The organism is Paenibacillus tyrphae (genome assembly GCF_024158745.1).
GTDB classification, from domain to species: domain Bacteria; phylum Bacillota; class Bacilli; order Paenibacillales; family NBRC-103111; genus Paenibacillus_G; species Paenibacillus_G tyrfis_A.
The window spans coordinates 57,672-115,342 of the sequence record NZ_JAMZAW010000024.1 but is presented as its reverse complement, the minus strand read 5'-3'; the positions used below and the strand labels follow the sequence as shown (position 1 = coordinate 115,342).

Annotated in this window: 53 protein-coding genes, 1 pseudogene and 2 riboswitches (1 of these 56 only partly in view); of the genes and pseudogenes, 17 read left to right on the top strand and 37 right to left on the bottom strand. The window is 56.6% G+C overall.

The features are described from left to right. Positions 1 to 74: 74 nt before the first annotated feature. The 9 genes from folE to NI000_RS29020 form a co-directional block, all read right to left on the bottom strand. Positions 75 to 665 (bottom strand): GTP cyclohydrolase I FolE, encoded by a 591-nt coding sequence (gene folE, locus NI000_RS29060; protein WP_253414843.1) that lies wholly within the window; start codon positions 663 to 665, stop codon positions 75 to 77. A 78-nt stretch (positions 666 to 743) separates the two neighbouring features. Further along, positions 744 to 959 carry a YneF family protein gene (locus NI000_RS29055; RefSeq protein ID WP_010502086.1) on the bottom strand — a complete coding sequence of 72 codons (216 nt, stop codon included), beginning with the start codon at positions 957 to 959 and terminating at the stop codon, positions 744 to 746. Between the two features lie 82 nt (positions 960 to 1,041). Further along, positions 1,042 to 2,070 (bottom strand): HD-GYP domain-containing protein, encoded by a 1,029-nt coding sequence (locus NI000_RS29050; protein WP_253414842.1) that lies wholly within the window; start codon positions 2,068 to 2,070, stop codon positions 1,042 to 1,044. Beyond that, entirely contained in the window at positions 2,067 to 2,600 is a 534-nt protein-coding gene (locus NI000_RS29045; protein ID WP_253414841.1) for a methylated-DNA--[protein]-cysteine S-methyltransferase, read from the bottom strand. Before NI000_RS29045 ends, NI000_RS29050 begins: the two co-directional genes overlap by 4 nt. Then, entirely contained in the window at positions 2,581 to 3,831 is a 1,251-nt protein-coding gene (queG, locus tag NI000_RS29040; RefSeq protein ID WP_253414840.1) for a tRNA epoxyqueuosine(34) reductase QueG, read from the bottom strand. Before queG ends, NI000_RS29045 begins: the two co-directional genes overlap by 20 nt. Next, complete coding sequence (gene lepB / locus NI000_RS29035) at positions 3,831 to 4,427, bottom strand: signal peptidase I (RefSeq protein WP_253414839.1); 597 nt, start codon at positions 4,425 to 4,427, stop codon at positions 3,831 to 3,833. Before lepB ends, queG begins: the two co-directional genes overlap by 1 nt. A 3-nt stretch (positions 4,428 to 4,430) precedes the next feature. Then, complete coding sequence (locus tag NI000_RS29030; protein ID WP_253414838.1) at positions 4,431 to 4,982, bottom strand: DUF402 domain-containing protein; 552 nt, start codon at positions 4,980 to 4,982, stop codon at positions 4,431 to 4,433. A 187-nt stretch (positions 4,983 to 5,169) separates the two neighbouring features. Beyond that, a complete protein-coding gene (locus tag NI000_RS29025; protein ID WP_253414837.1) occupies positions 5,170 to 5,607 on the bottom strand; it encodes a GNAT family N-acetyltransferase in 438 nt (145 codons plus the stop codon). A gap of 268 nt (positions 5,608 to 5,875) precedes the next feature. Next, positions 5,876 to 9,034, bottom strand: coding sequence for a S8 family serine peptidase (locus NI000_RS29020; RefSeq protein WP_253414835.1), 3,159 nt, complete (start codon positions 9,032 to 9,034; stop codon positions 5,876 to 5,878). Positions 9,035 to 9,207: 173 nt separating this feature from the next. Here NI000_RS29020 and NI000_RS29015 point away from each other — a divergent pair, with 173 nt between their 5' ends. The 5 genes from NI000_RS29015 to NI000_RS28995 all read left to right on the top strand — a co-directional run bounded on the left by NI000_RS29015 (position 9,208) and on the right by NI000_RS28995 (position 12,646). Then, positions 9,208 to 10,044: a hypothetical protein gene (locus NI000_RS29015; protein ID WP_253414834.1), complete on the top strand. Its 837-nt coding sequence runs from the start codon at positions 9,208 to 9,210 to the stop codon at positions 10,042 to 10,044. 374 nt (positions 10,045 to 10,418) lie between these two features. Further along, positions 10,419 to 10,652 carry a hypothetical protein gene (locus NI000_RS29010; protein ID WP_253414832.1) on the top strand — a complete coding sequence of 78 codons (234 nt, stop codon included), beginning with the start codon at positions 10,419 to 10,421 and terminating at the stop codon, positions 10,650 to 10,652. An 81-nt stretch (positions 10,653 to 10,733) separates the two neighbouring features. Next, on the top strand, positions 10,734 to 11,348 hold the full coding sequence (locus NI000_RS29005) for a superoxide dismutase (RefSeq protein WP_253414831.1): 615 nt from the start codon (positions 10,734 to 10,736) through the stop codon (positions 11,346 to 11,348). A 228-nt stretch (positions 11,349 to 11,576) separates the two neighbouring features. Next, on the top strand, positions 11,577 to 12,260 hold the full coding sequence (locus NI000_RS29000; RefSeq protein ID WP_054973825.1) for a Crp/Fnr family transcriptional regulator: 684 nt from the start codon (positions 11,577 to 11,579) through the stop codon (positions 12,258 to 12,260). A 227-nt stretch (positions 12,261 to 12,487) separates the two neighbouring features. Further along, the gene (locus tag NI000_RS28995; RefSeq protein ID WP_162238485.1) at positions 12,488 to 12,646 is read left to right on the top strand and encodes a hypothetical protein; all 159 of its coding nucleotides are present in this window, start codon (positions 12,488 to 12,490) and stop codon (positions 12,644 to 12,646) included. 49 nt (positions 12,647 to 12,695) lie between these two features. On the opposite strand, the gene mutY is transcribed toward NI000_RS28995, so the two are convergent. Further along, the gene (gene mutY / locus NI000_RS28990) at positions 12,696 to 13,829 is read right to left on the bottom strand and encodes an A/G-specific adenine glycosylase (RefSeq protein WP_253414830.1); all 1,134 of its coding nucleotides are present in this window, start codon (positions 13,827 to 13,829) and stop codon (positions 12,696 to 12,698) included. Positions 13,830 to 13,974: 145 nt separating this feature from the next. Here mutY and NI000_RS28985 point away from each other — a divergent pair, with 145 nt between their 5' ends. The 3 genes from NI000_RS28985 (at position 13,975) to NI000_RS28975 (ending at position 15,944) form a co-directional block, all read left to right on the top strand. Then, on the top strand, positions 13,975 to 14,829 hold the full coding sequence (locus NI000_RS28985; RefSeq protein ID WP_253414829.1) for a helix-turn-helix domain-containing protein: 855 nt from the start codon (positions 13,975 to 13,977) through the stop codon (positions 14,827 to 14,829). Between the two features lie 150 nt (positions 14,830 to 14,979). After that, on the top strand, positions 14,980 to 15,570 hold the full coding sequence (locus NI000_RS28980) for a hypothetical protein (RefSeq protein WP_253414828.1): 591 nt from the start codon (positions 14,980 to 14,982) through the stop codon (positions 15,568 to 15,570). Continuing rightward, positions 15,567 to 15,944 carry a c-type cytochrome gene (locus NI000_RS28975; RefSeq protein WP_253414827.1) on the top strand — a complete coding sequence of 126 codons (378 nt, stop codon included), beginning with the start codon at positions 15,567 to 15,569 and terminating at the stop codon, positions 15,942 to 15,944. The genes NI000_RS28980 and NI000_RS28975 overlap by 4 nt, the downstream gene beginning before the upstream one ends. Positions 15,945 to 16,026: 82 nt before the next feature. Here the strand turns inward: NI000_RS28975 and acpS are convergent, their stop codons facing one another. Continuing rightward, positions 16,027 to 16,452: a holo-ACP synthase gene (acpS, locus tag NI000_RS28970; RefSeq protein WP_253414866.1), complete on the bottom strand. Its 426-nt coding sequence runs from the start codon at positions 16,450 to 16,452 to the stop codon at positions 16,027 to 16,029. Between the two features lie 533 nt (positions 16,453 to 16,985). Here acpS and thrS point away from each other — a divergent pair. Then, a pseudogene (gene thrS, locus NI000_RS28965) lies at positions 16,986 to 18,901 on the top strand (threonine--tRNA ligase). Positions 18,902 to 18,968: 67 nt separating this feature from the next. Here thrS and nadE read toward each other — a convergent pair. The 14 genes from nadE to NI000_RS28900 form a co-directional block, all read right to left on the bottom strand. Beyond that, positions 18,969 to 19,778: an ammonia-dependent NAD(+) synthetase gene (nadE, locus tag NI000_RS28960; protein WP_253414826.1), complete on the bottom strand. Its 810-nt coding sequence runs from the start codon at positions 19,776 to 19,778 to the stop codon at positions 18,969 to 18,971. Between the two features lie 189 nt (positions 19,779 to 19,967). Further along, positions 19,968 to 20,402, bottom strand: coding sequence for a BrxA/BrxB family bacilliredoxin (locus NI000_RS28955; protein WP_010502131.1), 435 nt, complete (start codon positions 20,400 to 20,402; stop codon positions 19,968 to 19,970). A 158-nt stretch (positions 20,403 to 20,560) separates the two neighbouring features. After that, the gene (locus tag NI000_RS28950) at positions 20,561 to 20,989 is read right to left on the bottom strand and encodes a DUF3905 domain-containing protein (protein ID WP_253414825.1); all 429 of its coding nucleotides are present in this window, start codon (positions 20,987 to 20,989) and stop codon (positions 20,561 to 20,563) included. A gap of 25 nt (positions 20,990 to 21,014) precedes the next feature. Further along, positions 21,015 to 21,152 carry a hypothetical protein gene (locus NI000_RS28945; RefSeq protein WP_193394431.1) on the bottom strand — a complete coding sequence of 46 codons (138 nt, stop codon included), beginning with the start codon at positions 21,150 to 21,152 and terminating at the stop codon, positions 21,015 to 21,017. Between the two features lie 58 nt (positions 21,153 to 21,210). After that, the gene (locus NI000_RS28940; RefSeq protein WP_253414824.1) at positions 21,211 to 22,062 is read right to left on the bottom strand and encodes a polysaccharide deacetylase family protein; all 852 of its coding nucleotides are present in this window, start codon (positions 22,060 to 22,062) and stop codon (positions 21,211 to 21,213) included. Positions 22,063 to 22,234: 172 nt separating this feature from the next. After that, positions 22,235 to 23,263: a MerR family transcriptional regulator gene (locus tag NI000_RS28935; protein ID WP_253414823.1), complete on the bottom strand. Its 1,029-nt coding sequence runs from the start codon at positions 23,261 to 23,263 to the stop codon at positions 22,235 to 22,237. A gap of 26 nt (positions 23,264 to 23,289) precedes the next feature. Next, positions 23,290 to 25,623, bottom strand: a complete 2,334-nt coding sequence (locus NI000_RS28930) for a universal stress protein (protein WP_253414865.1) — start codon at positions 25,621 to 25,623, stop codon at positions 23,290 to 23,292. 29 nt (positions 25,624 to 25,652) lie between these two features. Then, on the bottom strand, positions 25,653 to 26,900 hold the full coding sequence (locus NI000_RS28925; RefSeq protein ID WP_253414822.1) for a DUF445 domain-containing protein: 1,248 nt from the start codon (positions 26,898 to 26,900) through the stop codon (positions 25,653 to 25,655). 21 nt (positions 26,901 to 26,921) lie between these two features. Beyond that, complete coding sequence (gene kdpC, locus NI000_RS28920) at positions 26,922 to 27,536, bottom strand: potassium-transporting ATPase subunit KdpC (RefSeq protein ID WP_253414821.1); 615 nt, start codon at positions 27,534 to 27,536, stop codon at positions 26,922 to 26,924. 90 nt (positions 27,537 to 27,626) lie between these two features. Continuing rightward, on the bottom strand, positions 27,627 to 29,657 hold the full coding sequence (gene kdpB, locus NI000_RS28915) for a potassium-transporting ATPase subunit KdpB (protein ID WP_253414820.1): 2,031 nt from the start codon (positions 29,655 to 29,657) through the stop codon (positions 27,627 to 27,629). A 34-nt stretch (positions 29,658 to 29,691) separates the two neighbouring features. Then, complete coding sequence (gene kdpA, locus NI000_RS28910; RefSeq protein WP_309247943.1) at positions 29,692 to 31,371, bottom strand: potassium-transporting ATPase subunit KdpA; 1,680 nt, start codon at positions 31,369 to 31,371, stop codon at positions 29,692 to 29,694. A 42-nt stretch (positions 31,372 to 31,413) separates the two neighbouring features. After that, positions 31,414 to 31,491, bottom strand: coding sequence for a potassium-transporting ATPase subunit F (locus NI000_RS37215; protein WP_100085834.1), 78 nt, complete (start codon positions 31,489 to 31,491; stop codon positions 31,414 to 31,416). 141 nt (positions 31,492 to 31,632) lie between these two features. Next, the gene (locus NI000_RS28905; protein WP_253414819.1) at positions 31,633 to 32,046 is read right to left on the bottom strand and encodes a hypothetical protein; all 414 of its coding nucleotides are present in this window, start codon (positions 32,044 to 32,046) and stop codon (positions 31,633 to 31,635) included. Positions 32,047 to 32,176: 130 nt separating this feature from the next. Continuing rightward, positions 32,177 to 32,366, bottom strand: a riboswitch (cyclic di-AMP (ydaO/yuaA leader). 164 nt (positions 32,367 to 32,530) lie between these two features. Then, positions 32,531 to 32,729, bottom strand: a riboswitch (cyclic di-AMP (ydaO/yuaA leader). Between the two features lie 203 nt (positions 32,730 to 32,932). Then, positions 32,933 to 33,289 carry a gamma-glutamylcyclotransferase family protein gene (locus tag NI000_RS28900; protein ID WP_253414863.1) on the bottom strand — a complete coding sequence of 119 codons (357 nt, stop codon included), beginning with the start codon at positions 33,287 to 33,289 and terminating at the stop codon, positions 32,933 to 32,935. Positions 33,290 to 34,031: 742 nt separating this feature from the next. Here NI000_RS28900 and NI000_RS28895 point away from each other — a divergent pair. Next, the gene (locus tag NI000_RS28895; protein ID WP_253414818.1) at positions 34,032 to 35,363 is read left to right on the top strand and encodes a hemolysin family protein; all 1,332 of its coding nucleotides are present in this window, start codon (positions 34,032 to 34,034) and stop codon (positions 35,361 to 35,363) included. A 58-nt stretch (positions 35,364 to 35,421) separates the two neighbouring features. On the opposite strand, the gene NI000_RS28890 is transcribed toward NI000_RS28895, so the two are convergent. After that, a complete protein-coding gene (locus NI000_RS28890; RefSeq protein WP_253414817.1) occupies positions 35,422 to 36,036 on the bottom strand; it encodes an HD-GYP domain-containing protein in 615 nt (204 codons plus the stop codon). Between the two features lie 126 nt (positions 36,037 to 36,162). Here NI000_RS28890 and NI000_RS28885 point away from each other — a divergent pair, with 126 nt between their 5' ends. Continuing rightward, entirely contained in the window at positions 36,163 to 37,110 is a 948-nt protein-coding gene (locus tag NI000_RS28885; protein WP_253414816.1) for a tyrosine-type recombinase/integrase, read from the top strand. Between the two features lie 333 nt (positions 37,111 to 37,443). Further along, positions 37,444 to 38,721, top strand: a complete 1,278-nt coding sequence (locus tag NI000_RS28880) for an NAD(P)/FAD-dependent oxidoreductase (RefSeq protein ID WP_253414815.1) — start codon at positions 37,444 to 37,446, stop codon at positions 38,719 to 38,721. A gap of 345 nt (positions 38,722 to 39,066) precedes the next feature. On the opposite strand, the gene NI000_RS28875 is transcribed toward NI000_RS28880, so the two are convergent. Both NI000_RS28875 and NI000_RS28870 read right to left on the bottom strand, forming a co-directional pair. After that, complete coding sequence (locus NI000_RS28875) at positions 39,067 to 39,936, bottom strand: cation diffusion facilitator family transporter (protein WP_253414814.1); 870 nt, start codon at positions 39,934 to 39,936, stop codon at positions 39,067 to 39,069. A 256-nt stretch (positions 39,937 to 40,192) separates the two neighbouring features. Next, a complete protein-coding gene (locus NI000_RS28870; protein WP_253414813.1) occupies positions 40,193 to 40,618 on the bottom strand; it encodes a hypothetical protein in 426 nt (141 codons plus the stop codon). Positions 40,619 to 40,788: 170 nt separating this feature from the next. Here NI000_RS28870 and NI000_RS28865 point away from each other — a divergent pair, with 170 nt between their 5' ends. After that, positions 40,789 to 41,124, top strand: coding sequence for a hypothetical protein (locus NI000_RS28865; protein ID WP_253414812.1), 336 nt, complete (start codon positions 40,789 to 40,791; stop codon positions 41,122 to 41,124). Positions 41,125 to 41,216: 92 nt separating this feature from the next. Here NI000_RS28865 and NI000_RS28860 read toward each other — a convergent pair whose 3' ends face one another. Next, positions 41,217 to 41,708: an NUDIX hydrolase gene (locus tag NI000_RS28860; RefSeq protein ID WP_253414811.1), complete on the bottom strand. Its 492-nt coding sequence runs from the start codon at positions 41,706 to 41,708 to the stop codon at positions 41,217 to 41,219. A 250-nt stretch (positions 41,709 to 41,958) separates the two neighbouring features. Between NI000_RS28860 and NI000_RS28855 the strand changes: the two genes are divergently transcribed. The 3 genes from NI000_RS28855 to NI000_RS28845 all read left to right on the top strand — a co-directional run bounded on the left by NI000_RS28855 (position 41,959) and on the right by NI000_RS28845 (position 44,461). Further along, positions 41,959 to 42,915, top strand: coding sequence for an aldolase catalytic domain-containing protein (locus NI000_RS28855; RefSeq protein WP_253414810.1), 957 nt, complete (start codon positions 41,959 to 41,961; stop codon positions 42,913 to 42,915). Positions 42,916 to 43,039: 124 nt separating this feature from the next. Further along, positions 43,040 to 43,582, top strand: a complete 543-nt coding sequence (locus NI000_RS28850; RefSeq protein ID WP_253414809.1) for an MOSC domain-containing protein — start codon at positions 43,040 to 43,042, stop codon at positions 43,580 to 43,582. Between the two features lie 54 nt (positions 43,583 to 43,636). Continuing rightward, the gene (locus NI000_RS28845; protein WP_253414862.1) at positions 43,637 to 44,461 is read left to right on the top strand and encodes an SPL family radical SAM protein; all 825 of its coding nucleotides are present in this window, start codon (positions 43,637 to 43,639) and stop codon (positions 44,459 to 44,461) included. A gap of 80 nt (positions 44,462 to 44,541) precedes the next feature. On the opposite strand, the gene NI000_RS28840 is transcribed toward NI000_RS28845, so the two are convergent. The 7 genes from NI000_RS28840 to NI000_RS28810 all read right to left on the bottom strand — a co-directional run bounded on the left by NI000_RS28840 (position 44,542) and on the right by NI000_RS28810 (position 54,083). Beyond that, the gene (locus NI000_RS28840) at positions 44,542 to 45,435 is read right to left on the bottom strand and encodes a sugar phosphate isomerase/epimerase family protein (RefSeq protein WP_253414808.1); all 894 of its coding nucleotides are present in this window, start codon (positions 45,433 to 45,435) and stop codon (positions 44,542 to 44,544) included. After that, positions 45,401 to 46,393 (bottom strand): Gfo/Idh/MocA family protein, encoded by a 993-nt coding sequence (locus tag NI000_RS28835; protein ID WP_253414807.1) that lies wholly within the window; start codon positions 46,391 to 46,393, stop codon positions 45,401 to 45,403. The genes NI000_RS28840 and NI000_RS28835 overlap by 35 nt, the downstream gene beginning before the upstream one ends. Positions 46,394 to 46,457: 64 nt before the next feature. Continuing rightward, positions 46,458 to 49,490: a CBM96 family carbohydrate-binding protein gene (locus tag NI000_RS28830; protein WP_253414806.1), complete on the bottom strand. Its 3,033-nt coding sequence runs from the start codon at positions 49,488 to 49,490 to the stop codon at positions 46,458 to 46,460. Positions 49,491 to 49,547: 57 nt separating this feature from the next. After that, the gene (locus tag NI000_RS28825; RefSeq protein WP_253414805.1) at positions 49,548 to 50,573 is read right to left on the bottom strand and encodes a Gfo/Idh/MocA family protein; all 1,026 of its coding nucleotides are present in this window, start codon (positions 50,571 to 50,573) and stop codon (positions 49,548 to 49,550) included. A gap of 28 nt (positions 50,574 to 50,601) precedes the next feature. Next, positions 50,602 to 52,143 (bottom strand): extracellular solute-binding protein, encoded by a 1,542-nt coding sequence (locus NI000_RS28820; protein ID WP_253414804.1) that lies wholly within the window; start codon positions 52,141 to 52,143, stop codon positions 50,602 to 50,604. 87 nt (positions 52,144 to 52,230) lie between these two features. After that, on the bottom strand, positions 52,231 to 53,094 hold the full coding sequence (locus NI000_RS28815; RefSeq protein ID WP_253414802.1) for a carbohydrate ABC transporter permease: 864 nt from the start codon (positions 53,092 to 53,094) through the stop codon (positions 52,231 to 52,233). An 11-nt stretch (positions 53,095 to 53,105) separates the two neighbouring features. Beyond that, complete coding sequence (locus NI000_RS28810) at positions 53,106 to 54,083, bottom strand: ABC transporter permease (RefSeq protein ID WP_253414861.1); 978 nt, start codon at positions 54,081 to 54,083, stop codon at positions 53,106 to 53,108. Positions 54,084 to 54,317: 234 nt separating this feature from the next. Here NI000_RS28810 and NI000_RS28805 point away from each other — a divergent pair, with 234 nt between their 5' ends. Then, the gene (locus NI000_RS28805) at positions 54,318 to 56,564 is read left to right on the top strand and encodes a helix-turn-helix transcriptional regulator (RefSeq protein ID WP_253414800.1); all 2,247 of its coding nucleotides are present in this window, start codon (positions 54,318 to 54,320) and stop codon (positions 56,562 to 56,564) included. A gap of 142 nt (positions 56,565 to 56,706) precedes the next feature. Here the strand turns inward: NI000_RS28805 and NI000_RS28800 are convergent, their stop codons facing one another. Beyond that, on the bottom strand, positions 56,707 to 57,671 hold the 3' portion of the coding sequence (locus NI000_RS28800) for an NAD-dependent malic enzyme (protein WP_253414799.1). The gene runs 439 nt beyond the window's last position; 965 of the gene's 1,404 nt are visible here — the last part of the coding sequence; the start codon falls outside the window, past its right edge — the gene reads right to left on this strand; it ends in the stop codon at positions 56,707 to 56,709.

Here is a 57,671-nt window from a genome sequence, read left to right as displayed (position 1 = left end):
AATGGTTCGTCCCCCGCTCTTCTCTCGCCGAAAAAAGAAAAAGACGCAGGTTCCCCTGCATCTTCTTCGCTAATTCAGTCCTTGATAAGCGATAAAAACTCCGAGCGTGCGGGCGCATCCGTACGGAACAGTCCGCGAACGGCGGAGGTCACGGTTTTGCTGCCCGGCTTCTTGACGCCGCGTGCGCACATGCACAAATGCTCGCCCTCGACGACGACCATGCAGCCGTGCGGCTCAAGCTCCGACTCGATAATGTCGGCGATTTCCGACGTAATCCGCTCCTGCACTTGGAGGCGGCGGGTGACCGCTTCAACCAAACGGGCGAACTTGCTCAGCCCGGCAATTTTGCCGCTCGGAATGTATCCGATATGGATTTTGCCGAAGAACGGCGCCATATGATGCTCGCACTGGCTGTAGTAGACGATATCCTTCACAATGACGAGCTCCTCGTGCTTCTCGTCGAAGGCAACGCCTAATATATCCTTCACATCTGCGTCATAGCCTGCAAAAATTTCTTCATACATGCGGGTAACCCGCGCGGGTGTGTCAAGCAAACCTTCCCGGTCCGGATCTTCGCCGATCAGGTGCAAAATCTCCCGGATATGATATTCGACTTGTTCCCGATTATCGGCAACACGGCTGTTTTTGTATTCTTTGGCCGGCATGGGTTATCCTCCTCCTGAATTCGTCCGGAGTTTCCGTTCCAATATAGAAAGAAAAGCCCGCAACCAGGCTTTTCGGGCTTACGGACGAAACTTTTGTTTCTTCATCATGGTTTGCATTTTTTGCATCTGCTGCTTGTTCAAGTTGTACCCCATTTGCTTGGCCATCTGCTGCAGCATGTCCGGATTGCTCTGCATTTTTTCAATCTGCTTGCGCAAGTACTGCACGCCGATAAAAAATCCGGCCGCACCTCCGGCAATGAGGGCAATAACCGCGGTAATGACGTAACCCCACATAATCGTACCTTCACCTCAAACGATGGATGTCATTTCTTCATCATAGCATGTCAAAGCCTCGGTTACAAACACCATTTTTACGCTACATCAAGACACTCTCGATAAACACGGTCGTCTGTTTGGCCAAATCGACTTCCTTAACCTCCATGTCGTCTCCGCCGCCCTTGACCACACGGATGACGGGCCGGCCCGGCAGCCCCCGGTGCTGACCGACCACGACGCCGGTTTCCCGGGTGGACAGCTTGACCGACGTGCCTGTCGGATAAACCGACACCGTACGCAAAAACTGGATCACGATCTCCCGGTCCAGCTTCTCGCCCGCCAGCACCATCATGCGCTCGCACGCATCGTGCGGCAGCATCCGCCGGCCTTCGGACAAATCAAACAACAGGTTGTCATACGTGTCCGTCACGGCAACGATGCGCGCATACAGATGAATTTCGTCGCCCGGCAGCTGACGCGGCACGCCTTGTCCGTCCATCGTCTCGTGATGTTGAAAAGCGACGTGCGCAATCAGCAAGCTGAGCTCCCGCTTATGCTTCAATACTTCAAAGCCGCGCCACGTATGATGCTTTCTCGGATCGCCGCTTTCATCGTCCGTCACGAGCTCAAGCTTGCCGACATCGTGCAGCAGCGCGCCGATAGCCAGCTCCTTCAATTGCGTCGTCGACAGCCCCATGTTGATGCCGATTAGCGTCGACATCATACAAACGTTGATCGAATGCACATACATTTCGTTGTCGTGCGTCCGGATATCCGACAGCTGCACCAGCACTTCTTTGTTTCTCATAATTTCGTCCAGCAGCGTATCGATGCTTACCCCGATATGCTTCGTGTTGAAATCTTTCCCGGACCGGATCGAATCGAACGTCTCTCCCATCCGCTGCATCACGGCCCGCTTCGTCTCCTCCGAGACGAGGTCGGCCAGCTCGATATCGTCAAACTGCTGGTCTTTAATATAAATCATCGTCACGCCGATCCGCTTCAGCGTCGTGATCATAAATACGGTTAGCTGCACCCCTTCGGATAGCAGCACCGCCCCGTTCGCGGAAAAAATCGTCCGTCCCAAATATTGCCCGGACTCGACGTTCTCGATATGCACGTATCTCACGCTAGGGCCCCTTTCCCCGAAAAGCCTTCATGCTGAAGCAAAAACGTCTTTATATGCAGTCCGCCGCCGTAGCCGACCATCGCGCCGCTTGCGCCGATCACGCGGTGACAGGGCACGATAATCGGGATCGGATTACGGTTGTTCGCTCCCCCTACGGCGCGTACCGCTTTAGGCGAACCGATCCGCACCGCAACGTCTTTATACGACCAGACTTCGCCGAACGGGATATCGGTCAACGCCTTCCATACTTGAATTTGAAACGGCGTGCCGCGCAAATCCAGAGGCAGGTCGAACGTTCGTCTCGTACCAGCAAAATAAGCCTGCAGCTGCTCCACCGCCTCGGATAGCGTCCCGGGGTCCCTTATCCAGTCGCCCGTGCCGAACCGCTGCTCGGACCAAGCGCGAAGCTTCGATTCGACATCGGCGAACGCGCCGAATTCGATCTGACACAAGCCGCCTTGCGGCCCGGCATTCCAGCCGAGCGTCAATATGCCGATCGGTGAATCGATTTCATCGTATCGGATCGCCATCCTGCTCATCCCCCTGTCGCTCTCCCGTAAATTGCGCGCGCGCTTTGCCGATCTCCCGGCGGGCGGCCTCGTCCCGCTCCGTCTCCCAAGCGGCGTCCAGCGCCTCGCGCGCAGCCTCGCCTCCGATGCGGCCAAGCGCCCAGGCGGCCGTGCCGCGAATCTCGGGGCGCTCGTCCTTCCGCAGCAGCTCCGAGAGCTGCGGCACGCTGCTTGCGTCCCGGAAGTTGCCCAGCGCAAGAATCGCGTTGCGTTGGATAGGCTTGCGCCCGCGCCAAGCGGCGGCGCTGTGGCCGAACCGCTCTTTGAACTCGCGGTTCGACATGGAGAGCAGCGGCAGCAGCAGCGGCTTGACGATCTCGGGGTCCGGCTGCAGCTCCGGATGATGTCCGGCGTGAATGCCTTTATTTTTGGGACAGACGATCTGGCACGTATCGCAGCCGTACAGCCGGTTACCGATCTTGCGCTTCAGCTCGTCGTCCTCGATGAACCCTTTTGTCTGCGTGAGGAACGAAACGCAGCGCTGCGCGTTAAGCTGCCCGGGGCCGACGAGCGCTCCGGTCGGACAGGCATCGATGCAAAGCGTGCAATCGCCGCAGCTCTCGGTCACGGGCGTATCCGGCGGAAACGGCACGTTCGTGATCAGTTCGCCGAGGTAAACCCATGACCCCCATTCCGGGGTAATCACGGAGCAATTTTTGCCGACCCAGCCGATCCCGGCCCGCTCGGCCACCGCCCGGTCGACAAGCGCCCCGGTATCGACCAGACTTGCCGTGCGCGCTCCGGGAACCCGTTCGCGAATCCAGGCTTCCAGCCTTGCAAGCCGGTTGCGCAGCACATGATGGTAGTCCTGCCCCCAAGCGGAGCGGGACAAAATGCCCCGATACGCGCCCGGCTCGGACCGCGGCGCATTTCTCAGCTTCGACGGATACGCCACCGCGATCGAAATTATGGACCGGGGCTCCGCAAGCGTCAGGCCCGGGTCCACACGCTTCTCGATATCCGGCTCCTCGAAGCCGGATTCGAACCCTTTCTCGCGGTGCCGGATCAAAATATCCTTCAATTCAACGAACGGGTCGGCGCTCGCAAAGCCAATCTTATCAATGCCAAGCTGCTCCGCATCCGCTAGCAGCTGCTGCTTGAGCCGGCTCCAGTCCGCTGGCTGCAGCTCCTCCGCCGCCGCAAAACGTTCGCTCTGCTGCTCTGTTCCCGCCCTGCTGTCATCTTTTTCCATTACAGGCTCCTCCACTTTTGCGGCGGCCATACGATCCATTCCGCCCGTCCGATGACCCGGGTTACGGGAATGGCGCCGAAGGTGCGGCTATCGTAGCTGGCATACCGGTGTCGGTTGTCCCCCATGACGAACAGATGGCCTTCGGCAACCGTATAAGGCTCGAAGCGCCCGTCCTCGATACCGGAATCCGTGTACGCTTCCTGCACCTCGCTGCCGTTGACGTAAAGCTTGCCGCCCCGGATATGGACCTCGTCCCCAGCCACCGCTACCACCCGCTTCACCAAAAAAGGATGCATGGATTCGCTTCCCGGCGGCTCCTGAATGACCACGACGTCTCCGCGCTTGGGCGGCGTTCCGGCGTAACGGATCGTTTTATTAATAAACAGCCATTCGCCCTCTTCCAGCGTAGGCTGCATAGATTCCCCTTTGACTGTGGACAAATGAAACACGAATTGATGCATGAGCACGACCAAGGCCAACGCGAATGCGAACCACTTCATCCAGCCCAGCAGCTCTCGTAAAGGGTTGGAGCTCACCGGGCTTTCCGACGAGCTTTCGGTCCGTTCGCTTTCGTTGTTGCTCAGAGAAAAGCTCACATCCTAACCCTCCGCTCCGCGTTCTTTCCACTGCTCATAATAGGATAGGACCAGCTCGTCCCGAAACGGCGCTTTAGCGCTTTTCACGCGCCCCAGCAAATGCTGCAGGCCCTGCTCGACCTTGCTCTCCACAACGGTGGAATAATGATAGGCGAGCTTGTGCCGCTCATATTCTTCCCGATCGACGACATGCACATCGCCCGCCGGCATGCGAATCACGTCCAGATCGTAATCGATATAGGTAATGACACGTCCGTTCACATAAGGCGGGGAAGCGACGTTGCAATAGTACCGGACGCCGGTTTCCTCGATCAGCGCGACTACGTTAAACCACTGCCCCGGGATAAAAAAAGACACTCCGGGAATGCGGCTGACCCATTCTTTGCCGTCGGCCTCGACGATTTTCGTCTGGCTGTTAATCAGCACCAGCATGGACTCCGCCCGATGGGATTCATGCAGCAGACGTTCCGGCACCAACCAATTTTCAAGCCACATGCGATGCAAGTGCCCGTCGTGTTTAAAGCTTTTGATGACATGCGGGGTAAACGTCTTCATGTGGTCCAAACCCTTCTGCCTGCGGTTTTCAACTGACTGTCGTACTTCTTACTCTTGCTACTAGCATAAACTTATGTTGCACCGCTTTCAAGAGCCGTAATCTTCGAATAAACAAAAAAAGCATAGCCGGGAAACCGAGGGCTCCGGGTATGCTTGTGTGATTCGTTAAGCTTGATTCGGCTCGATATCAGCCGTTCACAATGCTGAGCCGCTGCGGAAACCGGGAAAAATCTTCCGCCTGATAGCCGGCTTTCTCGTATACGGGAATGACCACTTCGTTGTGCGCATCGATGGTAACCATAATGCGGCGCACTTTGCGTCCTACGAAACGCTGGCGAAGGGACTCGATCAAGGTCTGGCCGATTCCTCTGCGCTGATGATCCTGCCCTACGGCAATGCGATAGTAGTAGCCGTCCTGTTTATCGATCGTTCCGACGATGACCCCGACGATCGCACCTTCGTCTTCCGCGACAAGGACGAGCTCGCTATCCCAGGACAACTGTCTGGCGAAAGCCGACATCGTCTCCTCGTAACATTCCTCTGAAAGCACATTCCTGAAAAGCTCCGTGACTGAAACGTAATCGGACAATTTAAACGTACGAACCAGATACGAACTTACAAGCATGTTAAACTCTCCCCGCCACTCATATGGTAGATAATAAAATACGACAAATAACGCAATATTCCTGCTAATTTTCAAAAAAACGATAAAAAATCTTCATATTTTTTTCATTTCCTCTTGAAAGCGTTTAATTTTAAGCGTTTGCAAAAAGTTCGGGTCGTTTATTGTCTGTTCTTTGCAAATCGTGCAATCTCCGGTCAACGGCGAAAAAGCTCCCTTCCGGCATCCGCTGCCTTCGGGGAGCTTTTCCTGCGAGCTGCTCGCAGGAGCGTTATTTCTCCATCTGATCCAAGAGCCGGTGCAGAACCGTCACGGCCTGGGCCCGCGTCGCTTGTCTATTCGGCTCGAAGGAGCCGTCCGGGTTGCCTTCCAGCAAGCCCAGCCCGGCGGCCCGTCCTACCGAATCCTTGGCCCAGTCGCTGACGGCCTCACGGTCCGTGAATGCCGGTGCGTTCGGCGGCAATTGGGTCTCGGCCCCTCGGACATAACCGTACGCGTTCATCAGCATGAGAGCCATTTGCTCGCGGGTGACCGGCGCTTCCGGAGCGAATGCCGTGTCGCTGACCCCGCTCACGAGCTTGGCGGCCAGCGCTTGGGCCAACGCATCGCGATACCACGCATCGTGGGGCACGTCCTTGAACGGCAGCTCCTTGGCGCCTGGCGGCAGCTTGAGCGTCCGTGCGAGCAGTGCGGCGAACTGAGCCCGCGTCATGGTCGCCTCCGGTGCGAAGGCCGTCTCCGTCATGCCGTCGGCGATCTGCTTGGCCGCCATCCGTTCGATGGTCGTCTTTGCCCAGTGAGCTGCAATATCGTCAAACGTCCGGTTCCATTCCATGACGGCATAGGACGAGAAGTGGCTCAACCGGACTTGAATCGCCCCGTTCTCCGCCTTGCCGCCGACATATTCCCAGCGTCCGGCTTGAGCGTTGTAAACATAAATTCCCGTCTTGGCGGCATCGCCGATCTTGGCTGAGTCATACCGCAGCAGCACCGTCACATTCTTGTTGAACGCTTCGATCGTCCGATCGCCCGCCTGAAGCGTGAAATCGAATACGGGAGAAGCGAGTCCGGCATAGGCCGGTTTGCCGGGAGCCTCCTGCGACATGGTAACGGTTAGCTTAACCGGAGTCGCTGCGCTCTCTACGGCAAAAGCGTCCGGCGGAATGGTCAGCGACGCTTGATCGGAACGAACGACGAAGGCCGACCCGGCTTCTGCCGCTTTAAGCCATACCTCGCCCGGCAGTTCCACGATGATTTGCTTCACGGCACTGTCGGATCGGGCGCCGGCGTCGATCGTAACCGGGGCTCCTTTGGCAGCGGCAAGCTGTTCCAGCAGTTTCGCTTTGTCCGGCTTCACGCTCAGAACGGAGCCGGATTCGCTTTTGCCATCGCCGGAAGCTGCAGGGGCACCGCTCCAGCCGCCACCGCCGCCTCCTCCGGCGCAGCAGCCCGAGCTGCCCCCTCCACCTCCGCCGCCGGCAGGAGCCGGCTGGATGATATAAGCGTACTCGGCGGTCTCGCTCCAGACGCCGTTTTTCATCGCAGCGGCATAAAACGTTGTATTGGAGCTGATGGTTAAAGGCCCCTCCAATTCGATGGAATTCAATCCATCATACGTTATATAGATTGCGGCTCCGGGTGTCGCCGTAGATAACGTTACGGTTTGGGGACCGGTGTAAGTTCCCGAACCGATCGAAGCTTTCGGCCGATCCGGAAGCTTGGAAAACCTTGCAGCGCCGGATTCGATGAATTCATTGCCACTACCGGGCGCATCGTTGGCCTGGATCGTAATATCGTAAACGTCGTCGGTCACGGAAAGCTCGACCGGGCCGCTCCATTCCCCGTTGACCAAAGAAACGGTTTTGTTCTGTTTGTAACGATCCTCGTGATTCACCATCACCGTAATTTCGGAGGACAGGTTCCGAAGCAGGGTCCCTTTATCATCCAATGCCTTTACCGTCACGTTGGCTTGCCGCCCGTCCGGCTCCGGCACTGCCGTCATACGGAGACGCGGCATTGTAAAAGCCCGTTTGCCGTTCATTAGCCCTCCGCCGTAATAATCTTGATACTTCGGAGAGTAATATGTCCCCAAATAATATCCCGCGATCGGTGGTACACCCAGCTTTTGGCTGCTGTCAAGCAAGATATGGTGCACGTCCTGCGAGCTCAAATTTTTATTTTGTGCTTTAAGCAAGGCGGCCAGTCCCGCAACCATCGGGGACGAATAAGAGGTCCCGGCACCGCTGGCATAGCCCCCGGACAGCGCCGTCGAGTAAACGCCGGTTCCCTGCGCAACCGTTGTTATTTTTCCAATGTTGGAAAAATCGGAAATCGTCAACGCATTGTTCGCTAAGCGACTAACCGAGCCAACGGAAACGACACCCTCGTAGCGCGCCGGATAGACGGTCCAGGCAAACCTCCTGTAGGAGTTGTCCTCACGGGTCGGAAAATCCACAGGCTCGCCGAAAAGCCAATGGTTGCTCTCGTTGCCGGCCGCTGCGACAATAACCACATTCCGGGCCAGGGCGTAATCGACGGCTTCTTTCAGCATTTGGCTGTTTTGCGGCATCCCCAGGCTGATGTTGATCACGTCTACCTTGTTGTCTGCCGCCCATCGGATGCCTTGGGCTACGGCGCTGCTCGGAATGTAATCTTTATTGTTAGCGTCTTTCTTCCCTACTTTCACCGGAACGATCCGTGCGCCGCCGGCCGCTCCGGCTATGCCGATGCCGTTATTGGTTACGGCTGCGGCGATCCCGGCGACCATCGTACCGTGTCCCGAATCGTCGACAGGAGGCTGGCCTTCATCAAGCGCATTATATCCCGCTTCCAAGCTCCCGGCGAGATCCGAATGATTCGGATTCACTCCCGAATCGACGATCGCGATACGGATCGAAAACCTGTCCTGCACGCGCTCCCAGGCATAGGTCATCTCGGTTACGCTGAGACCCCACTGGCTCCCGTTCGCATAATAAGGGTCATTCGGTTGATAGATGGTGGAGGTCACGGTCGGCGAACCGCCCCCGCCTGCAACCTGATCGGGCACCTCCGTCACCGCCGGATCGGCGTATTGCAGCAAATATTCGGGCTCGGCTGCCGCCACGGCAGGGTCTTGTTTATAGCGTTCGACAGCGGAAAGCACGTTCTCTCCCGGCGCCAGCGGCATTTCGACGAACGAATCCGAATCCCCGGCCGCAAGCAGTCCGGCAGAGCCCTCGCTCCGGGCTTGCTCCTTGTATTTCACCCACACTTTTCCGGAATCTACGTTTGCCGGCTGAGTTACAAGGGACGACGGCATCGAAAATGGCGGAAACGAGGACCGTGCATCCAAATTTCCCTCCGCTGCCTGTACTTTTCCCGAACTCCAAGCCAAAAAAGGCGACAGCATTATTGCCGTCGCTAACGTTACGTGAAGCCATCGCTTCTTCATCCGCATTTGCTCCCCCTAGCAATCTCCCTGTTGACAACTCTACTAAAACTTACCACTCTAGTATATGACGAAAAAAATAGTTTCGGCAACGAAAGATTGCGAATTTTGCCGAAACATTAGATGTAACCGTTTCGTATTAATTGGTAATTTCCTTAGAATGGGAGCGAATCAAGATGAACAAGCATGAGCCCTCTAATCCGAACGCTTCATCGGCAGCGGGAAATAAGAAGCTGATCAGCCTGTTTGTAGCGGCTGCCTTGGCTGCAAGCGCCGGGTGCTCCTCGCCTCCGCCTGCGAAAGCCCCGCTGCAGACGCCCCCGCCTCAAGGCGGGATCAATCCGCCCCCTGCCGCGACCAGCCCGGGTGCTGCGGCCGGCGCCGGAGCTGCCGCCGGCATCGGAGCCGCAGCCGGTGCGGCAGCTGGTGCGGCAGCAGCTCCGGCAGCAGACTACTGCCGGGACGACAACAACGACGATGAATGCGACGACGGTAGCGGACGCATCAACCGTTCGGGCAGCAGCGCCTATTTCTACGGCGGCAACACTTACTATCGCCGATCCGTCACAGGATCGAACGGAGTGGTTGCTTCCCCGCCAACCGTCACGAAGCCGGGCGGCAATGCCGTCCAGCCGCAAGGAAACGGCAATACGCCAGCCGCCCCGTCCAAGAGCACGCCGGAACCGGCGAATACGCCTGCGCCTACAACCAGCGGACGAACAGGCAGCTTCAACACGAAGGACTCCGTTTCGTCCGGTTCAAGCACTGGCGTGAAGAGCGGCAGCAGCTCGGGAACGACTAGCGGCGACTCATCCGCCTCTTCTGCGGGTACGCCAGGCAAATCCGTATCCGGCTCGTCGGCATCTACCGGTTCGTCCGGGTCTTCGACAAGCAGCAGCTCGAAAGGAAGCTCCGGCTCGTCAAGCTCATTCAGTTCGTCCAGCGGCATCTCTTCAGGAAGCTCCGGCGGGCACGGCGGGATCGGGAGCTCCAGCTCCAGCAGTGGGGGTTAAGCTCGGGAGGCGGAACTGCCTCCTCTTAGGCTGTTGAGAAAATGGTCATTATAAAAATAGAAAAACATACGGAGGTGGGGTATCCACTGGAGAAGCGATAGCGGCCGCCTTTGTCTTCGGGAAATATCCGCTAGTCAAGCGGTTTCAATCAAATTTCCCGATGACAAGAGCGGTCGGAAGTGGATACCCCCCTCGTACACCTCTAATACCTTAATGACCACTTTCTCAACAATCTCGGGAGGCAAAACTGCCTCCTCTTTTTTTTGCATAAAAGTCCGAACGGCGTGAAACGATAATCCGGTAATCTTTGGCTTTGCACAGACGGATGCAATATCATGCGGCAATCGTTCGGATTGCATTGGAGGAGGAAGACGATGACAAACGAGGCGACGAAGTCCGGTATTATGCGCCGGATTGACGAACTGAACGATGTGCAGATGACGAAATGGACGTCGGAGGAGCTTCATTACCATCAACGGGTCATGAGCGACCTGTCCCCTTGGCTGAACGCTCAAGGCACCGCCATGCTCGGGCAGATCATCCATGAGATCGAACACCGCGGCGGAGAACGGTTCCGTGGGGAGGATGCCCCGGCCACGAATACTTAATAAACATAAGTGTTGATTTTATATAGAAAATAGGCGATAATAAATCTTGGAAATCTCATATCCTCAGGAGGTAGATAGAAGATGGCACACCAATTACCGGCACTTCCTTATGCGAACAATGCGCTTGAGCCTCACATCGACGAAATGACCATGATGATCCACCACGATCGTCACCACAACACATACGTTACGAACCTGAACGCTGCGCTTGAAGGCCATGCCGATCTTCAATCCAAAAGCGTGGAAGACCTGATCGCCGATCTGAACAGCGTACCGGAGAGCATCCGTACCGCAGTCCGCAACAACGGCGGCGGCCATGCGAACCACTCCTTGTTCTGGGAAACGATCGGCCCGAACGGCGGCGGCGCTCCGAGCGGCAAGCTGGCTGACGCGATCAACAGCGAACTGGGCGGCTTCGACAAGTTCAAAGAAGATTTCGCTAAAGCGGCAACGACCCGTTTCGGCTCCGGCTGGGCTTTCCTCGCTGTGACCAAAGACGGCAAATTGAAAGTGTACAGCCTGCCGAACCAAGATAGCCCGATCATGGAAGGCGAAACGCCGCTCCTCGGTCTGGACGTATGGGAGCATGCGTACTACTTGAAATATCAAAACAAACGCCCTGACTACATTGCAGCATTCTGGAACGTTGTCAACTGGAACGAAGTCGGCAAACGTTACGAAGCGGCTGTGAAATAATTGGCTTTGCCCGCAAAGGACTGCGGAGGTTCTCCTCCATGCAGTCCTTTTTCTATCCTCGGCATGTATCGCCCGAACCACGTCCTCTAAGACTGCCCGATAGGTATATCGAAGGCCCCTTTCCCCCGAAGCCGGAACGTAGTATGATAGACAAATAGGCGAATTTTGGAGAAAACGGAAACCGTGACCGAAAAACGCAACATATTTGATCGGGAAAGAGTGAGACTCATGAGCAAACTGATCACTCTCCTGCATGATGTGCCGCTGTTCCAAGATTTGTCGGTGGCCGAGTTGGAGACGATCGTTCCTCTGTTCGTGGAACGGAAATTCAAAAAAGGAACCATTTTGTTTTTCGAAGGAGACGTCGGTGAGGAATTTTATTTGATTCATTCCGGTGTCGTCAAAATTTACCGAATCGACAATTCCAAGGAAATTATTCTTTCGTTGTTCCGGGAAGGCGACTTTTTCGGGGAGATGTCGTTGGTTCAAAAAGGGCTCAAGCGCTCGGCGACGGCGGAAACGCTGGAGGCCTGCTCACTGTATACGCTGATGCGTTCGGATTTTCAGCAGTTTATGGAGCGAAGCCCCAGGCTGTGCCTGAAGCTGATGGAAGTGACCATGGAACGGCTGCGCAAAGCGAACGAGAAAATATACGACCTTACGTTCCTCGACGTCCGGACCCGCACGATCAAAACGATTTGCCGGTTGGCGGAAGAATACGGCCAGCCGAAAGCCGGCGGCATGTTTATCGATATGAAGCTGACGCATCAGCAATTGGCCAACATGGTCGGTACGGTGCGCGAATCGGTGACGAAGGTGCTTCAGGAGCTGCAGGAAGACGAGCACATCGCGATCGACAAAAAGCATATTCTGATCAAAGACATCCAAGCGATGAAAAAACAGATTTACTAGATCATCGCAAGAAACGCCAGCCCGGGATGAAGGGAAGACCTTCGTTTCCAGGTTGGCGTTTTTCATTGTGTCCAGGCTGTCTATGTCATTTTTTACATTGCCATTTATCTTTCACATTTGGAAAAGAAAAGCGTGATTTACATCACTTACGTATCTGGCCGTGTTTCCTATAATTCAGCTATAAGGACATCGTGGAACAAAAAAATGTGAAAAGGGGTTATGAGCGTATGGCAAACCTGAAAACAAATGAACCGAAGCAGCGGAATAGCGGTCTTCTGCTAGTGGCAATTCTCTTTTTTGTGATCCTTTGCTCGCCGCTGTTCTATTTCATGTATCACCTGATGATGGGCAACGAAGCGATGTTTATCTACAATCCCTATAAATAACAGCAGACTAGGCACTCTCCTGAACATCTCAAGGGAGTGCTTTTTGTTATTACCGGCCAAAATACGCGTTCAGGATGCGCAAAAAGACGTTTGGGAACGCGTACTGCTCCATCTCCTCGCGGTTTACCCAGCGATAATTCGACGGCAGCGGCACGGGCAGCAGCAGCGCGGAAGATTCCTCCAGGCGGCCAGAGTACACGTCCATCTCCCAGCGGATGTGGCTGAACGTATGCTCCGCCTGCAAGAGCCAGCCGACCGGACCGAGCCCGAGGCCGTCCCCGGCCAGATGCGCCGCCAGCGCGGCATGGGCCGCGGCGGGGTCTCCGCCTTCGCCGCGCGCCTCCGCGGCTGCGGGCGCTGTGGGAATCGCCGCATGCGGCAGTTCCCACAGGCGCGCCAGCAGCCCTTCGGCCGGCCGCTGGCGGATCAGTACCCGGCCGGCGTGCTCCGCCGCGCCTTCGATCACTACGGCGTAACGCCGCTCCGGCCGCGGCGGCTTCGCCTTGGTCTTCACCGGCAGCGATTCCTCCATGCCGGCCGCCCGTCCCGCGCAATGCGCCATGACCGGACAGGTCAGGCAGCTCGGCGACTTGGGCGTACAGACGAGCGCGCCGAGTTCCATCAATGCTTGGTTGAAATCGCCGGCCGCCCCTTCCGGAATCAGCTCCTGCGCGAGCTTCTCCATGCTGACGCGGGTGCTCCCCTTCATGATATCGTCTTCGATCAAAAAATATCTCGACAGCACGCGCATTACGTTGCCGTCTACCGCAGGCTCGGGCTTGTTGTAGGCGATGCTCAGAATCGCCCCGGTCGTGTAAGGGCCGACGCCCTTCAGCGAGGACACCTCCTCCTTCGTGTCCGGCACTACTCCGCCGTAACGCTCCCGCACCTCGCGGACGGCGCTTTGCAGATTGCGGGCGCGCGAATAATAGCCCAGCCCCTCCCAAGCCTTCAGCACTTCGTCCTCAGGCGCCTCGGCCAGCGCTTCAACGGTAGGAAATTTATCCATAAACCGGTTAAAATAAGGAATGACGGTGTCGACCCGGGTCTGCTGCAGCATGATTTCGGATACCCAAATATGATACGGATTCCGGCTGCGCCGCCAAGGCAGATCGCGCTTGTGCCGCCGGTACCAGGATAACAGCTCGGTGGAGAAATACTGCTTTTGCTCTGAACTGGACATAAGATCTCCTTCTCTTTGCACACGTTTTCGGGATATAATGGGAATCAATACCCCCGAATAAACGGCTGTACGGCTTTTTTTGCAAGGACAAATACGACGTTTACCAAGGTTGAAGCGAAGCTTAAGAAGGAAAGGACGGACGCCGATGCTGACTCCCGGAGAGCTGGCCTCGCACCTGAACAAGCTGGTCATCTCGATTCTGCTCGTCGGTCATCAGAAATGCGAGCCCGACTGGCGCCAGAAGCCGCGGACGATCAAGTACCACTCCGTATGGCTGGTCATCAAGGGCAAGGGCACCTTTACGATAGGCGGCACGCATTATCCTGCCGAGCCCGGCAAGCTGTTCTGCTTTGCCCCCGGCATGATTGTCGAACGCACGACCGATCCCGAGCAGCCGCTCGAATACTATTTTCTACGTTTTCATTATACGGAAGTTTACGAGGAGAAGGAACAGTGGATTTCCCGCAGTGCCGCCGAAGCGCGGTTCCCGTTGGAGGGGATGTACACGGTCACCAATACGCCGCAGCTCATTTATTTGATGGAACAGCTCCATATGCTGTGGAAGCGCCGGGGACACATGACCGCGATGCGGCGCAAAATCGTGCTGCAGGAGTTTTTTCTGACATTGGTCACCGATTTCCGCGCGCAGAAAATCGCCGGCGATACGACGGCGGCGATCGAGCTGACGCAGGATTACATGGTCGGGCATTACCGGGAGCCCCTTACGCTCGAAGGGCTGGCGCAAATGGCCGGGCTCAGCGTGAGCCACTACTCCCGCCTGTTCAAAAAATACATCGGCTACAGCCCGATTGATTACCTTACGCATTTGCGCGTAGACCGGGCCAAGGAACTGCTGGTGCTGTCGGATTACCGGTTGAAATCGATTGCCGGCAGCGTCGGATACGCGGACGAGTTTTATTTCAGCCGCATTTTCAAAAAAGTGACCGGCTTCTCCCCCCGCGAATATGCCAAAAAACACCGGTTCACACCGGCAAAATAATACCCGCGGAACGCTATGGACGCACGGTGTCCGCCAAGTCGGCGCCAGGTTTGACTTTCGCCCCCCGAAAGGTGTACGCTACCTGTAAATGCCGCCGAAGGTTCGGAAAACCGGCGGTTTTGCAACGTTCGGCAAAGCGAGGCGATATCGATGAAACAAGCGAATGCGGCAGGAAGCCCCATCGGCGGAATCCGGACGGACAAGCTGTCTGCCGAGACGCAGGCTTGGAGGGCGGCGGCCCCTTATTCGGCTTATTTATACATTTGGGGAATGGCTTGGATGGCTTCGGCCATCGTGACGTTTGTCGGGCAATGGCGGGATTGGGAGCTGCTGCAGCCTGTCCTGTTCTTGGTTGCGCTCCTATTTACGGCGGCGGTCTTTCTCCGCCAGCGGCGCACGTCTTCCGAACGCCCGGCGCAGAGCGGGTTCCTGGGCGCGCTTCTCGTTGCAGCGGCAGCCGTCGCGGTCGTTTGGCTGCTCACGAGCGGTCCTATAGGAATCGATCCGTTCTATTGGCCGGTGCTGAAGGGGCTTGCGCTTACAGTCGCCTATCTTGCCCTCTTTCCGCGGTTGGGCTGGGTGCTCGGGGCGTTCGGGGCGTGGATGCTTGCGCTGACGATTACGGTAGTATGGATGTATCTCGGCTATGCGCCTGTATTGATCGGGGGCTTCGGCGGCCTCAGTATGGTTACGCTCGGCGCGATGATTCGTATGCGAGACAAGGAGATGAGTGCAGAATGAAACGATGGAAGCAATGGACAGCCACTGTAGCGGCTTTGACGGTTTTGGCGACGGTAACGGCATGCACGGCGAATAGCCCCGACCCGTTCGGCGGCGGCAAGAAGGAAAGCGGCCTCACGGCGGAACAGGCGATGGCCGGCGCTTCCGAGCAGGTGCAGACGGTCTACAAGCAGAACTGTCTCTCCTGTCATGCAAGCAATCTGGAAGGCCGCATGGGACCGAAAACCAACCTGCAGCAGGTTGGCGGACGGATGACCAAAGAACAGATCGTGAAGCAGATCGAACAAGGCGGAGGCGGCATGCCTGGCTTTCAAGGAAAGCTGAAGCCGGAGGAAACGGCGGCGCTGGCCGAATGGCTGGCAAGCAAAAAATAAGTCGCTTCCTGTCCCTGCCACTCCAAATGCACAGATAAGGAAAGCAGTCCGCTCCTGTGTAAGTTGTCAGTTACGTCATCAGCTATTGGTTCGTTTCGGTTCGCTCCGCCACGGCATAGGCCATCGCCAGCGTTTCGCTATGCGTAATGCTCAGATGAATGCGAAGCGTGTCTGCCGTTACGGACTGGAAGGCCGGCATCCAGGCGGCTAACCGTTCCCAAGCCGCCTCCGACAACCGGCATACCGGCTTGCCCTTCCCGTCCGGCAGCACTTCCATGTCCTGAAATCCTACTTCTTTTCCGATTCCGCAGCCGAGCGCCTTTACGACCGCCTCCTTGGCAGCGAAACGCCCGGCCGCGAACTCGGCCAGCCTCCCGCCTCTTACAGCCGCCAGTTCCCGCTCTGCGGGCGACAATACCCGTTCCAGGAAACGCTTGCCGGACGGCTGCTCCAGAATCTTGCGCATCCGCGCAATTTCGAGCACATCGGTACCGATGCCGATAATCATAGCCATTATTCCTCTCTTCGTCCTCTATACGCGTATATCTGCAGCTGTCAGTCGTACTCCGTTTGGCTTTATCGTATCCGATCGGAAGGACAAGTTCAAGAAGGTACGCAGCAAACGATTTCCATATCGCCGCGATCAATTAGCTATTCCCTCTTGACTTTACGCTCGGGAAGAAGTTAGAATATTGAAACATCAGGCAATGACCAAAGACAAGATTCTCTGCAAGGGCTGCACAGAGAGAGGAGTCCCGGCTGTAAGCTCCTCCAGCGACCGGCATAGAATTACCCCTTTGCAGCTGTGACGCTGAACTTACGATCCTTACCGGCGATCGCGAAAATAAGCGCACCGTCTCATCCCCGTTACCGGATGGCCATGAGGTCCGGCGTGATTCCTTTCGTTTTGGCAGCAGCCATGACGCGAAGGGCAGCCGGTCGAATTAGGGTGGAACCACGAGCTGAACGCACTCGTCCCTTGGGCGAGATGCGTTTTTTTGCGTTCACATCCCATTTGACCGGAAACGGAGGACGAAAATCATGAAGATTCAAGTGAAGCTGCCGGACGGCTCGTTCCGGGAGTACGAAAAAGGAACCACAATCGAGCAGGTGGCCGAATCCATCAGTCCCAGCTTGAAAAAACAAGCCGTAGCAGGCAAAATCGACGGAAAGGTCGTCGATTTGAACCGACCGATCGAAGCGGACGCTTCGGTTGAAATTGTGACGCTCGACAGCAAAGAAGGCTTGGAGGTATACCGTCACAGCACGGCGCATCTGTTGGCCCAGGCCATTAAACGCCTATACGGACAAAAAGCGGTGAAGCTGGGAATCGGTCCTGTCATCGAAGACGGATTTTATTACGACATCGATATCGAAAAGCCGCTATCCGTCGACGATCTCTCCTCGATTGAACAAGAAATGGAGCGAATCGTCCGGGAAAATGTGCCGATTATCCGCCGCGTCGTCAGCCGGGACGAGGCCGTGCAAACGTTCGAAGCTTTGGAAGATCCGCTCAAGCTGGAGCTTATCCGCGATTTGCCGGACGAGGCAGTCCTTTCCCTGTACGAGCAGGACGAGTTTGTTGATCTGTGCCGCGGGCCTCATTTGCCGTCCACGGGCCGCATCAAAGCGTTCAAGCTGCTGAGCGTCGCCGGCGCCTACTGGCGGGGTGATTCCAATAACAAGATGCTGCAGCGCATCTACGGTACGGCTTTTCCGAAGAAGGCGGAGCTTGACGAGCACCTGCATCTGTTGGAAGAAGCCAAGAAGCGCGACCACCGCAAGCTTGGCAAAGAGCTCGGGCTGTTCATGTTCTCGAGGAAGCGCCGGGGATGCCGTTCTTTTTGCCAAAAGGGATGACGATCCGCACGGTGCTTGAGAACTTCTCCCGCGAGCAGCAAGCGGCGAACGATTACGACGAGGTCCGCACGCCGTTCATGATGAACCAGCGGCTGTGGGAGGAATCGGGACATTGGGACCATTACCGGGAGAACATGTATTTTACCGAGGTGGACGAGACGAAGTTCGCGCTTAAGCCGATGAACTGCCCGGGCCACATGCTTATTTATAAAAACGAGCTTCATTCTTACCGGGAGCTGCCGATCCGGCTTTGCGAATTCGGCCAGGTGCACCGGCACGAATTTTCCGGCGCCCTGAACGGGATGATGCGCGTGCGCACCTTCTGCCAGGACGACGCGCATCTGTTTGTCCGCCCCGACCAGATTGAAGAAGAAATTGGCAGTGCCATCGACCTGATCGGCGAGATGTACAAGGTGTTCGGCTTCCAGTACAAGATCGAGCTGTCCACACGGCCCGAGGATTCGATGGGCTCCGCCGAGCTGTGGGAGCAGGCGGAAACGGCGCTGCGCAGCGTGCTGGAACGCCGGGGAATCGCCTACAGCCTCAATGAAGGGGATGGGGCCTTCTACGGGCCGAAAATCGATTTTCACATTTTGGACGCGCTCAAACGAAGCTGGCAGTGCGGGACGATTCAGCTCGATTTTCAAATGCCGGAAAAATTTGACCTGTCCTACATCGGCGAAGACAATCAAAAGCACCGTCCGGTCGTCATTCACCGCGCCATTTATGGCTCGATCGACCGGTTCATCGGGATTTTGACGGAGCATTACAGCGGGGCGTTCCCGCTCTGGCTGTCGCCGGTGCAGGTCAAGCTTTTGCCTGTGTCGGACGTCTATAATTCGTACGCCATGGAAGTCAAAAAGGCGCTTGCCGAAGCGGGCATCCGAGTGGAAGCCGACCTGCGCAGCGAGAAACTCGGCTACAAAATCCGCGAAGCCCAGCTTGAGAAAGTGCCGTATATGCTGGTCCTCGGCGAGAATGAGCAAAGCTCCGGCACCGTTGCCGTCCGCAAACGGGGCGAAGGCGATTTGGGCCCGATGCAAGTGCAGGAGCTTGCGGAACGGCTGCGCCGGGAAATTCAGGCGAAGCAAGCTTAAAATGATAAAAAAAGCATGCTACCCGTGTAGGGTGAGCATGCTTTTCTCGTTATGGGTGAAAAAACGGCTAAATGCCGGGAATCGGCACCCGTTTGTGCTCCGTCTTCAAATATTGCTTTTCCAGCTTCTCCCGGGCTTCAGGCGAAATCGTTTTGCCTTCCAAGTAATCGCTGTTGTCGTCGTAAGTGATGCCGAGCTCGTTCTCGTCCGTCTGCCCTTCCCAAAGGCCGGCGGTAGGCGCTTTATCCAGGACGCTGGCCGGTACGCCCAGCTCGCGGGCAAGCTGCCGCACCTGACGCTTGTTCAGACTGCTCATCGGAGTGAGATCGACGGCGCCGTCGCCATACTTGGTGAAAAAGCCCGTAATCGCCTCCGACGCGTGATCCGTGCCGACCACGAGCAGATTCAGCTCGAAGGCAAGCGCGTATTGCACGACCATCCGAGTTCTGGCTTTGACATTCCCTTTGCCGCCGCGGCTCAAGTGCTTGTGTACGCCGATCGATTTCAGTCCGTACTCGGCTTCGAGCGCGATCTCGTTGACCGCTTCCCCGATGTTCGTCTCGATGCGATATTTCAAATCGAACGCTTCCGCCGTCGCATAGCTGTCGGAGATGTCCGCCTGCTCCCCGTAAGGCTGAAACACGCCGACTGTTTTGTATTCGCGTCCTTTCTCGGTTGTCAGCTCATCCGTAGCCCGCTTGCACAACCCCGCCGCCACGGCGCTGTCGATCCCGCCGCTGATGGCGATCAGAAGCCCGTCGACGCCTGCTTTAAGCACATATTCTTTTAAAAAATCGACCCGCTTGCGAATCTCCTCATTGACATCGATCACCGGCTTGACGCCAAGCTTTGCAATAATGTCCTGCTGCAGACTCATCGTCTCCACACCTCTCCACGCGAATAGTCGCGACTTGCGGAGGCCGGACAGCCATTTACGGTTTCAATTTCTGACCGCCCGGTCGTTCCGCTTGTCAATTTTGGTTACATTATAGCACGATCCGGAAATTACAAAAACTCCCGCCTGACGCTTCAAGCGCCGGCAGGAGTCGTTAGGAGGACTAACCTCTTATTTGCAGTAGGTTTCGAACGCGCCGATCAAATCGTTGGCGATCATTTCGGCGGAACGGTCTTCGACTTGATGGCGTTGGATGAAATGGACCAATTGGCCGTCTTTCATCAGCGCGATCGATGGCGAGGACGGCGGATACGGCGCAAAATATTCGCGCGCCTTGGCCGTTGCTTCTTTATCTTGACCCGCAAACACCGTGTAAAGGTGGTCCGGCTTCACTTCGTGCTGCAGCGCTTTGGCTACGCCCGGACGGCATTGGCCGGCGGCACAGCCGCACACGGAATTGACCACGATCAGAGCGGTCCCTTTCATATTATCGAGAGCCTCGGATACTTCTTCCGGCGTACGAAGCTCGGTAACTCCGATGCGCGTCAATTCGTCTCTCATCGGCTGAACCATATCTCTCATGTATGCTTCAAATGACATGGACATGTTAAGCTTTCACTCCTTTGAACTAACATAAAGGTATATAAAGTTTCCTATGTCCATTATACAACGGCATGAGTCGAAAGCAAGGCATTCTTGCCAACTTCTCTCTACAGCACGCTCCGGCTTGCACTGAAACTGCAGCCGGAGCACACTTTCCGCCGTTATTTTTTATCGGCATCCTTCTCGTCGGGCTCGCCGCTCGGATACGCTTTGTAGGCCACATCTTTGTCCGAATGCATGAACGGGTAGCCTTGCGGTACGATTCCCTGCTCGAAGAGCTCGCGGTTTTCCGTCGTCTGAAAGCCTACGTCTTTATACGGATGCACCCATTGGTCCCCGGACATAATGGCCGGATCGGTCTCATCGCTCCATTGTTCAAGCGGGGATTGGTCCGATTGGTATATGTGATCTCCGATCAGCACGCCGTATTCGTTCACGAACGCCTCGCGCGGACCACGATTTTGATGAAATTCCTGATGAAAATTAATTTCAAAAGGATCAAGCTCCGGATCGTTCTTGGCGTTATACGAAATGCCGGTATCGACCTGCTCGTACGATGCGTTTTTATCCCGATTTTCCTTATCGTTCATGAGCTGTTCCTCTCCTCTGCCCTGTTCAGGTGGACGGACGGTTCGGACCGTTCAGTTTTTTATTCCGAGTTTCGGCTGCATCACTATCGGCTCCGGCCTGATTGGCGTTTGCCTGCCGCTTTTGTTCCTTGGAATCTCCAGATCCCGATTGCTGTTGTGCCATCGCGCAGATTCATCTCCCTTCATGATGATGTTAGTATGCGAAGGCTTTGCCAAAATAATTAGCCGGGCGGATGCAAAAATTGAAAAACAAAAGAGGATTTCGATAATGTCTCGAACTGGTAGCCTTGCTTTTTCAACCAATCGATCGCTTCCGGGAGCGCCTCCACCGTGGTCGTCTTATGGTCATCGTCGTGCATGAGCACGATGATTTGATTTTTCCCGCGGCTGTTCGTCCGTACGGATGCCAATATATCCTGTTTAGGCAGTGTAACTGCGGCGGCATCTGTCGAACTCACGTTCCAATCGAAGTATTGGTATCCAATATTAGTCATTTCCCGGGCAATTTTCGCCATGATGTGACGTCCGCCCGCTTTGCGGCTCAAATGATTGTCAGAACCTCCCGGAAAACGAAAAATATCCGGTCTGACTCCTGCTGTTCGAGTCAATAAATCGTTTAATTTTTCCGTATCCTTTCGATATGCCCCGATGGAGGAATAAATGTAGCTATACTTGTGCGAATATGTATGATTTCCTAAGTTATGCCCTTCGTTCACGATGAGCTTGTAGTACGATTGAAGCTCCGGAGACGATTTTCCCGTAACGAAAAAAGTTGCCTTAACGCCTTTTTCCCTTAAAATGCACAAGATATGTTTGGTTTGGCGGGAGGGTCCGTCGTCGAAAGTGAGGTAAGCCTTTTTCTTCCTGCTCCCCTGTTCGGGGGATGGCTGGTCCGTTCCGACGATAGCATAGGGCTTTGCCGCATACTCGGCGATCATCTGGAAGCCGGATAGGATCGGCTCCTCTTCACCGTACGAAGCCTTGCCGGCAATAGGCTTTTGCCCGGCGCTCGTATGGAGTTCTCCCTTCTCAGGGCTGCATCCGGCCAAAACGCACAAAATCAACCATACCAAACAATAAAAAATAGAAACAGCTTTTCGGTTTTTTAGGCTCATGAACATCATCCCTCCGGCCATCGCAGGTCTACCGCTTTCTAAGCTAGTATGACTCTTCTGGCTCGGGAGGAATGTGTGTTATTATGTGGAACAATTGGAGGGATTGGGGATAGGCTTTCACACAGGAGGTTCATAACGGAGCGCGGACCGCGAGCACCAAGCTGACGGAGGCTTGGTCCAAGCTCACGGTTTCCGCGCGAAATCCATGGGTCTCAAACCAAGCGATCAACCGCTGCGATTCGGCATAATGCTCTTCGCCGGGAGCCGTTCCGCTTGCCGCATATAGATCATCAGGGGCATCCATCCAATCCACGATGGCGATGCGCCCCTTCGCTTTCAATACCCGGGCCATCTCGGCCAGTGCGAGCGGCTGCTGCGCTTCCGTCAAATGATGGAATGCAAAGCTGGTCACGACGAAATCGAATTGTCCGTCAAACGACGGAACGGACAGCAGATTGCCGATTCTTGTCTCCAGAGCCGGCAATTGCATGCGGCAGCGCCTTAGCATTTCGGCCGATTGGTCGATACCGACCATGCGCACGCCGCTTACGAGCAAGCGGGAAGCAAAACCGCCGGTACCCGTTCCGATGTCGAGTCCCCACTCGCCGGGCTGCGGAGCAACCCACTCTGCGGCCTGGGCCAATATGCGCGAGTAAGCGGGCTCCGTCGGCACATGCGGCCCCAAGCCGGCGCTGCCGTTAAGCTCCCATTGCTCGGACAGCGCATCGAAGTTCCAGAGATCGGCCCATGAATCGCGAATCGACTTGCTTGCCTTGGCCCGTTCGGCCAGCGCATGCCAACGGTGCCGAAGTGATACCGGCTCGTCTTCCGTCCGCTCGATCATGCCGTCCAACAGGGCAAGCGTCTCCCGAAGCTGCAGCCACTGCCCGTAAAGAGCCGAACGCTGCAGCTCCAAATAGCGCCGGACCTCGTCCGTTTCCGCCCGGTCCGTCCGCTCCAGCACGGTCCGAATATCGTCTACGGCAATGCCGGCCTCCCGCAGCGCAAGAATCGTCTGCAACCGCCAAGCGTCCTCCTCCGTAAAGCGGCGGTAGCCGTTGTCCGGATGTTTGGCGGGCGACAGGAGGCCTTTTTCCTCATAAAATCGGATCGCCCGGGTCGAGACGTTCAGCCGCCGGGCCAGCTCTTGAATTTTCATCCTGTTAAACGTCTCCTTCCCGTAGATCAACCCAGATTGGTCTCCGCATCCGCTACGACAAGCACATCGATATGCCGGGAGCGGCGCAGCAGCTTTTTCACGACCGAGCCCTGCATCGCTTCCTTCCAGGAAGGCTTGCTGGATTGGCCGATAACGAGCTGCGTCGCCTGACAAGCATCGGCCTTGGCAGCCAGCACTTCCGGCAGACGCCGCCGATGTTCCGCCCGGTGCACCTCGAAGACGCCGCCGAGCCGCTCCGTCAGCTTGCGAAGCTGCTCCAAGCGGGCGGACAGCTCGCTGCTCTGCGCCCCGCTGCCGAGCTGGACGAAGGCCACATGCCATACGGCTTTCAGCCGATGAGCAATGCGAAAGCCGCGCCGGATCAACCGCTCGGCCTCCGGAGTGACGTCCACGCAGACAAAGATCGATTCCTGTCTGCGCCATGGACCGCGAAGCGAGCTTTTTCGCTCGTACGATTCCAGCCGTTCATCCACGTCGTCGGCAATTTCGCGCAGAGCCAGCTCCCGCAGCGCAATCAAATTCACGGTACGAAAAAAATGACCGAGCGCTTGATCCACCTTGTCGAGCGCGTAAATCCGCCCCTCTCTCATACGCTGCTGGAGCGTCTGCGGCGCGACGTCGATCAGTTGAACCTCGTCGGCCAAACGCAAAATATGGTCCGGCACCGTCTCCCGGACACGAACTCCGGTGAGCTTCTCCACCGCGTCGTTCAAGCTTTCCAGATGCTGTACATTCACCGTCGAGATGACCGAAATGCCTGCCGATAACAGCTCCAGCACATCTTCGTAACGCTTCTTGTTCCTGCTGCCCGGCACGTTCGTATGCGCCAGCTCGTCGACCAGCACGACCTCGGGCTTGCGCCGAATGATCTCGTCGGTATCCATTTCCTCCAGCTTCGTGCCGCGGTAATCGATCACCTGCCGCGGGATCGTCTGCAGTTCGCCGATCTGCGCCTGTGTCTCCTTCCGGCCGTGCGTTTCCAGCAGCCCGATCTGCACGCCGATCCCCTTTTTCAGTAGATCGTTGCCTTCCCTCAGCATCGTATACGTTTTGCCGACGCCCGGAGCCGCGCCGATATACACCTTGAACCGGCCTTTGCGAAGCTGCTCGATCTCCCGTTCGACCTCATCCGAGCTGAGCCGGCGGTACAGATCGGACGCTTTCTGCCGCTTGGTCTGCTTGGTCGGCAGAATACGCTCGCCCTCATGCGCTGCCCGGTCCGCCACAATAAAAATATCGACATTGCGCGTCCGTTTGAGCATATCGTGCACGATGGACCCTTGCCACAGCTCCTGCCATAACGTCTGCTTGGAGTGCCCAAGGACGATGCGCGTTACACTATGCGCCAGCGCATAGTTCACCAGCACACCGGGCAAGGAACGGCGCCCGCACAGCGGCAGCTCTTCGAACACCCCGCCGACCTTCTCCGCCAGCTTGACCATCGACCGTTTGAATGCCGCTTCTTCTTTGGATAAGTCCTTCTTCCGATCAACAAAAGCAACGACAAGCAGGTCGCCATTCAGCCGCTTCGCGATCTGCTGGCCCCGCCGCACATAAATCGAGCCGTTCCAGTGATATTGAGCGGATACAAGAATGCGTTCGGCCGCGCCCGACGGTCCGATCAGCCCGAGCTCTTCGCGGTGCTTCTCCAGCGAATCGTTGACGCCTTCCGCCACGAGCCGCAGCGCCAGCTCCCGGAGCACTGCGAGATTGCCCCGTTTGAATACGCCCGCGCCCTTCTGCGCCTTCACACTGCCTTCCTCGACGCGGCTCAAAATCATCTCCGGCGTCGCATCGATCAACACGACTTCGTCGGCCAGCTCCAGCGTATCGGACGGCACCGTTTCCCGCACCTCGATGCCGGTTAGCTTCTGGGCCAGCTCCGTTGCGCCCTCCAGCTCGTACACATTGACCGTCGTAATGACGCTGATGCCCTTGCTGAGCAGGTACCGGATATCCTCGAGCCGCGTCGGATAAAGAGCCCCTTCACGGTTCTGGTGCGCCAAGCCGTCGACCAGCACGACCTCGGGATTGCGCTCGGTGAGCGCTTCCAGATTCAAATCCTTCTTATCTACGCCGTCTTTCTGCCAGTGGATGCTGGACACCCGCTCCAAATCGCCGATCTGCCGCATCGTTTCCGGCCGCTGCATCGTGGAAACGGCGCAGATGACAACGTCGATTCCCTGTTCCTTCAGCAGCTGTCCTTCCCGGAGCATGTGATACGTCTTCCCCGACCCGCTTACGGCCCCGATATACACTTTCAGCCGCCCTTGATGAAGCTTGGAGATGGACCGTAAAATTTCCTCTGGTGTTTTTCGCTTGAACGTTTCCGTCCCCATCCTGAGTTCGCCTCTCTTCTCCCACGGCGTCAGACGAACATTTTGACCGTTCCCAGCACCAATCCGATCAAAAAGCCGCATAGCGCGCCGTTGACCCGAATCCACTGCAAGTCGCTTCCAATTTTATCTTCCATTAATGCAATCAGTGTCTCATTGTCGAACCGGTCCACATTCTCCCGGATCAAAGCGCCGATTTTGGAATGGTTCGCCTCCACCCAGCGGCCAAGCTGCTCATGGACCCACTGCTCCAGCTTCTCCATGCCCTGCTCGTCTTCCCGAATCCGATTCAGCAGCTCTTTCAGAAAAGGAATCGCATAGCGCTCGGCAAACTCCGGCGCGCGCACCGTTTCCACCAGCCGCTCCTTCAACTGCTCCACCCATCGCTCCGTCCGGGCGGTGAGGTCCAAGTTATCCAACAGCCGGATCTTCCAAGCGTTTAACGTATCCTCCGTCTCCGGATCGGCCAGCCAACGCTCCAGCCGAACGCGCAGCTCCGCCAGCAGCGCCAGCCGGTTTTTGTTCCCCTGCCGCTTCATGTCGCGGATGGCGTTCCACACAAACTGCTGGATCATCGCCCCAAGCTTTTCTTCATTATAGAAGCCGAGAAACGCATTAACCGCGAGCTGCATAAATCCGTTCGTCTGAAGCCCATGCATCGCCTGCGCAGCCATCGCGCCGAGCCGGTGCTGCGTTTCTCTCGTCAATACAAGCTGCTCGGCCAAATCCAGCAAAAAATCAAGCGCCTTCTCGTCGCCCTGATGCTGGTACACTTGATCCAGCACTTTGCGGAGAGCCGGTGCGGCCTCCAACGCGTCAATGCGCTGCCGGATTTCCTTCTCCAGCAGCGCGGGTATACGATCCCATGGGATATAGTCCAGCAGCCGCTCGCACAATACCGCGATGCTCTGCTGCGTCTTGTCGGATTCCAAAACCCGGTCGGCCGCTTCCAGCCCGCGCGAAACGATCTTCAGCCCGCCGAGCTTGCTGCGGATGCTTTCTTTGCTGATCAGCTCCTGCTCGACGGTGGTAATGAGCGCCTCCGTTACCCGCTTCCGGTTATTCGGCAGCAGCGCGGTATGCGGGATTGGAATACCCAGCGGATGGCGGAACAAGGCGGTCACGGCAAACCAATCGGCTAGCCCCCCTACAAGTCCCGCTTCGAATCCGCTTTGCAGCAGGCGTACCCACGTATGATCCGCCCACGGTATGGTCGCCGCGAATCCCGCGGCCATGACGCCGAGCGACACGGCGGCGGTATGTTTGGCTTTTCCGGACAAGACACAACAGCTCCTTTTACACTACTTTTTCGTCATCATTTCGGTAAGCGCCAAGTTCAGCTTCAGCACGTTCACGCGAGGCTCGCCGAATACGCCGAGATCCCGCCCTTCCGTTTGGCGCTCCACTAACTTCCCGAGGTCCGCTTCGCTGATCCCCGTCAGCTTGCTGATCCGCGGCACTTGCGCTTGGGCGGCCTTCGGGGAAATATGAGGATCGAGACCCGAACCGGAGTTGGTCAGCAGGTCGATCGGAACTTCGCTGACCGGCACGCCCGGATTAGCCGTCTTCCAGGCCTCGATCGATTCCTGCGTCCGCTTCACCAGCTCGGGGTTCGACGGCGCATAGTTATTCGAGCCCGAGGCATCGGCTTTATAATCAATACTCGATACGCGTCCCTGAAAATATTTCGGATCGCTGAATTTTTGCCCGATCAGTTCGGAGCCGACTACAGCGCCGCTGCGGTCTTGAACCAGACTGCCGTTCGCCTGAGCCGGGAAAATCGCCTGCGCGATTCCGGTCGAGACGAGCGGGTAAATAAGACCGCATACGACAATAAACACGAGCGAAGCGCGTACGGCAATACTGAGCGAGAAGCAGGCCGTTTCGGCCCCTTCATGATTGACGCGGCTTACCATAAGGAATCATTCCCTTTCTATATATCATATCTCCAAGTTGTTTTCTCTACAAATCTTGACAGTGAAAAAATGAACGATGGTCTTTACCTATTAAATCCAGAGATGAACCGCCAGATCAATCAGCTTGATGCCGACGAACGGCACCAGCACCCCACCGAGCCCGTACAGGAACAAATTGCGGCGCAATAGCTGCGTTGAGCTCATCGGCTTGTAGGTTACGCCTTTCATCGCCAGCGGAATCAGCAGCGGGATAATGATCGCGTTGAAAATAAGCGCCGAGAGAATCGCCGACATCGGCGAGCCGAGCTTCATGATGTTCAGGGCTTCCATCTGCGGAATCGCCAGCGTGAACATCGCCGGGATGATGGCAAAATATTTCGCCACGTCATTGGCGATACTGAACGTCGTCAGCGCGCCGCGGGTCATCAGAAGCTGCTTGCCGATCGCCACGACTTCGATAATTTTGGACGGATCGGAATCGAGATCGACCATGTTGGCCGCCTCCTTCGCCGCCACCGTCCCGCTGTTCATCGCGAGGCCCACGTCGGCTTGCGCCAGCGCCGGCGCGTCGTTCGTCCCGTCGCCGGTCATCGCAACCAGCTTGCCTTCGGCCTGTTCGCGCCGGATGACGGCGATTTTGTCCTCCGGCTTGCTCTCCGCGATAAAATCGTCCACCCCGGCCTCCCGGGCAATCGTAGCGGCCGTCAGCGGATTGTCGCCCGTACACATGATCGTCTTGATGCCCATCTTGCGCAGCTGCTCGAACCGCTCCCGCATGCCGGGCTTGACGGTATCCTTCAAATAAATCAAACCGAATATTTCGCGGTCCACGGCCACCGCCAGCGGCGTGCCGCCTTCGGAGGCGATCGCATTGCCCTTCGCTTCCAGATCGGCCGGAATGATGCCGCCCTGCGCCTGCACCCACTTTTTCACCGCATCCACGGCGCCTTTACGCACCTTGCGGCCATCCGTCAGGTCGATGCCGCTCATCCGGGTCTCGGCCTTGAACTCGATAAATTCGCCGCCCTCCGCAAGGGCTTGGTCGAACGAAAAGTTCTGCTTTTTCATCAGCTCCAGCACGGAGCGGCCTTCCGGCGTCTCGTCTTTGACCGAGCTGATCGCAGCCCACTCCGCCACCGTATCGGAATCCGCCGAGCCGACCGGCACGAACTCGCTCGCCATCCGGTTCCCGAACGTAATCGTGCCCGTTTTGTCGAGAATCATCGTGTTGATGTCGCCGGATGCTTCAACGGCTTTCCCCGACATCGCCAATACGTTGAACTGGGTCACCCGGTCCATCCCGGCGATCCCAATCGCCGACAGCAGACCGCCGATCGTGGTCGGAATCAAGCAGACCAGCAGCGCGATCAGCACCGGGATTTGCAGCTCAATCTCCAGATAGCGGGCAATCGGGGCGAGCGTGACGACGACGATGAGGAAAATGAGCGTCAAGCTGGTGAGCAGCGTGTTCAGCGCAATTTCGTTCGGCGTCTTCTGCCGCTTCGCGCCTTCGACCAAGGAAATCATCCGGTCGATGAACGATTCGCCGGGGTCGCTCGTAATGCGCACCCGGATCTTGTCGCTCACCACCCGGGTCCCCCCGGTTACCGAGCTGAAGTCGCCTCCGGCTTCCTTAATAACCGGAGCGGATTCCCCGGTGATCGCCGATTCGTCTACAGACGCCAGCCCTTCGATCACTTCGCCGTCGCCGGGAATCATTTCGCCTTGGGATACGATGACGATATCGCCCTTCCGCAGCTCGGTGGAGGGAACCTGCTTCACGCCGGCTCCTGTCACTTTGTTCGCGGTAATTTCCTTCTTCGATTTCTTGAGCGAGTCGGCCTGCGCCTTCCCGCGCCCTTCGGCGAGCGCCTCCGCGAAGTTCGCGAACAGCACCGTGAACAACAGGATGACAAATACGGTGAAGTTGAAGCCGACGCTCTCTTCCGTTCCGAAATACCCCGGCAGCAGCGTCATTAACAGCACGACGAGCGTGCCTACCTCGACCACGAACATCACCGGATTTTTCATCATCGTGACCGGATTCAGCTTCACGAAGCTTTCTTTTATCGCATTCCGGACGATAGGTCCGGACATCATGCTTTTTCGATTCGAACTCATGGGTAACTCCCCTCTTCCTTCGCGATCTTCACGTTTAACGCAGCGTCAAATGCTCGGCCACGGGCCCAAGCACGATGGCCGGCAGGAACGTCAGCGCCCCGATAATGAGCACCGTTCCGACGAGTATGCCGACGAACAACCCGTTGTCCGTACGGAACGTACCGACCGTCTCCGGCACCCATTGCTTGCGGCTGAGCGAACCGGCCACGGCAAGCAGCGCAATCATCGAGATGTAGCGCCCGAACAGCATCACAAGACCGGTCGTAATGTTCCAGAACGCCGTATTGTCACCCAGACCCTCGAAGCCGGAGCCGTTATTGGCCGCCGATGACGTATATTCGTACAGCACCTGCGAGATGCCGTGGAACGACGGATTCGTGATCGCCGCTTGGCCGAGCTCGGTCGCAAGCGCAATCGCCGTCGGCGCCAAAATAATAAACGGATGCGCCAAAATCGCAATGGCGATCAATTTCATCTCGCGAGCCTCGATCTTCCGCCCCAGAAATTCCGGAGTCCGTCCGACCATCAGCCCTGCGAGGAACACGCCCAGAATCGCGTACATGAGCATATTGACGAGGCCGACGCCTTTGCCGCCGAACACGCAGTTCAGCATCATCAGCGCGAGCGGCGTAATGCCTCCGAGCGGCGTCAGCGTATCGTGCATGTTGTTGACCGAGCCGGTCGTCGCCGCCGTCGTCACGGTCGTAAACAAGGCCGACATGGGGATGCCGAAGCGCACCTCTTTGCCTTCCATACTGCCTTGAGAAGCGTCCATGCCCAGCTTGTTCAACGCCGGATTACCGTTTAATTCGGACGTATAGACGAGCGACAGGAACAGCAGGAACAAAATGAGCATTGCGGAGAAAATAACCCAGCCCTGCTTCCGGTTTTTCGCGAACAACCCGTAGGTGTACGGCAGCGCCGCCGACAAGCACCACATCGATAGCATCTCGATCACGTTCGTCAGCGGATTCGGATTCTCGAACGGGTGCGCCGAGTTGACACCGAAAAATCCGCCGCCGTTCGTTCCCAAGTGCTTAATCGATTCCAGCGACGCAACCGGTCCGATCGCAATTTGCTGCTCCGCCCCTTCAAGCGTCTGCACGGTGATCGTCGGCTGCAGCGTCTGCGGCACATGCAGAGCTACCAGCGCCAGCGTGACAACGAAAGCAAACGGCAGAAACACACGGGTGTGCGCTTTGACGAAATCTTCGTAGAAGTTGCCCAGCGTCTTGCCCTTGGTCGTAACGCCGCGGATAAAGGCGATCGCCACGCACAGTCCCGTCGCCGCGGAAGTAAACATCATCATAGTGATCAGAGCCATTTGCGACAAATAAGAAAGTCCCGACTCCCCGCTATAATGCTGCAGGTTCGTGTTCGCCATGAAGCTGATGACCGTATTGAACGACAAGGTCTGCTCCATATTGTCGATGCCGTTCGGATTGAGCGGCAGCAGCTTTTGCACCCTTAACAGCAAATATCCGAAAGCAACCAGCACAATATTGGTTGCGATAAAGCTGAGTCCGTACGTTTTCCATGTCATCCCCTTGCGTTCGCGCAGCCCGATCAGCTTGAAGATCGGCCGCTCCACCCATCCGAACAAGCGGTCCGTACGATTGGCCTCGCCAGAAAAGACATGATATAAATAAGTGCCGAGCGGCTTCGCCAGCAGCACCAGAATCCCTATGACAATGGCTATTTGCAAAATACCCACGGGGTCCAAACCTCCTTTAATGAACAAGCCGAATCCGGATCGTTAAAACTTCTCCGGATGAATCAAGGCATACGCCAAATAGATGAATACGAATAAAGTCAATCCTCCGATGACGATCATCGTCCGTCCCCTCCCGATTCCTCGGTTACCCGGCTGCACCAGGTCAGAAAGCCCCAGAACACCACGTAGGTTCCAGCCAGCAGCAATACCATGTACAAGTCCGCCACTTCCCAACGCCTCCTTCCGAGCGGTTGCGCTCGATTACTCCAAATGGCCGTCTATCAAAAATCCGACATCGTCGCCGTTCGTATAAATGACATGATGCGCGCCAAGCCCCTTATATACGAGCCGGGGGCTCGGATTGCTCGTAATCAGATAAATCGGCCCGTTCGTCCACGTCCGGCAAATCTGAATGTACCGGCACGACAAGTTCAGGCTTTTCTCGAACAAAAACACCCGACTGACCGCAAACTGCGGTACGGTCCACGACTCGCAGCCCGACGTATCGATCGTCACCACGTTCCCGACACCAAGCTCGGTCAGCCTCGTATGCTCGGCCTTGCTGTTGGCAACGGCCGCGAGTCGAAGCTGCCGTCTTTGCAGCTCGCGGATAAAGTTTTCTCCCGCCTTATTCGGCGCCGACACCAGAATATAGCCGGATGATGATTTGGTCATTTTTCCTCGTTTTCCTCCTATCACTCCAGGAGAAAAGGCAACAAAAAAGAAGCCTTGGGCAAGAGGTGACTCTTCCCGCGGCTTCCAAGGCACGGTAAAACAAACCGTGTCTTATGAGCTCACGACAATCGTTGCCTCTCTCTATACGCTTACGAGGTTAGCTGACGGATTCGGGCGTGAGAGTCGCCCTACCCCAGTACATGTTTCACATGCACGATGAGGATTCACCCCGTGGAATAGGAACGGCGCGTTTAACGCCCCGTCCTGTCCCGTTGGTTCCCCCGCTTCCCGGCGAGCCGGGAATTCAGCGATATACTGCATGGAATGGCTGCATTTTTATAAGTCTGCGAATGGAACTGACGTTCCGTTTTTCCAAAAAAGACAATAAAAAACCACAGAGGCAGGAGCCCTGTGGTCGCTATACGATCACAAGCTTCATCATCCTCTCTCCATTCGAACATAGGGCCGCGGCCGGCCGCTAAACGGCTGTTCGATCCAACGCTGACGAGGTTAGCTGACGGATTCGGGCGGTGAGAGTCGCCCTACCTCAGTACATGCTTCACATGCACGATGAGGATTCACCCCGGGGACGCATGGCTTTCGGCTCTCACACCGGCAGCACAGGCTTCCCTTGTGGTTCCCCCGCTTTCCGCACGATGGCGGAAATTAAGCGATAAGAATTTGGAAACTGTAAATTTATGAATTGAATATTACGCTTGTCGGAAGCAACTGTAAAGAACGGTGGGAATGGCTCTGGAGCGAAATAGGGGAAGTTCAGGCACATAAGAGCGCTTTCTCAGATATGGTTCTTTTCCAATCTCTACAAATCTCACTATTTCTTCGTTTTTCATAAATCGTGATCTTTTTCTCAGCACTCCGTTCCCGGCTACAGCCAGATTCCGCTCTCAATCCGCGCCAAGCCATGGCCGGAGGCGTACATATAAGCAAACGCCTCGTAGGTTACCGCTCCTACAAACACTTGAACAGACTTCAGCTCGAAGCGGTACGGCGGGTTCAACCGGTTAAAGTTCGATGCCAATTCCCGAACGGTTTCAAACGCGATATCTCCCATCGCCAGCAGCTTGCCGCTGACCTTGTCTTCCCCGGAGGTTAACGCGGGAAAACCGAGTCCGGTATCGTACAGAACGCCTCTCACCCAAGCCTCGTCGCTCAGCAGCTGAGAATGCCTGGAAATAAACGGGTTGTCTTTGTGATTCAAGGAAACGACGCCATACACGAACACATTCAATTCCGCAACCTCTTTTCTCTGGAATGCCGTTTGAGCTTAACTATAGGGGAAAACTGTTAGAAATGTGTTAGGGGCGGAAATTTTTTCCGGAATCGACGGCTGCGCGGCAAACAAAAAAGGCTCCGTCAGCGGATCTGTCCCTGACCGAGCCTTCTTTGGCCGTTTAAAAACACCGGTTACCCTTCCTTACCCCAAAGCAAATCCAATTTCTGTACATGATGCTGCGCATACTAAAACAATGAAAGCCCTGCCTCTCTTCCATCCTTGCGGCTCCGAAGACCGCGCCAGTGTGAATCAGTGTTACAACAATTCCTAATCATGGGAGTTCCTTGAATGAACGATTAAACATGTGCGGAAATAACGCTGCTTTCTCGAGGAAAATCTTCCGTGTAGGGGTTGTATGAGGGTTTAAGTATATTCTTGCGAATATCGAATAAATTTACCATAGCTCGTCCCGGATGTCAACCTGTCAATTCGTTTGAATCTAAAAATTAACCGAGTTTTCGTCATTTTCGCACGAAAATGAACAAATTCGCGGCAAATGGGGGGATTTTCGTTAATACCTCTCGATTCGGAGTCCGCACACCCCGTGCATACCCCGGAGTGCCCTGCTCGCCGTTTGAGCGCCGATAGGCGTTCCGAGTATAATGGATTATAAGCAATCTTTATTTTTGTCTATTATTTGAACGCTTAAGGGAGGTGTACCTATCCACCTCACGCAGGGGATAGGGAATATTTGAGTAGTGACCCGTTACCTTTATTGTTTAACGCGGTTCTCATTATCGTCTTGGTGCTGCTGAACGGCTTTTTTGTCGCCGCGGAGTTCGCCATGGTCAAAGTAAGAAACAGCCGCATTGATACGCTCGCCCAAAGCGGCAATGTGAGCGCGCGGTTCGCGCAAAAAATTACGGGCAACCTGAACGCTTATTTATCCGCCTGCCAGCTCGGCATTACGCTTGCGTCGCTGGGACTCGGCTGGGTCGGTGAACCGGCTATCGCCGCTTTTCTCGAACCGATCCTTAAAGATTGGCTCGGCTTAAACCCCGTCGTCATTCATACGATCTCCTTCTTAGTAGCTTTCTCGCTTATTACCGCGCTGCATATTACGCTCGGGGAGCAGTTCCCGAAGACGTACGCGATCCGCCAGTCGGAGAACGTGACGCTTTGGTCCGCGCTGCCGGTGATCATTTTCTACAAGCTGATGTACCCGTTCATCTGGATGCTGAATGGCGCGTCGAACTGGATGCTGAAGCGTGCAGGCATTGAGCCGGCCACAGAGCACGAATCGGCCCATACGGAAGAGGAAATCCGCGTCTTAGTGAAAGAAAGCCATAAAAGCGGCTTCATCGACAATACGGAGCTTACGCTTTTTGACAATATATTCGAGTTTACCGAAACGAACGCGCGCGAAATCATGATCCCGCGGACGGAAATGGCCTGCTTGTATGCCAATCTGCCGTTCGAGGACAACATGGAAATCGCGCATCGCGAAATGCGCACCCGTTATCCGATATGCGATCCGGATAAAGACAACATTATCGGCTTCGTGCATATCAAGGACTTGATGAAATCGAACGGTGCGCTGATCGAACTTCGCTCCATCGTGCGTCCGATCGCCAAAGTGCCGGATTCGATGCCAATTAGCAGGCTGCTGAAGCTGATGCAGTGGAAAAAAGTGCAGATTGCCCTGCTCATCGACGAATACGGCGGAACTTCGGGCATGGTGACGCTGGAGGATATTCTGGAAGAAATCGTCGGCGAAATCCAAGACGAGTTCGACCCGGATGAGCGGGCTCGGGTGGAGAAGAAAGACGAGTTCAACTACTCCATCGACGGTCTGATGTTAATTGACGAAGTGAACGATCAATTCGGTCTGGAAATCGAGTCCGAGGACTACGATACCATCGGCGGGTGGATGTATTCGCAAGTGGAGCTTCCGCCCAAGCATGGACAGAGCGTCGTCTACCAGAACGAATTCGAGTTCGTTATCGAGGAAACGGACGACCTGCGAATCGCAAGGCTCGCTGTCCGCAAGCTGCAATCGGATTCGCAAACGCAGTCGGCATAAGGCATAATAAATGGATCATTTGAACGCAAAAGAGAGGCCCATTTGTGGACCTCTCTTTTTATGTTGAAGATGGGACGATAGAATTGACGCCTCCGCGTCTCGCGTAAGAGTGGTGAAGCATCTCTTCCGGCAGTTGCAGAAACAATTCGACGTACTGCTTATCGAACTGCGTGCCGCTGTGCCGGAGCAGCTCTTCCTTTGCTTCCTCCAGCGACATTCCTGATCGGTAGGGCCGGTCGGAAAGCATGCTGTCGAAGGAATCGATGATGGTGCAGATCCGGGCGAACGCCGGAATGTCCACTCCGCTTAAGCCGTACGGATAGCCCGTTCCGTTCCATCGCTCGTGGTGAAATTCGACGATGTCGATAATCACCCGCTCTTCCGGCGCATGAATTTTCAATATATCCGCACCCAGCACCGGATGCTGCTTCATCATCTTCCATTCTCTTTCCGTCAGCGACGTATCCTTTTTTAGAATCGAGTCCGGCATGTAGATTTTCCCGATGTCGTGCAAGCAGCATCCGATCACCAATTGCCGGGTCTGCGCAAGATTCAGGCGCATCACCAGCGCCATGCTCTTCGCAAGCTTCCCCACCCGCAGACTATGCTCATAGGTATCGACGTCCTTTTCCATTAACCGAACCAACTCTTGAGTGACTAAACGATCCCGCACGCGTTACCCCTCCTCAGCCCATGTATCGCGCCCCGCCGAAATCCTTCAAGCCCCTCCTTTCCCTAGTCAGGCGTGGTACAATAGAGTTCGTACAATTTGTGTTGTTCGAAAAAGAAAGGAGACCCTATGCAAACCCTGCTCGCTCAAATCCATCTTCCCGAACAATGGAAACCAACCGAAAAATACACGGACGAACAAATCGTCAACATGTTTCTGACGACTTGCTCCCGATCCCCGTATACGATGAGAAATTACCGCAACGCGATCGCCAAATTCCGCCGCTTTATCGGCGATAAATCCTTACAGGACGTGACCTGGCGGGAAATCGAGGTCTATAAAATCGGCCTGCTGGAAGGGCTGTTAAACCGCACGAACAAGCCCCAAGCTCCGGCGACGGTGGCCATAAATATCGCGCCTCTGCGCTCGCTTTACAAGTGGGGCAGCGACCCGAACATCGGCATGTTCAAGCATAACCCGACCACCTGCATCCGCATTCCCAAAATCCCCGTGAACAGCAAAAATCATTATTTGACGAAGGCCGAAGTGCTTCGTTTGTTCGAGCAGTTAAAGCAGCAAGGGCTGCGCGATTACGTCATCGGAGTGACGCTGGTGCTGCTCGGCATCCGGGTATCGGAGCTGGTTTCGATCCAATGGAACCATTTTCACACCGACCCCGAAGGCGCTTCTATGTGGCTTACGATTCATGGCAAAGGCGATAAAGAACGTGAAGTCAAGGTGCCGCATATGCTGTGGACGCTGCTTCAAGCTTATGATGCAACAAGGCCAGGGCCGTCCGGGCAGGAGGACAAGCTGTTCCCTCTATCCGTCCGCATTGTCGAGAAAATTATTAAGAAAGCCCGCGAGCAATGCGGTATGGAGAAGAAGGCGACCCCTCACTGGCTCCGCCATACGAACGCGACTCTCGCCCTCCTGCGCGGCGCTTCCTTGCAGCAGGTACAGGAATCGCTCGGGCATACGCACATCAACACCACGCAGCGCTATCTCCATACGGTCCAGCAAATTAAAAAAGCGGCCCCCGACTATGTCGAAGACTGCTTCAAAGATAGTTTATAGGCATTTCATCCTATGTTTTTCCATTATTCTCTTGTTTCATTGGTTAATATTGACTATAATACAAAAAAGAAATATTTGTAGAAATAGTATGAATTTCATAAATAAATGTCGAACAACACAAATTGTACGAACCCCATTGTAACGTATCGCCTTTGAAAAAGCACCCCATTTTCCACCGTCCGTCGTTGCCTTCGAACGGCCGCAACCGCTTGCGGCCCGCTCTTTGTTCTTTCGTGTGTCAGCCGTCTTCCGCAGCCATTTTGGGATCGTTTCGTTTTGGGCTATAATACTAGCAAAGACGCTTCATGAGCAGGAACAGAATGGAGAATTGATATGAAGTACGATGTTATCGTCATCGGCGGCGGACCCTCCGGCTTGATGGCCTGTATTGCAGCCAGCAGGCAGGGCGCCCGCGTCGTGCTGGTCGATAAAGGCGACAAGCTCGGACGCAAGCTCGGCATTTCCGGCGGAGGCCGGTGCAACGTCACGAACGCGAAAGAAATCGACGAGATTATTAAGCATATTCCGGGTAACGGACGGTTTTTGCACAGTGCGTTCGCCCATTTCGGCAATCGCGAAATCATCGCTTTTTTCGAAAATCTCGGCATCCGGCTGAAGGAAGAGGACAACGGGAGGATGTTTCCCGTGACGGACAAAGCCAAGACCGTCGTCGACGCGCTCGTCGGCCAAGTCCGCAAGCAAGGTGTGGACATTAAGGTAAACCGCGCGGTGGAGCGGGTGCTTTATCAAGACGGACGCACCGCAGGCATTCGTCTTCGGACGGGCGAGACAATCGCCGGAAAATGCGTCATCATCGCCAGCGGAGGCAAATCGGTGCCGTATACCGGTTCGACCGGCGACGGCTACGCTTGGGCTGAGGACGCGGGGCATACGATCACGCCGCTGTTTCCCACCGAGGTTCCGCTGACGTCCGGCGAGCCTTTTATCAAGAGCCGTGAGCTCCAGGGCTTGTCGCTGCGGAACGTGGAGCTTACGGTTTGGAACGCCAAGGGGAAGAAAATCATTTCTCATCAGGGCGACATGCTGTTTACTCATTTTGGCCTATCCGGCCCGATCACGCTGCGGTGCAGTCAATTCGTCGTGAAGGAGCGGCAAAAAACGGCGGAGCAGCAGGTGCTGACCACCATTGATCTCCATCCCGACAAAAGCGCTCAGGAGATCTATGACGAAACGATGGCTTTAGCTAAAAGCGAGCCGAAAAAAGCGGCAAAAAACGTGCTGAAAGGGTATGTCTCCGAACGCCTCGTCCCGCTTCTGCTCCGGCAAGCCGGATTAGACGAGCAAACGACGTACGATAATATTCCGAAGCAGCCGTGGATGGAATTAAGCAAACGGATCAAGGCATTTCCCGTGCAGGTGAACGGGACGCTATCGATTGAGGAAGCCTTCGTCACCGGCGGCGGGGTGAATTTGAAGGAGCTCGATCCGCGGACGATGGGGTCGAAGCTTATGGAAGGGCTGTTCTTTTGCGGCGAGATTCTCGACATCCATGGGTATACCGGAGGCTACAACATCACGGCGGCCTTCGCCACAGGCTTTACGGCAGGGACGTTTGCCGCACAGGCCGCGCAAGGGTCGTTCGAAGCGTAGAAGCCCGGTCGCTTTTCCCGAAACACAAGAAAGAGGGTGGCCCGCAGGCCATCCTCTTTCGGTTTATGATGAGCGGCTAGTCGAAGGGTTACAGCTCGGTCAGCGCTTGAACCACCAAGTAAGGCAGCATCCCGATAGCGATAAGACCGAACAGAAACCCTTTTACGATGGACTTTAAAGCATTGATCATGATGTTTTCCTCCCTACTCTCTTTTTATCTGTGTCTAATCTGTGAATTACTTTCATTGTAATTTTCAATTGTTACAAATTTATGACGCCAACCTGAAACGAACATAAAATAAACAAAAAACGGGGGTCCCTTTCGTTAAAAAGGAACTCCCGTTTCTATTCGACATAAGGCTCGATATGAACGTGCACGTTTCCGATCTGATGCTCCTCCAGCATCCGCTTCTCGATCTCGTCGCTGATTTCGTGACTTTCGCCGACGGATAGCTCGGCGCTGACTTCCACCACGACATCCAGCAGCACGCTGCTGCCATGCACCCGGGCCCGAATGTCCTTGATCCGCTCTACGCCGGGCGTCTGGTGCACCGTCTGCCGGAACACCTTCAGCTTCTTATCGTCGAACCCGTCGGTGAGCGCATGGGCGGCATCGATGAATACGTCCCAAGCCGTCTTGCAAATGACCAAGCCGACGGCGAGCGCCGCGGCCGCATCCAGGATCGGATAGCCGAAACGCGACCCGATAATGCCTACGGCTGCCCCGATGCTCACGAGCGCATCCGACCGGTTATCGTAGGCCGCCGCTTTCAATGACTGGCTGTTTAGCCGTTTCGCCAAACGGCTGTTATATGTGTATACCCCCCACATGACGACCGCGCACCCGAGGGCAATCCATGCGGCCAGCAAATCCGGAGCCTGACGGTCTGTTATGAAAAAGCTCTTGCACGCCTGCAGCACGACTTGAATCCCGGCGGCAGCCATAATGAACGACGCGACGAGCGAGGCAATCGTCTCGGCCCGTCTGTGCCCGTAAGGGTGGTCCCGATCCGGCGGCTTGCGCGAGATGCGCAGCCCGATCAGCACGGCGAGCGAAACGATGATATCGGTCGAGTTATTGATTCCGTCGGCGGTGAGCGCCTCGGAGTCGGTCGTATACCCCATGCCGATCTTAAAAGCGGCAAGCAGGATATACGCGACGATGCTGACCCACGCGCCCTTTTCGCCTTCTTTTAACGGATCATGCGTTTCCACGGCGGTTCCCCTCCATTGCTCTTGCCAAAATCACCTTGATTGAAGTCAGGCTCATCATATCAGACGAAAACCGTGTGGGTCTAGAGAAACAGTGTTTTACCCGCCAATAAAAATAGGTCCCGTGCAACTTTGTTTTACCGGTCAAAGGATGTGAGGAACGGCCAACAAAAAAGGACCGGACCAAAAAAAGAAACAGCGGCCCGTGTCTCGCCGGTAACCGCTGTCCGGACGCGGCGACGAAGCCGCCGCTTGCTGCTTAAAAACGCAGGCCGGCATCGAAGCCGTTATAGTTGTCGCCCGAGGGATCGAACGGCACGTCTTCGTCATTATATGCGCCGCTGGATCGGTTGACATAATCCGATGCGGACACGGCCGGTTCGCTTTCGGTCCAATCGTCGTTCACGAAATGCGCCGGAATCGGGATCAGGCTGTCTGGGTCGTAAGCCATGGCGAAAGCGGCGGTTTCACTCAGCGAGCCTTCCGCTTCGATCAAACGTCCCCCATAGGCCTGGACAATTTCGAGCGCGGACGTCAGATCGTGCCGGTCTACGATGACATGCAGAGTCGGCTGCTTCAGGTTCGTATGCGGACTCACGCGGTACCCGAGCTCCTCCAGCATATCCTGGGCCAAAGCGGCCGCATTCTGAGAATCGAATTGAAACAAAATCGGTGTGCTGCTCATAAGGTTCCTCCGGTTATCGGTAATAGGTTCACGTTTGGCTCTAGTTTGCCCCGATAAAGGATGCTTATTCCAAGCGCAGCACATACTCCCTCACCGTCAGGCATAGGATGATAGCGAAACCGCTCCCTTATCCGGCTTCGCCAAATTCTGATCCGAAAGAGGTGTACGCCATGTACAACGGACCGCCAGAAAGCCCCGAGCCGGAGGATGTTCGTTCAAACCAATGGATTGCCGCCGCGGCGTATTTGTTATTTTTCGTGCCGCTGCTTGCCGCTCCGAAGTCGAGGTTTGCCATGTACCACGCCAATCAGGGGCTGGTGCTGCTCTTGACCTCGATCGCCGCCAATCTGGTGCTCGGGCTGCTGCCGCTGATCGGGCTGCTGCTCGTGCCGCTGGCCAATCTCGGCCTGCTCGTCCTATTCATTATGGGCATTCTGAACGCCGTGAACGGGTGGATGAAGCCGCTGCCGCTCATCGGCGGCCTGAGCTTGATCAGGACGCCTTAGCGCGCGGGCACGCCAAAAAGACGTTCCGTATCCTTCTTTTGGAGTAAGGAAGCGGAACGTCTTTACTTTTGTCAAAAATCGGCGCGGCATTGTTAGCGCACGACCTCTTGCAGCGGCCGCCGTTCGACGGTCAGCAGCTTTCCCTCGCGGAAAAAGCAGCGGTGCTCCGCACAAGGCTCTCCGGCCAACATCGCCGGAAGAAAATGCCGGACATGCTGCACCACGCCGTAGTTTTCCGGGTCGATCACCCATTCGACCGGCTTCCACGCCAGGATGCCCTCGGGCGTCTCCATCGGCAAATCCGGCAGCGTATCATTCGGAGCCTCTCCGATAAAAGCGTACATCCCCCCGACATCCCGGCCGTCCACCTCCCACGTCACGGTCCCGCCGAAGCGCACCGCCTCCTCTTCGAGCCGGAGCCCGGTCTCCTCTTCGATTTCCCGTATGACGCTCGCCAGCGGCGTTTCACCCGGCTCCAGCTTTCCGCCGACCCCGTTCCACAGTCCGAGCAGCGGCGCTTTCCCACGGTTCAGCATGAGCAAACGATCGCCGCTGCGAATAAAAGCGATATTGTATTTCAGCATGTCTCACCCTCCTGTCCCGCAAAATCCGCAAGTCTATCTCCATTATAATGCAAGTTTCCACAAAAGCCCGGAAAATCCTGCAACTTTTGCTTATTTTCGGCGAATATGAGATTGCCAACAGTACGGGGAATTTGTTATCATTGACAAGTGGCGAGCCATATGTAATATTAATTATAAAAACGTATGCTTTACTGCTTAAAAGCTTAAAAGCCGCGAAGCGTTCGCCTATTTTGGAGAGGAGTCAATCATTATGGTCAGGGAAAACCACAATATTTTGGACTGCACCATCCGCGACGGCGGTTTGGTCAACAACTGGGATTTTAGCGTCGAGTTTGTCAAAGACATGTATTACGGTCTGAGCGAAGCCGGCGTCGAATATATGGAGATCGGCTATAAAAACTCGGCTAAGCTGCTGAAAGGCGCTGAAGCGGGTCCTTGGCGCTTTTTGAACGAGGATTTCCTGAAGGAAGTCATCCCGCAAAAGACCGACACCAAGCTGTCTGCGTTGGTCGACATCGGACGCGTTGACGAGAAGGACATTCTCCCCCGGGAAAACAGTCTGCTCGACCTGATCCGCGTAGCGACCTACATTAAGGATGTGGATAAAGCGCTCGATCTGGTGCAAAAATTCCACGACTACGGCTATGAAACGACGATCAACATTATGGCGCTTTCCCACGTGATGGAGAACGATCTGAACGAAGCGTTTGAAGAAATTGCCAAGAGTCCGGTCGATGTCGTGTACATCGTCGATTCGTACGGCAGCATGGATTACCGGGACGTCGAATATCTCGTCTCCAAATTCCAGCGTCTTCTGCCTAATAAGAAGCTCGGCCTGCATATGCACAACAACATGCAGCTCGCCTTCTCCAATACGATTATGGGCGCCACCAAAGGCGTCGAGTTCCTTGACACATCCGTATACGGCATGGGACGAGCTGCCGGCAACTGCCCGACGGAGCTGATCGTCAGCCATTTGAAAAATCCGAAGTACGACGTTCGTCCGATTCTCGGCATCATTGAGAAGCATATGATCACCATGCGCGAGAAGTGGGAGTGGGGCTACATTATTCCTTACATGATCGCCGGCGTATTGAACGATCATCCGCGTTCGGCCATGGCGGTCCGCACCAGTGACAAAAAGGACAACTTCGTGGAATTCTACGACAAAATGACATCCCCCGAAGCGATGCCAGCCGGCGAGTAATTCGGCTGCCGCTTGCGGTTCACACAGCAAAACCCGGTTTCCCTTGGCGGAAGCCGGGTTTCTTGTCTGTTCGCACGCCATTCTGGTAAGCTTAACCATGTACGGAAAGGGGAAATACGCTATTATGAAAACTTTTGAAGCCCGGGTCAAGGCCGTGATGGCCGCCCGCGATCCGCATACGTTCGTCACCGTGCGGGAAAGCTCCGTCACCGTGGATCTTGCCGGCATTCCCGGCGACCGGCATTACGGACTCACGCGGCCTGCCGACAGCCGGCAGCGGTTTTATCCGCGCGGCACCGATATTGCCAACCGGAGACAGATCAGCATCGTCTCCGTCGAGGAATTAGCTCAAATCGCCGATCGGCTAGGACTGCCCGAAGTGCGCCCCGAGTGGCTCGGCGCCAATCTGCTGTTGGAGGGATATCCATCCCTCACGCTGCTGCCACAGGGCGCACGCCTGCTGTTCCCTGCCGGAACGGGCTTGATCGGCGAAGGCGAGAACCTGCCCTGCACGGGGCCGGGCGAAGTGATCGCCGAAGCGACAGGCTATTCTGCGGCAGCTACCCGCTTCACGGCTGCCGCCAAGAAGCGGCGCGGCATCGTCTGCTCCGTCGAGCGCATAGGCACCATCGCAGAGGGCGATATCGTGCGGATTATGATCGAGTAACCGGGGCAGAACCTGGTCGATTTCACATTTTACAAGCGAAGCGAGGTGCGGAAGGTGCTTCCGACCGTTACGTTCAAATCCCCCAAGCAGTTGCTTAATCCAGCCACCGGTTACTTGACGGGCTATACGCATACGCTTAATCCTTATTCCGGCTGCGCCTTCGCCTGCACCTACTGCTACGTGCGCGAAATGCCGGTGGCGAAGTTTCGCCCGGAGCCCTGGGGAAGCTGGGTCGACGTAAAATCGTCGGCTGCTGAGCTGCTCGCCAAAGAACTTGTCCGGGCGAAGCGCAAGGGCCCTGTCTCCATCTTTATGTCTTCCAGCACGGACCCGTACCAGCCGGTCGAATACCGGACCGGGCTGACCCGTTCGCTGCTCGAAACGATGGCAGAAGGAGACGCGCCCGACTTTGTGCTGCTGCAAACGCGCAGCCCGCTCGTCACCCGGGATATCGATCTGCTCCAGCGGCTTGGAACGCGCGTGCGCGTCAGCCTCACGATTGAGACGGACCTGGAGCCGATCCGCAAGGCGTTCTCGCCCGCAGCGCCCCCGATCCCCGCCCGGCTGCGGGCGCTGCGCAAACTTGTCGAGGCGGGCGTGCCCGCGCAAGCGGCCGTCTCGCCCGTGCTGCCGAGCAGCGACAGCTTCGCGCAGGCGCTGCGGGATACCGGCGTGACGCGGCTCGTCGTCGACGACTTCTTCATGGGCGACGGCAGCCTTGGACGGCGCACGGAGCGCCTCGGCATCCGGCGCATTTACGAGTCGCTCGGTCTGGAGGCATGGTATGACCGGGATGCCTACCGGCAAGTACTGGAGCAGCTGAAGCGGCATTTTTCGGAAGAGCGGATTTTGGTCAGTCAGGCGGGCTTTTTGCCGTAAGAAGCACGAGTCCATTATGGAAGCGTGCAGAAATAGGGAGGCATCGATAACCCGATGCCTCCTTTTTGTAATGCGTGCTATCATCTCCGCTGCTCCGCAGCCGTTCGAATGCTCTCCATTAAGCGGATCAAGCTGTCCATGCACTCCCGCGACGCTTCTTCTCCGCCTTCCGAGAAGGCGCTGCCGGAAGGCCGCTTGAGCTGCTCCTCCGTAAGTTGCGAGCGCAAGCGGTAATGCGTCTCGACGACCAGATAGCCGTTGTAGCCGTCCGCCAGCAGGCGCTGCAGCAGCGCCCGGTAATCCACCTCGCCCTCCCCGATCGCAACGCCTTGCACGCCGTCCGCCGTCCGTACGGCATCCTTCAAATGAATATGGCAGATCTGCCCGTGCAAATGCTCGTAGCCGTCCGGATAAGGCACTTCACCGTCCGGGTCCCATAAGTCGTTCCCCGGATCGTACAGCGCCCGAAGGTGCGGGGAGGCCACAGCATCCAGCAGCCGACGTACTTTGGCGCCGTTCGTCGCATAGACGGCGGGGTCGAATTCGAGCGCGTAGACAAGCCCTGCCACTTCCATTATCCCGGCAATTCCTCGCAGCCGCTCCGCGATACGCGGGAGCGCTTCATCGAACGGGCCGTGCGCCCAGAAGCTGAAGCCCCGGACATAACGGCAGCCGAAGCGGCGGGCCAGTTCCGCATATCGTTTCAGAATGCCGATATGCTCTTCGATTTGCGCCTCGTCGTCCAGTTCGCATTTGAACACCGGCGAAGACAAGCCGCATACGGTCAGGCCCGCCTCCTGCAGCCGTGCTGCAAGCGCGTCGATCCGCTCGTCCGATAGCTTGTAGAGCGGCTGATCGTCGACGGAGCGCAGCTCGACGGCTTCCAGCTTATAGTCGCGGCAAAAGCGGATCACCGCCTCCATATCCTGCGACACCTCGTCAGTCAGCACAGCCAACTGAAACGGCCATGTCATGATGGACTCCCCCCTTCCCGGGCAGCGGCCGCCTGACCGAATGCCGGTGAAACGCCGAGTGTACCGGTTGTCCCGTGACGCGGCTTTCGTTGGCGGCTTCCATGAAGCGGACGACCTCCAGCGTCTCGCGCAGATCGACCGCCGGACGGCCGCCGGCAAACCAGCCGACGATGCTTTCGAGCAGCAGCGCATAGTACGGCTTGTCAGACGCGTAGACGTCAGCGTACAACGTCTGCTTCTCGCGGTGCACCCATGCGCCGAACCTCCGGTTGCCCCGGCGGTTCCCGCGGATCGTGCCAATACGGCCGTCCGCCCAGGTGCCGACGATGAGATCGTGGACATCGTTCGTATGCGCCTGTACCCGGATGCAGCCGGTCCCCATGGCGGCATACAGCATGTCGGCCGTATGCACGCCATACCAGAACAGCCCCGGCTGTGTCGGCTGCAGGTCCATCGGACCGTAGCAGTCCGCGCCGATGATGGCGCCGCCCTCCTCCGAAGCGACCGCCTCCGTCAACGTTTGCGCGAAGCGGACGGCGGAGCAGCTCATGACCTCGACGCCGTGCTGCTCGGCAACGCGCGCGATTTCTTCGGCATCCCGCGAGCTAACCGCTAACGGCTTGTCGATAAACACGGGCTTGCCGTAAGGCGCAATGCGGCGAAACTGCTCCAGGTGCACCCGCCCGTCCACGGATTCGAGCAGAATTGCGTCACAGCGTTCCGCGACCAATTCCGGCGTATCCACGATATCCACGCCGTGTTTGCTCCGCAGCGTCTCCGTGAAGCCTTCCACCCGGCCAGCGCTCAGCTCGAAATCGGGCGAGCCGCCCGGAAACGCCACCGTTACCCGGGCTCCGGGGACGTGATGCTGATGATTCGGGTCGTTCAGCAATTCCGTAAAATCGACGGCATGCGACGTATCCAAGCCGATCATGCCAATGCGAAGTACAGAGTTCATTTGCAGATGCCTCCTGTTCTTGGGCTTGCTTGCACATAAAAGTCCGAGCCTTGCGCGATATGGGTTAAGGATTAATAATCACGTACGGCTGATGCTCCGTATGCTCTTTCGAGTGAAGCTGTACCAACGAGTTCTTCGTACTGGTGTCCGCCAAGCGGAATGTCGCTATCCCGTCCGTCCGGCTCTGAAGGAACGAGGTGACATCGATGTAATACCAGCCGCTTTGCGCGACCTGCAATGTGCCTATGCTTACCGCCGTACCGCCCGGACGATTGTTCCAATTCACCGTCTCCTCGCTCCAGCTGTCCGTTGTTATCAGCCCCTGTACCGCGATCGGCACGGCAACAGCCGAGGCCGCATGAACGTACACATACAGCTTGGCGGAATGCACAGGCTCCGGGTACGCCCCGAAATTGAATTTCATCAGCGCCAACCTGTCGCCTCCCCCAGCCGCCCTCGGGGCATCGATGATATCCAACAGCTCGGCGGACCCGTAATTTTCAGTCGGAGCGTTCTCGAAGACGTAAGCGTCGGCAACCGGACGTAACATGTTGCTGCCGGTTGCGGCGCGGTTGATGATTATCGTATAGCTGTCCGTCGTTCCGTCAGGTCCGGCGGTCCGGACCGTGATGCGATTCGCGCCCGGCTGTAAAGCCACCTCTGCGGGAACCCCCGGAGTCACCGGCACTCCGTTCACGAATACTGCGCCGTTCGCCGCCTCCGGGCGGGCCGTCACGGCAAGACGATACGTATCGGCAGACACCGAGACGGTATATTGGAGCCGATCCGGTGTAAAGGCTGGCTCCAGCACGCCCGCGCTGAGGCTTAGAGCCTGCAGGCGGACCCGCGGGTACAGCGCCGCCGTATGCGGCGCATCATACGCTTGCGCCCAATAGTAGCCGGCCGCCGTGATGCGGCGCGGCTCGAATCCGGCCTGCTCGCCCGGCGGCAGCGCTTCGGAAGCAAGCGTGATGGCGCCGCCGGACGCTAGGCCGCCCGTATACTTGCCGCCAGCATAGGTGAAGCGGCCGTACACTTCCGCCGTCACAGGCTGTCCCGTCGCCTTGTCGACGACTTGCAGCGCTGCGCTCTCGCTGTTCCCGCTGCGGACGACCTGTAGCCCCGAGACGATCATTGGCTTAAGCGCCGTCGTTCCGGTCGTCGCCTGCGTCTCCACGGAAGCCGGGCCGACGTTGCCCCGGACATCCATAGCGGCGACTTTGTAATAGTACGTCGTATTCGGCAGCAGCCCGGTATCTTTGAAGGATAAGCTTCTTGCGGTGCCGACCGCGGTCGCGGCTCCGGCTGTAAAGCCCGGCTGTGTGCTCCGGTAAACGACGTATTTGTCCACCTCGGTATTGTCGAACGCCATCCCGTAGGATAGTTGAACGGTGCTGTAGTCCGTTGCGGTCGCCACAGGATTGCGGGAGACGGCGGACGGCGGCTCCGTATCGGCCGGTGGCTGCCAGAACACGGCTCCCGGCCCCCAGTGCGACGGCAGGGCACGCAGCGAATCATAATGGTGCATCGCGATGCCGCCAAAGCCCGGCTTGTTTTCGAACGCCGCATACACTTTGTCGAGCTCCGCTTCCATCGCCGTCCGGCCTTCCTCACGGAACGTGATCGTCTCCGGATCGCCGCTATTGGCGATATCGAGCGTCTCGACGCCAATCACGACGGAGTTCGGCTTGCGAATTTTCGCTGCGTAGGCAATTTCGCCTTCTGCGCCTGCAATGATGCCTGCCGTCCCGTCGGCCGTATCGCGGTAATCCATGATCGAGATATAATCGGAAATGTCCTGAATATGCTCGGACAGCCATTTCGTTGCGCCGTTCCATTCGATGTTCCTGGACTCGTTCGACGAGTCGTACCACTTCGGTATGGCCGGACCGATCGGCAGATCGATTCCCGCGGCATTGCGCCGGTCCGCCATCTTTTGCGACAGGTCCAAATACTGCTTCTGAAGCGAAGGATACTGCGCTTTGAAATCCGGCGAGATGTACGGCTCGATGTCGACGTTCACGCCATCGAAGCGCGCACCTGCCGGGGAAGCGATGTTATAATTGATGATCTTCTCCAGCTGGCGCAGCGCCAGCGGATGATATTCGGTATACGCGCCCATATACGGCGGCGACGTGCCTCCTGCGATGCAGGCGAACACCTGGTACCCTCGGGCATGCGCCCAAGTCAGAAAATCACGGACCGCCTCCCGATTATCCTCCAGAATATCGATCCCTCCATAAGAACCTACGGCGAAATAAAATACGGTTACCGGATCGGAGCCGAACGTCGCCGTATCCTTCGCCATCGCGTCGAGCACGGTGCGTGAGCCCGGATTCAGCAGCAGATTGTACGAAGCCGGCTCCCAGATCCACATGGCGCGATCCTGCTTTTCCACCGTGACCGGCTCGTGCGTCCCTGCGCCCACCTGTGCATAAGTCGTCGTGCTGAAGCCCGTATTGCCGCGGTCGTCTACCGCCTTGGCTTCGATGCTGCTCGTCCGGTCGCCGATGCCCTGCGTCTGCCACAAGTATTGATAATGGTCCCCATTGCGCTCCGCCGCCTCCCAAGGTCCACCGTTCATGCGGACATAGACATGCTGCACCGCGTTTGGAGAATCTACGGATATTTGGACAGGCACCGTTCCCGTCAGCGGCTGCCCTTCCTGCGGATTGACGATCCGGACAAGCGGAGCGGTCCGGTTTGGATTGTTCGCTTGCAGCGTAAGCGTCCGGCTCCAAACGCCATAGCGTGTCGTAACATCCAGCCCTTTGGCGATGATCCGAACCGGACCGTTAAACGCCGACGTATCCAGATCGTAATACCAGCTGCCGCTGTTGTCCCCGTCCGGGTCTTCCTTGCGGACCTCGGCCTGCCTTTTTCCGTCAATCAACAGAATAAGATCGTATACGTCCTGATACGTGCCTGAAATCCGTATCGTCCCCGAGCCGACCGGCGTGCCGTCGGCAGGCGAGTCGATGGTGACGACCGCTGCCGCAAGCGCCCGGGGGACACCCCCCGGCGCACCGAAGACGGAACACAGCCCCAAGAGCAGCAGCCAAACCGTAAAATGCAAGCGAATACGACGTTTCCACATCCCGATCACCAGCTCCTATATGTGAAGTGGCCTTCCCGAAACAAAAGAAACGAAAAGCTACAGCTTTACTTCCTGCCTTGTTCGTGCAGATTCATAGATCGCCAAGATCAGGTCGACCGCCTTGCGGCCCTCCTCGCCCGGAATAAGCGGATCGCGGTCTTCCTGGATCGCGCCGATCATGTCGTCTACGAGAATATAGTGGCCGTCGCCGGAAATCGCTCTCGGATCGCTGCTGCCTTCCGCTTGGCCTGCCGTCTGCGGCGCTTCCTCATCGCTTCCAGCGAATTTCCATACTTTAAACCCGCTGTCAGCAAAAACGATCGAGCCCAGCTCGCCGTGAATTTCTGCCCGCATCTCCGTGCCCGGATAGACAGACGTCGTGCCTTGAATGACGCCGAACGCGCCGTTTTTATATTTGACCGTGGCGACCGCCGTATCTTCCACTTCGATATCGCGCACCAGCGGAGCGGCGTAGGCGAATACGGATTCGACATCGCCCATCAGCGAGAGCAGCAGGTCGATGCCGTGCACCCCCTGGTTCATCAGCGCGCCTCCGCCGTCGACCGCCCAGGTGCCCCGCCAATCTGCGCTGCGGTAATATTCGGGGCTGCGGTAATATTTCATGTACACGTCGCCGAGCACCAGCTTGCCGAGCTTGCCTTCGCGGATCGCCCGCCCGACGATGGCCGCCTGCTGCGTCGTCCGCTTCTGGAAGACGGTACCCAATTTGACGCCGTGCTTGCGGCACGCAGCGATCATCTCGTCCATTTTCTCCCGCCGGATTTCGAGCGGCTTCTCGCAGAGCACGTGCTTGCCCGCCTGCGCAGCCGCAATCGTCACGTCGCCATGCAGTCCGCTCGGCACGCAGACGCAGATGACGTCGATGTCGTCCTGCTTCAGCATCCGCTCGTAATCGCCGAACACTTGACCGATGCCGTGTTCGGCGGCGAACGCCCTGCCGCGGTCGGCATCCTTCTCGGCGATCGCGACAAGCTCCGCTTCGGGATGCGCGGCAATCGCTTTCGCGTGATTCACGGCGATAACGCCCGTGCCGACCAGAGCAAATCGAATATTGCGTTTCATCGGATTCTCCTCCATCGTTTAAAGCGAATTATTTTTTGGGCGCAGCCGCATCGAGCCGCTGGTATGCTTGCTTGTACAGATCGACCAGCTTTTGCGTCCCGAGCCCGTTCAGCTCTTGCACATATTTGTCCCACTCGGCCAAATTCCGGGAGCCGGTCACAAACTTGGCGAAGCTTTCCTCTCGGTATTTCTTGACCGCTTCCCCCGTCACCGACAGCGTTTCCAGCTCTTTCTCCGTGAAGGCCGGTCTCGGCTGCATCGCCGGAGGATCGTACTGCCGCGCCTCCTGATACGCTTTTTGCAGATCGGGGGTAAACAGCGACAGATGCGAGTCGAAATCGATCCACGTGTACGTACCGCTCGTGGCGAGCCCCGTCTTCTTGCGCATTTCGGTCAGGTCGGTGAACTCCGGCTTGAACTTCTTTTTGCCGCCGTCCGTCACATACGTTTCGCCTTCCTTCCCCCAGCTGGCCAACGTACGCCCTTCTTCGCTGTAGAAGAAATCCATGTACTTCATGACGTCCTTCACTCTCTTGGAGGTGGACGATACGGTCAGACCGCCTTCCAGAAAATGCATATACGGGTTGTACTGTTTGCCACCTGCCATCCCCGCCGGCGGAGCCATAAACTGCAGGTTGTACTGCGGGTTCTCCTTACGCATCGCGTTGTTGAAGAAGTCGATCCGGCTGATGTAGTCGATCGTAATAAACGACTTGTTCGTGGACATCATGTCCTGCCACTGCTTCGTCTGCACCGTCAGAAAATCAGGCTGGATCAGGCCTTCCTTGTTGAATTGATGGAACGTTTCGAGCATTTTCTTGTAGTTGTCTTCGGTTGGGCCGTATTTCCACGCTTTGGCGTCGAAATCGTAATAGACATCTTCGCCGGTCTGGAAATTAGTCGTGAAGTGCGCCATCATCTCGTCGGGAATTTGCCCGAACCGGAACGATAGCGGATAACTGTCCGGATACGCTTCCTTCAGCTTTTTGAGCACCATGTACAGCTCGTCGTACGTTTTCGGCGGCGTCAAATTGTGCTTTTTGAACACGTCCTCCCGGTACATCCAGATCATCCGGTTCGTTTCCCCGAAGCCTTGGTTCGGGAACATGTACATCTTCCCGTCCGCCGCCACGGCTGCCTTTGCCTCCTCCGGGTATTTCTCCATCCATTTCTTGAGGTTCGGCATGACGTCCAGATGATCCAAAATGTTGACAAGCGCGCCCTGCTGGCCGTATTTGTTCGATTCCTTCTTCCGGTTCGGCATATAAAGAAGGTCGGGCATATTCCCGGAGGCGACGACCAGGCTGAGCGAATCGCTCAATTTGCCGGAGGGCAGCTGCACCTCCAGGCGGGCGCCCGTCTTCTCCTCGATCATCTTCCAGATCGGCCAGTCCTTGCTGTACGGGAATGTCGCGTTATTGTCCAGCAGTGTGGTGAACGTTTTTTTCCCGGGTGGCTGTTGGCCCCCTTCGGCGTCCGCCGCCGGCGGTTTGCCCGATTCCGAACCGCTGCAGCCGGCGGCCGTGATCGCAAGGATTGCAGCGAGCGTGAGAAGCGCACTTTTTTTCATGGAAAAGCTTCCTCCCCTTTGTGTGCGTATAATGTCAGCCGTGCTATTTGGGCTTTCTTGGCCTTACCATTCGCCGCACGATGGCCGTTACCCTTTTACCGCCCCGATCATGACGCCCTTGACGAAATACTTCTGGATGAACGGATAGATGAGCAAAATCGGTACGGTCGATACCATGATAGTGGCGAATTTGAGCGAATCTTCGACGATCAGGTTATCACCTCCAATGCTGGTCACTTCGCCGGAATTGACCGCTCCCGCAAGAATCAGGTTGCGCAGCAGCACCTGCAGCGGGAACAAGTCGGGCTGGCGCAGGTACAGCAGCGGTAAGTAAAAATTGTTCCACAGCGCCACCGCGTAGAACAAGCCGATGGTCGCGAACACCGCTTTGGACAGCGGCAGCACGATCCGCACGAAGACGCCGATATCGGTCAGACCGTCCATCCGGCCCGACTCCTCAAGCTCCTTCGGCATACCGCTGAAAAACGTCCGCATGATGATCAGGTTCCACGTGTTGACCGCCCCCGGGAGCACCATCGCCCAGATCGTATCGACGAGTCCGAGCTCGCGGACGACGAGAAACGTCGGAATCATCCCGCCGCTGAAAAACATCGTGAACACGATCATGAGCGTAAAGCCCCGTTGGAACACCATATCCTTGCGGGACAGCGCGTAGGCGCCCATGGACGTGACGACGAGCGATACGGCCGTACCCAAGGTCACGTACAAAATCGTATTGCCGTACGCGCTCCAAATCTGCTTGTCGCGGAAGACGACCGCGTACATGTTGAGATTGAACCCTTTGGGCCAAAGGAACACTTCGTTTTTCATCACGTAAATGTCTTTGCTCAGCGATACGGCCGCCATGTACACGAACGGATACAGCGTGGCCGCCGCCACCCCGAGCAGCAGCACGATATTAACCGCGTCGAACCAGCTCCATTTGCGCATGCTTCCCCCTCCTACCATAGGCTGTGCTCGCTGAGTTTGCGGCTGATGTAATTCGCCGAGCAGATGAAGATCAGGCTGATGACCCCCATGAACAGGTCGATGGCCGAGGCGTAGCTGAAGTTGCCTTGAACGAGCCCGACCCGGTATACATAAGTGCCGATAATGTCCGCTGTCTCGTACACCGCGGGATTATACATGAGAAACACTTTTTCAAAGCCGATCTCCAGCACTTTGCCCACGTTCAGAATGAATACGATTACAATCGCCGGTGCGATGCCGGGCAGCGTGACATGCCACATTTTGCTCCAGCGTCCCGCTCCGTCGATGCCGGCGGCCTCATACAGCCCGGGGTCCACTGAGGTCAGCGCAGCGAGATAGATGATCGTCTCCCACCCGATATGCTGCCAAATTTCCGACAGCACGTAGATCGAGCGGAACATGCCGGGCTCCATCATGAAGTTGACCTGCTCGAAGCCGAGCGCGCGAATCCAGTGGTTGATCACGCCGCCTGTCGGCGACAGAAACATGATGACCATGCTGGCTACAATGACGTTCGAGATGAAGTGTGGCAAATAGCTGACAGTCTGTACGAACCGTTTGAACACGGCATTTTTCAGTTCGTGCAGCATGAGGGCGAGAAGGATCGGCGCCGGAAACCCGAACACCAGCTTATACAGCCCGAGCAAAAACGTATTGCGCAGCAGCTTGAAAAAATCGGGGTTGCTCAAAAACATCTCGTAATATTTGAAGCCGACCCATTCGCTCGCCCAAATGCCTTTGAACACGTTATAATTTTGAAACGTGATGATCAGCCCGAACATCGGAGCGTAGCGGAACACCAGAAAATAAATCAAGCACGGTAAAAACAGCAGCCACAAATATTTGGTCCGGTGCCACGTCCGGATAGCGCGGCTGCTTAATTTTTTATTCGTATACGCTGCCGGCTGACGGGCCGCCAGCTTCATTCCCGCCGTCTCCTCCATTCCCATACTCATCCCCTCTGTCTCGGTAGTTTGCCGGCTTGCCCTGCCTAAGCTCCGGTGTCAGCGTTAGCATAGCAAGCGGCCGGCCGCCGCGAAATCCTCCAGATTGCCGGGGGATCGACTTTTGTTCGGAAATGTGACAGGATGCATACGAACCTGAAAAAATGAGTATTGGGATCGGATCAATCGAGCCTTTATAATTGAGACATAGTTTCGCAGCACGAAAAAGGAGGGCCATCCATGCGCATCGCCTGGCCGGAGAAGTGGAGGACGAATTCCTTGTTTGCCCGGCTGCTTGTGAGTTTTCTTGCTATCATCCTGCTGCTGGCCGCCTTCAACTTCGGGTCGTTTCTTTATCTCAAGGGCAAAATCCACGACGAAATCGTGAAATACAACAGCCTGAATATGAAGCACACGATGGAAAGCTACGAAACGCATTTCAAGCTGACGATCGATATGCTGCTCAGCCTGAACCAGAACAACGAGCTGACCGCTAATCTGAACGTGCTTCGCCAGCTGCCGCAAACAGCAGGGTCTGAGAAGACGGTCAACCTGCACGCGGAAATTAAGGCGCTGATGGCCAATCCGCTCATGTTTTATGAAAATATCGTGTTTTATTTCAAAAACGGAGACTTCGTGCTGGAAAAAGAAGGGACAAGCCGCGTGGAGGACATGTTCGGTAAGTTTTACCGATCGCCCGCCTACCCACCCGATTATTGGAGGGGACAGTTCGCAGAGCCGTATTTTTACCGCATTCACCCGGCGGCCGCATTTTCGCAGAAATATATGAATCTGGAGCAGGACCTCGGGCGGCTCATTCCGGTCTCGGTCAAAAATGCGCTGTACCGCGACGTGCTTTTTCTCGTCTTCCTGGACGGCGACAAGATGGCGCGGACGCTGCATTATTCGCTGGATAACCCGTTCTTCATTCTGGACGAGCGGCAGAAGCTGATTTACGCCTCCGATCCGGACGCGGCTGCTGCGGCCAAGCTGCCGGCGTTTACGGAAGACGCGAGCGAGACGAAGCTCGGGGATCATTATTTGTTCCAACAAAAAGGAAAGCACACCGGGTTTCGCTACGTCACGATGGTGCCGATTGAAAGCATCTCGTCCGAACTGCTGCGGCTCAATCTGATTCTGATCTCGCTGCTCGCCGTCACGATCGGGATCAGCGTCGTCACGTCGGTGCTGTTCAGCGTGCGCTTGAACTATCCGGTTCAGCGGCTGCTCCGCACGGTCCATCAATACAACGATCCGGGAGCGTCCGCCGATTTCCGCATCCGCGAATTCGAACTGATCGGTGAGCAGATCGGCAGGATGCACCGGGATCTGTCGGACAAAAATTCGCTGCTGCGGTATTACGCGTTTACCGACAAGCTGAAGCAGATTCATACGAAGCATCCGGATTTGAACGATACGTCGTTTATTCAAAAGCCGTTCACGCTGATCTTGTTCCAGCTTCGTTTCTTGCCGCGGTTTATGGAGGAGACGAGCCTCGAACGCGAGCGGGCGACCTACTTCATCCGGGAATATATCGAATCTTATGTAAAGCGCTCTCATTCGGATGCACTGACGTTCCAGATCGACAAGGATCAAATCCTGACGCTGGCGTTCAGCGAGCACGGGCAGCCGGTTGCAGACGATTGTCTGGCCGGCTTGAAGGAAGTGTTCGACTACGACAAGGATTGGTGCCACTTTACGATTGCAGTCAGTGGGCCCTCTCTGCCGGCGTCGGAGTTCGCCGCCGCTTACGAGCGGGCGCTGATGCTTGCGGGAGAGCGCCAGCCGCTGGAGGAGACGCAGATCATCCGCCAATCGGCGGTTCGCCTGCCGTACCGGCTGACGGCGATGCAGGAGCAGGAGCTGCAGACGAAGGTGCGCTCCGGCAGCTTCGAGCCGCTGCGCCAGTGGACTCTGCAGCAGCTTGAGGCGCTGCGCGGGCGTGAAGCGACGGTCCCGGAGCTGCGGCGGTTTCTGCAGCAGACCGCGGGTCTGGCGCTGAAGGCCGTCGAAGCGGCGGGGCTGCCGCCGCAGGCGATGCCCGCCGAGCGGGAGCTGCTCGCGGACATCGAGCAGTGCTTCACCTACGCGGAGGCGCAGTCGCTGCTGGAGCGCCTGCTCGGCCAAGCGGCCGGGGCTATCGCCGCCTCCAGCGAGAACAAAGACCCGGTGATCGAGTTCGTGAAGCGGTACACGGAGGAGCATTTGAGCGAGGACGTCTCGCTCGATCTGATCGCCGACAAGCTGAATCTCTCCCGAGGGTATGTATCGACGTATTTCAAGGAGAAGAGCGGGATGAATTTCAGCGATTACCTGCATCATGTGCGCATCCGTCACGCGCAAGAGCTGTTGCTCGATCTCGAGCTGAAAATCCAGGATATCACGCTGCGGCTCGGCTATCAGAACGTCAATTCGTTCATCCGCATGTTCAAGCGCTACTCCGGCATGACGCCGGGAGAATACCGCAAGAAGCAGAACGGAGCGTAAGCCGCGCAGAGGTAAGCAGGCTGTAATCGGCTCGAACGCAGAAAGCGGGCCACAAAAAAGAAGCGAGTCCCCGTATTGAGGAACTCGCTTCTTTCGCTATGATCGACTATCTTATGGTGCTGCCGTTCGCTCCTGCCCGTTCTTACCGGAAATCCGGCGGAATCCGGCGGGCGGTGCCGGTCAAGATCGCCGCTTCGATAATCGCGTGGCGAACTTTCTTCACGACATGCTCGTTGAAAATACTCGGAATAATGTACTGCTCGTTCAGTTCCGCATCTGTAACGACGGAGGCGATGGCGCGTGCGGCCGCAAGCTTCATCGGCTCGTTGATGTTGCGGGCCCGGCAGTCGAGCGCCCCGCGGAAAATGCCCGGGAATACCAGAACGTTGTTAATCTGGTTCGGATAGTCGCTCCGGCCGGTAGCAAATACGCGCACATGCGGCAGCGCTTCTTCCGGGGCGATCTCCGGCGTCGGATTCGCCATCGCGAAGACGATGCTGTCCGGCGCCATGGCTTGGACGTCTTGTCCGTTCAAGAGGCCGCCGCGGGATACGCCGATGAAGACGTCCGCGCCGCGGATCACTTCTTTCAGCGTGCCCGACTCGGCTTCCACCTGCGGCTGCTCGGCCAGCCACTGCCACATCGGATACTCGTAGGTGCCGCCGCGGACAATCGCGCCCTCGCGGTCGACCGGCACCAGCTTCGTAACGCCTGCGGCCAGCAGCATTTTGCAGATGGATACGCCTGCCGCGCCGATGCCGTTCACGACGACGCGCACATTCTCGATCCGCTTGCCGACAACCTTAAGCGCGTTGAGCAGACCCGCGATAACGACGACGGCCGTGCCGTGCTGATCGTCATGGAATACCGGGATGTCGAGCTCTTCGTTAAGCCGGCTCTCGATCTCGAAGCAGCGCGGCGAGCTGATGTCTTCCAGGTTAATGCCGCCGAAGATCGGGCTGATCGCCTTGATCGTGCGGATGATTTCTTCCGTATCCTTCGTATCGAGACAGATCGGGAATGCGTCGACGCCTGCGAGCTGCTTGAACAGCATCGCTTTCCCTTCCATGACCGGCGCGGCCGCATGCGGACCGATATCGCCCAGAC

Coding starts and splice junctions, on each gene's coding strand:
- folE (WP_253414843.1), bottom strand. CDS start 665: ATGCCGGCCAAAGAATACAAAAACAGCCGTGTTGCCGATAATCGGGAA.
- NI000_RS29055 (WP_010502086.1), bottom strand. CDS start 959: ATGTGGGGTTACGTCATTACCGCGGTTATTGCCCTCATTGCCGGAGGT.
- NI000_RS29045 (WP_253414841.1), bottom strand. CDS start 2,600: ATGGCGATCCGATACGATGAAATCGATTCACCGATCGGCATATTGACG.
- queG (WP_253414840.1), bottom strand. CDS start 3,831: ATGGAAAAAGATGACAGCAGGGCGGGAACAGAGCAGCAGAGCGAACGT.
- NI000_RS29030 (WP_253414838.1), bottom strand. CDS start 4,982: ATGAAGACGTTTACCCCGCATGTCATCAAAAGCTTTAAACACGACGGG.
- NI000_RS29025 (WP_253414837.1), bottom strand. CDS start 5,607: ATGCTTGTAAGTTCGTATCTGGTTCGTACGTTTAAATTGTCCGATTAC.
- NI000_RS29020 (WP_253414835.1), bottom strand. CDS start 9,034: ATGAAGAAGCGATGGCTTCACGTAACGTTAGCGACGGCAATAATGCTG.
- NI000_RS29015 (WP_253414834.1), top strand. CDS start 9,208: ATGAACAAGCATGAGCCCTCTAATCCGAACGCTTCATCGGCAGCGGGA.
- NI000_RS29010 (WP_253414832.1), top strand. CDS start 10,419: ATGACAAACGAGGCGACGAAGTCCGGTATTATGCGCCGGATTGACGAA.
- NI000_RS29005 (WP_253414831.1), top strand. CDS start 10,734: ATGGCACACCAATTACCGGCACTTCCTTATGCGAACAATGCGCTTGAG.
- NI000_RS29000 (WP_054973825.1), top strand. CDS start 11,577: ATGAGCAAACTGATCACTCTCCTGCATGATGTGCCGCTGTTCCAAGAT.
- NI000_RS28995 (WP_162238485.1), top strand. CDS start 12,488: ATGGCAAACCTGAAAACAAATGAACCGAAGCAGCGGAATAGCGGTCTT.
- mutY (WP_253414830.1), bottom strand. CDS start 13,829: ATGTCCAGTTCAGAGCAAAAGCAGTATTTCTCCACCGAGCTGTTATCC.
- NI000_RS28985 (WP_253414829.1), top strand. CDS start 13,975: ATGCTGACTCCCGGAGAGCTGGCCTCGCACCTGAACAAGCTGGTCATC.
- NI000_RS28980 (WP_253414828.1), top strand. CDS start 14,980: ATGAAACAAGCGAATGCGGCAGGAAGCCCCATCGGCGGAATCCGGACG.
- NI000_RS28975 (WP_253414827.1), top strand. CDS start 15,567: ATGAAACGATGGAAGCAATGGACAGCCACTGTAGCGGCTTTGACGGTT.
- acpS (WP_253414866.1), bottom strand. CDS start 16,452: ATGATTATCGGCATCGGTACCGATGTGCTCGAAATTGCGCGGATGCGC.
- nadE (WP_253414826.1), bottom strand. CDS start 19,778: ATGAGTCTGCAGCAGGACATTATTGCAAAGCTTGGCGTCAAGCCGGTG.
- NI000_RS28955 (WP_010502131.1), bottom strand. CDS start 20,402: ATGTCCATGTCATTTGAAGCATACATGAGAGATATGGTTCAGCCGATG.
- NI000_RS28950 (WP_253414825.1), bottom strand. CDS start 20,989: ATGAACGATAAGGAAAATCGGGATAAAAACGCATCGTACGAGCAGGTC.
- NI000_RS28945 (WP_193394431.1), bottom strand. CDS start 21,152: ATGGCACAACAGCAATCGGGATCTGGAGATTCCAAGGAACAAAAGCGG.
- NI000_RS28935 (WP_253414823.1), bottom strand. CDS start 23,263: ATGAAAATTCAAGAGCTGGCCCGGCGGCTGAACGTCTCGACCCGGGCG.
- NI000_RS28930 (WP_253414865.1), bottom strand. CDS start 25,623: ATGGGGACGGAAACGTTCAAGCGAAAAACACCAGAGGAAATTTTACGG.
- kdpC (WP_253414821.1), bottom strand. CDS start 27,536: ATGGTAAGCCGCGTCAATCATGAAGGGGCCGAAACGGCCTGCTTCTCG.
- kdpB (WP_253414820.1), bottom strand. CDS start 29,657: ATGAGTTCGAATCGAAAAAGCATGATGTCCGGACCTATCGTCCGGAAT.
- NI000_RS37215 (WP_100085834.1), bottom strand. CDS start 31,491: ATGATCGTCATCGGAGGATTGACTTTATTCGTATTCATCTATTTGGCG.
- NI000_RS28905 (WP_253414819.1), bottom strand. CDS start 32,046: ATGACCAAATCATCATCCGGCTATATTCTGGTGTCGGCGCCGAATAAG.
- NI000_RS28885 (WP_253414816.1), top strand. CDS start 36,163: ATGCAAACCCTGCTCGCTCAAATCCATCTTCCCGAACAATGGAAACCA.
- NI000_RS28880 (WP_253414815.1), top strand. CDS start 37,444: ATGAAGTACGATGTTATCGTCATCGGCGGCGGACCCTCCGGCTTGATG.
- NI000_RS28870 (WP_253414813.1), bottom strand. CDS start 40,618: ATGAGCAGCACACCGATTTTGTTTCAATTCGATTCTCAGAATGCGGCC.
- NI000_RS28865 (WP_253414812.1), top strand. CDS start 40,789: ATGTACAACGGACCGCCAGAAAGCCCCGAGCCGGAGGATGTTCGTTCA.
- NI000_RS28860 (WP_253414811.1), bottom strand. CDS start 41,708: ATGCTGAAATACAATATCGCTTTTATTCGCAGCGGCGATCGTTTGCTC.
- NI000_RS28855 (WP_253414810.1), top strand. CDS start 41,959: ATGGTCAGGGAAAACCACAATATTTTGGACTGCACCATCCGCGACGGC.
- NI000_RS28850 (WP_253414809.1), top strand. CDS start 43,040: ATGAAAACTTTTGAAGCCCGGGTCAAGGCCGTGATGGCCGCCCGCGAT.
- NI000_RS28840 (WP_253414808.1), bottom strand. CDS start 45,435: ATGACATGGCCGTTTCAGTTGGCTGTGCTGACTGACGAGGTGTCGCAG.
- NI000_RS28835 (WP_253414807.1), bottom strand. CDS start 46,393: ATGAACTCTGTACTTCGCATTGGCATGATCGGCTTGGATACGTCGCAT.
- NI000_RS28830 (WP_253414806.1), bottom strand. CDS start 49,490: ATGTGGAAACGTCGTATTCGCTTGCATTTTACGGTTTGGCTGCTGCTC.
- NI000_RS28825 (WP_253414805.1), bottom strand. CDS start 50,573: ATGAAACGCAATATTCGATTTGCTCTGGTCGGCACGGGCGTTATCGCC.
- NI000_RS28820 (WP_253414804.1), bottom strand. CDS start 52,143: ATGAAAAAAAGTGCGCTTCTCACGCTCGCTGCAATCCTTGCGATCACG.
- NI000_RS28815 (WP_253414802.1), bottom strand. CDS start 53,094: ATGCGCAAATGGAGCTGGTTCGACGCGGTTAATATCGTGCTGCTGCTC.
- NI000_RS28810 (WP_253414861.1), bottom strand. CDS start 54,083: ATGGGAATGGAGGAGACGGCGGGAATGAAGCTGGCGGCCCGTCAGCCG.
- NI000_RS28805 (WP_253414800.1), top strand. CDS start 54,318: ATGCGCATCGCCTGGCCGGAGAAGTGGAGGACGAATTCCTTGTTTGCC.